Annotated in this window: 53 protein-coding genes and 1 pseudogene (1 of these 54 only partly in view); 18 read left to right on the top strand and 36 right to left on the bottom strand. The window is 70.5% G+C overall.

Going from position 1 to position 56,568, the window contains the following annotated elements; genetic code table 11:
* The 11 genes from AC5DRG_RS02375 to AC5DRG_RS02325 form a co-directional block, all read right to left on the bottom strand.
* On the bottom strand, nt 1-60 hold the start of the coding sequence (locus AC5DRG_RS02375; RefSeq protein ID WP_491807671.1) for an acyl-CoA dehydrogenase family protein. The gene continues 1,089 nt to the left of window position 1, outside the view; the window shows 60 of its 1,149 coding nt (coding positions 1-60); it begins with the start codon at nt 58-60; the stop codon falls past the left edge of the window.
* 11 nt (nt 61-71) lie between these two features.
* Nucleotides 72-1,217: a thiolase family protein gene (locus AC5DRG_RS02370; protein ID WP_491807670.1), complete on the bottom strand. Its 1,146-nt coding sequence runs from the start codon at nt 1,215-1,217 to the stop codon at nt 72-74.
* Nucleotides 1,218-1,280: 63 nt separating this feature from the next.
* A complete protein-coding gene (locus tag AC5DRG_RS02365) occupies nt 1,281-2,081 on the bottom strand; it encodes an enoyl-CoA hydratase/isomerase family protein (protein WP_491807669.1) in 801 nt (266 codons plus the stop codon).
* On the bottom strand, nt 2,078-3,268 hold the full coding sequence (locus AC5DRG_RS02360; RefSeq protein WP_491807668.1) for a CaiB/BaiF CoA transferase family protein: 1,191 nt from the start codon (nt 3,266-3,268) through the stop codon (nt 2,078-2,080). Before AC5DRG_RS02360 ends, AC5DRG_RS02365 begins: the two co-directional genes overlap by 4 nt.
* Nucleotide 3,269: 1 nt before the next feature.
* Entirely contained in the window at nt 3,270-4,850 is a 1,581-nt protein-coding gene (locus AC5DRG_RS02355) for a FadD3 family acyl-CoA ligase (protein WP_491807667.1), read from the bottom strand.
* Between the two features lie 15 nt (nt 4,851-4,865).
* Nucleotides 4,866-6,014 carry an acyl-CoA dehydrogenase family protein gene (locus AC5DRG_RS02350; RefSeq protein ID WP_491807666.1) on the bottom strand — a complete coding sequence of 383 codons (1,149 nt, stop codon included), beginning with the start codon at nt 6,012-6,014 and terminating at the stop codon, nt 4,866-4,868.
* A complete protein-coding gene (locus tag AC5DRG_RS02345; RefSeq protein ID WP_491807664.1) occupies nt 6,011-6,985 on the bottom strand; it encodes an acyl-CoA dehydrogenase family protein in 975 nt (324 codons plus the stop codon). Before AC5DRG_RS02345 ends, AC5DRG_RS02350 begins: the two co-directional genes overlap by 4 nt.
* Before the next feature lie 2 nt (nt 6,986-6,987).
* Nucleotides 6,988-7,788 carry an enoyl-CoA hydratase/isomerase family protein gene (locus AC5DRG_RS02340; protein WP_491807663.1) on the bottom strand — a complete coding sequence of 267 codons (801 nt, stop codon included), beginning with the start codon at nt 7,786-7,788 and terminating at the stop codon, nt 6,988-6,990.
* Between the two features lie 87 nt (nt 7,789-7,875).
* Nucleotides 7,876-8,643, bottom strand: coding sequence for a FadR/GntR family transcriptional regulator (locus tag AC5DRG_RS02335; protein WP_491807662.1), 768 nt, complete (start codon nt 8,641-8,643; stop codon nt 7,876-7,878).
* Nucleotides 8,644-8,707: 64 nt separating this feature from the next.
* Entirely contained in the window at nt 8,708-9,475 is a 768-nt protein-coding gene (locus AC5DRG_RS02330) for an SDR family NAD(P)-dependent oxidoreductase (RefSeq protein ID WP_491807660.1), read from the bottom strand.
* A complete protein-coding gene (locus tag AC5DRG_RS02325) occupies nt 9,475-10,641 on the bottom strand; it encodes an acyl-CoA dehydrogenase family protein (protein ID WP_491807659.1) in 1,167 nt (388 codons plus the stop codon). Before AC5DRG_RS02325 ends, AC5DRG_RS02330 begins: the two co-directional genes overlap by 1 nt.
* A gap of 212 nt (nt 10,642-10,853) precedes the next feature.
* Between AC5DRG_RS02325 and AC5DRG_RS02320 the strand changes: the two genes are divergently transcribed.
* From AC5DRG_RS02320 to AC5DRG_RS02310, 3 genes are all read left to right on the top strand, one after another.
* The gene (locus tag AC5DRG_RS02320) at nt 10,854-11,234 is read left to right on the top strand and encodes a DoxX family protein (protein WP_491807658.1); all 381 of its coding nucleotides are present in this window, start codon (nt 10,854-10,856) and stop codon (nt 11,232-11,234) included.
* On the top strand, nt 11,231-11,698 hold the full coding sequence (locus tag AC5DRG_RS02315; protein ID WP_491807657.1) for a peroxiredoxin: 468 nt from the start codon (nt 11,231-11,233) through the stop codon (nt 11,696-11,698). Before AC5DRG_RS02320 ends, AC5DRG_RS02315 begins: the two co-directional genes overlap by 4 nt.
* Nucleotides 11,699-11,822: 124 nt before the next feature.
* Nucleotides 11,823-14,162, top strand: coding sequence for a SpoIIE family protein phosphatase (locus AC5DRG_RS02310; protein WP_491807656.1), 2,340 nt, complete (start codon nt 11,823-11,825; stop codon nt 14,160-14,162).
* Between the two features lie 10 nt (nt 14,163-14,172).
* On the opposite strand, the gene AC5DRG_RS02305 is transcribed toward AC5DRG_RS02310, so the two are convergent.
* From AC5DRG_RS02305 to AC5DRG_RS02295, 3 genes are all read right to left on the bottom strand, one after another.
* Nucleotides 14,173-14,607, bottom strand: a complete 435-nt coding sequence (locus AC5DRG_RS02305) for a cupin domain-containing protein (RefSeq protein ID WP_491807655.1) — start codon at nt 14,605-14,607, stop codon at nt 14,173-14,175.
* An 88-nt stretch (nt 14,608-14,695) separates the two neighbouring features.
* The gene (locus tag AC5DRG_RS02300) at nt 14,696-15,526 is read right to left on the bottom strand and encodes an aldo/keto reductase (RefSeq protein WP_491807654.1); all 831 of its coding nucleotides are present in this window, start codon (nt 15,524-15,526) and stop codon (nt 14,696-14,698) included.
* A gap of 41 nt (nt 15,527-15,567) precedes the next feature.
* Entirely contained in the window at nt 15,568-16,407 is an 840-nt protein-coding gene (locus AC5DRG_RS02295) for a helix-turn-helix transcriptional regulator (protein WP_491807653.1), read from the bottom strand.
* Nucleotides 16,408-16,509: 102 nt separating this feature from the next.
* Here AC5DRG_RS02295 and AC5DRG_RS02290 point away from each other — a divergent pair, with 102 nt between their 5' ends.
* Nucleotides 16,510-17,217, top strand: coding sequence for an SDR family NAD(P)-dependent oxidoreductase (locus AC5DRG_RS02290; protein WP_491807652.1), 708 nt, complete (start codon nt 16,510-16,512; stop codon nt 17,215-17,217).
* 79 nt (nt 17,218-17,296) lie between these two features.
* On the opposite strand, the gene AC5DRG_RS02285 is transcribed toward AC5DRG_RS02290, so the two are convergent.
* Nucleotides 17,297-18,916 (bottom strand): carboxylesterase/lipase family protein, encoded by a 1,620-nt coding sequence (locus AC5DRG_RS02285; protein WP_491807651.1) that lies wholly within the window; start codon nt 18,914-18,916, stop codon nt 17,297-17,299.
* A 132-nt stretch (nt 18,917-19,048) separates the two neighbouring features.
* Between AC5DRG_RS02285 and AC5DRG_RS02280 the strand changes: the two genes are divergently transcribed.
* Nucleotides 19,049-19,618, top strand: coding sequence for a PadR family transcriptional regulator (locus AC5DRG_RS02280; RefSeq protein WP_491807650.1), 570 nt, complete (start codon nt 19,049-19,051; stop codon nt 19,616-19,618).
* A gap of 115 nt (nt 19,619-19,733) precedes the next feature.
* Nucleotides 19,734-20,708 carry a TauD/TfdA dioxygenase family protein gene (locus AC5DRG_RS02275; protein ID WP_491807649.1) on the top strand — a complete coding sequence of 325 codons (975 nt, stop codon included), beginning with the start codon at nt 19,734-19,736 and terminating at the stop codon, nt 20,706-20,708.
* 6 nt (nt 20,709-20,714) lie between these two features.
* Here AC5DRG_RS02275 and AC5DRG_RS02270 read toward each other — a convergent pair whose 3' ends face one another.
* The 3 genes from AC5DRG_RS02270 to AC5DRG_RS02260 all read right to left on the bottom strand — a co-directional run bounded on the left by AC5DRG_RS02270 (nt 20,715) and on the right by AC5DRG_RS02260 (nt 24,332).
* On the bottom strand, nt 20,715-21,743 hold the full coding sequence (locus tag AC5DRG_RS02270) for an LLM class flavin-dependent oxidoreductase (protein WP_491807647.1): 1,029 nt from the start codon (nt 21,741-21,743) through the stop codon (nt 20,715-20,717).
* A gap of 79 nt (nt 21,744-21,822) precedes the next feature.
* Complete coding sequence (locus tag AC5DRG_RS02265; protein WP_491807646.1) at nt 21,823-23,325, bottom strand: metallophosphoesterase family protein; 1,503 nt, start codon at nt 23,323-23,325, stop codon at nt 21,823-21,825.
* 110 nt (nt 23,326-23,435) lie between these two features.
* Nucleotides 23,436-24,332: an MHYT domain-containing protein gene (locus AC5DRG_RS02260; RefSeq protein WP_491807645.1), complete on the bottom strand. Its 897-nt coding sequence runs from the start codon at nt 24,330-24,332 to the stop codon at nt 23,436-23,438.
* A gap of 512 nt (nt 24,333-24,844) precedes the next feature.
* Here AC5DRG_RS02260 and AC5DRG_RS02255 point away from each other — a divergent pair.
* Complete coding sequence (locus tag AC5DRG_RS02255; protein WP_491807644.1) at nt 24,845-27,241, top strand: M4 family metallopeptidase; 2,397 nt, start codon at nt 24,845-24,847, stop codon at nt 27,239-27,241.
* A 79-nt stretch (nt 27,242-27,320) separates the two neighbouring features.
* Here AC5DRG_RS02255 and AC5DRG_RS02250 read toward each other — a convergent pair whose 3' ends face one another.
* From AC5DRG_RS02250 to AC5DRG_RS02205, 10 genes are all read right to left on the bottom strand, one after another.
* A complete protein-coding gene (locus tag AC5DRG_RS02250) occupies nt 27,321-28,520 on the bottom strand; it encodes a glycoside hydrolase family 64 protein (RefSeq protein WP_491807643.1) in 1,200 nt (399 codons plus the stop codon).
* A 136-nt stretch (nt 28,521-28,656) separates the two neighbouring features.
* Nucleotides 28,657-29,412 carry a dienelactone hydrolase family protein gene (locus AC5DRG_RS02245; protein WP_491807642.1) on the bottom strand — a complete coding sequence of 252 codons (756 nt, stop codon included), beginning with the start codon at nt 29,410-29,412 and terminating at the stop codon, nt 28,657-28,659.
* Between the two features lie 126 nt (nt 29,413-29,538).
* Nucleotides 29,539-30,159: an L-threonylcarbamoyladenylate synthase gene (locus AC5DRG_RS02240; RefSeq protein WP_491807640.1), complete on the bottom strand. Its 621-nt coding sequence runs from the start codon at nt 30,157-30,159 to the stop codon at nt 29,539-29,541.
* 84 nt (nt 30,160-30,243) lie between these two features.
* Nucleotides 30,244-31,485 (bottom strand): cytochrome P450 family protein, encoded by a 1,242-nt coding sequence (locus AC5DRG_RS02235; RefSeq protein ID WP_491807639.1) that lies wholly within the window; start codon nt 31,483-31,485, stop codon nt 30,244-30,246.
* Nucleotides 31,482-32,720, bottom strand: coding sequence for a cytochrome P450 family protein (locus tag AC5DRG_RS02230; RefSeq protein ID WP_491807638.1), 1,239 nt, complete (start codon nt 32,718-32,720; stop codon nt 31,482-31,484). Before AC5DRG_RS02230 ends, AC5DRG_RS02235 begins: the two co-directional genes overlap by 4 nt.
* A complete protein-coding gene (locus AC5DRG_RS02225; protein WP_491807637.1) occupies nt 32,717-33,325 on the bottom strand; it encodes a GTP-binding protein in 609 nt (202 codons plus the stop codon). Before AC5DRG_RS02225 ends, AC5DRG_RS02230 begins: the two co-directional genes overlap by 4 nt.
* Nucleotides 33,297-33,659, bottom strand: coding sequence for a DUF742 domain-containing protein (locus AC5DRG_RS02220; protein ID WP_491807635.1), 363 nt, complete (start codon nt 33,657-33,659; stop codon nt 33,297-33,299). Before AC5DRG_RS02220 ends, AC5DRG_RS02225 begins: the two co-directional genes overlap by 29 nt.
* Complete coding sequence (locus tag AC5DRG_RS02215) at nt 33,656-34,078, bottom strand: roadblock/LC7 domain-containing protein (protein WP_491807634.1); 423 nt, start codon at nt 34,076-34,078, stop codon at nt 33,656-33,658. Before AC5DRG_RS02215 ends, AC5DRG_RS02220 begins: the two co-directional genes overlap by 4 nt.
* Nucleotides 34,075-35,502, bottom strand: a complete 1,428-nt coding sequence (locus AC5DRG_RS02210) for an ATP-binding protein (RefSeq protein ID WP_491807633.1) — start codon at nt 35,500-35,502, stop codon at nt 34,075-34,077. The genes AC5DRG_RS02215 and AC5DRG_RS02210 overlap by 4 nt, the downstream gene beginning before the upstream one ends.
* 218 nt (nt 35,503-35,720) lie before the next feature.
* The gene (locus AC5DRG_RS02205) at nt 35,721-37,331 is read right to left on the bottom strand and encodes an MFS transporter (protein WP_491807632.1); all 1,611 of its coding nucleotides are present in this window, start codon (nt 37,329-37,331) and stop codon (nt 35,721-35,723) included.
* Nucleotides 37,332-37,534: 203 nt separating this feature from the next.
* Between AC5DRG_RS02205 and AC5DRG_RS02200 the strand changes: the two genes are divergently transcribed.
* The 3 genes and pseudogenes from AC5DRG_RS02200 (at nt 37,535) to AC5DRG_RS02190 (ending at nt 39,696) form a co-directional block, all read left to right on the top strand.
* Complete coding sequence (locus tag AC5DRG_RS02200) at nt 37,535-37,762, top strand: DUF8691 family protein (RefSeq protein WP_491812945.1); 228 nt, start codon at nt 37,535-37,537, stop codon at nt 37,760-37,762.
* Nucleotides 37,759-39,161, top strand: a pseudogene (locus AC5DRG_RS02195) (DUF2252 domain-containing protein). Before AC5DRG_RS02200 ends, AC5DRG_RS02195 begins: the two are co-directional and overlap by 4 nt.
* Nucleotides 39,162-39,282: 121 nt before the next feature.
* Nucleotides 39,283-39,696 carry a DUF7144 family membrane protein gene (locus AC5DRG_RS02190; RefSeq protein ID WP_491807631.1) on the top strand — a complete coding sequence of 138 codons (414 nt, stop codon included), beginning with the start codon at nt 39,283-39,285 and terminating at the stop codon, nt 39,694-39,696.
* Here the strand turns inward: AC5DRG_RS02190 and AC5DRG_RS02185 are convergent.
* Entirely contained in the window at nt 39,693-41,003 is a 1,311-nt protein-coding gene (locus AC5DRG_RS02185) for a DUF2254 family protein (protein ID WP_491807630.1), read from the bottom strand. The genes AC5DRG_RS02190 and AC5DRG_RS02185 overlap by 4 nt on opposite strands.
* Nucleotides 41,004-41,182: 179 nt before the next feature.
* On the opposite strand from AC5DRG_RS02185, the gene AC5DRG_RS02180 reads away from it, so the two are divergent.
* Nucleotides 41,183-41,587, top strand: coding sequence for an SHOCT domain-containing protein (locus AC5DRG_RS02180; RefSeq protein ID WP_491807629.1), 405 nt, complete (start codon nt 41,183-41,185; stop codon nt 41,585-41,587).
* 4 nt (nt 41,588-41,591) lie between these two features.
* Here the strand turns inward: AC5DRG_RS02180 and AC5DRG_RS02175 are convergent, their stop codons facing one another.
* Entirely contained in the window at nt 41,592-41,789 is a 198-nt protein-coding gene (locus tag AC5DRG_RS02175; RefSeq protein ID WP_491807628.1) for a DUF8691 family protein, read from the bottom strand.
* A 105-nt stretch (nt 41,790-41,894) separates the two neighbouring features.
* Nucleotides 41,895-44,585, bottom strand: a complete 2,691-nt coding sequence (locus AC5DRG_RS02170; protein WP_491807627.1) for a winged helix-turn-helix domain-containing protein — start codon at nt 44,583-44,585, stop codon at nt 41,895-41,897.
* Nucleotides 44,586-44,778: 193 nt separating this feature from the next.
* On the opposite strand from AC5DRG_RS02170, the gene AC5DRG_RS02165 reads away from it, so the two are divergent.
* The 4 genes from AC5DRG_RS02165 to AC5DRG_RS02150 are packed head-to-tail and all read left to right on the top strand — an operon-like array spanning nt 44,779 to nt 48,350.
* Entirely contained in the window at nt 44,779-47,136 is a 2,358-nt protein-coding gene (locus AC5DRG_RS02165; RefSeq protein WP_491807626.1) for an arylsulfatase, read from the top strand.
* Between the two features lie 15 nt (nt 47,137-47,151).
* Nucleotides 47,152-47,556, top strand: a complete 405-nt coding sequence (locus AC5DRG_RS02160; protein WP_491807625.1) for an SHOCT domain-containing protein — start codon at nt 47,152-47,154, stop codon at nt 47,554-47,556.
* Between the two features lie 25 nt (nt 47,557-47,581).
* Entirely contained in the window at nt 47,582-48,001 is a 420-nt protein-coding gene (locus AC5DRG_RS02155; protein ID WP_491807624.1) for a DUF6325 family protein, read from the top strand.
* 37 nt (nt 48,002-48,038) lie between these two features.
* Complete coding sequence (locus AC5DRG_RS02150) at nt 48,039-48,350, top strand: SHOCT domain-containing protein (RefSeq protein ID WP_491807623.1); 312 nt, start codon at nt 48,039-48,041, stop codon at nt 48,348-48,350.
* Nucleotides 48,351-48,355: 5 nt separating this feature from the next.
* Here AC5DRG_RS02150 and AC5DRG_RS02145 read toward each other — a convergent pair whose 3' ends face one another.
* Nucleotides 48,356-49,192 (bottom strand): YhjD/YihY/BrkB family envelope integrity protein, encoded by an 837-nt coding sequence (locus tag AC5DRG_RS02145; protein WP_491807622.1) that lies wholly within the window; start codon nt 49,190-49,192, stop codon nt 48,356-48,358.
* Nucleotides 49,193-49,482: 290 nt separating this feature from the next.
* On the opposite strand from AC5DRG_RS02145, the gene AC5DRG_RS02140 reads away from it, so the two are divergent.
* Entirely contained in the window at nt 49,483-49,707 is a 225-nt protein-coding gene (locus AC5DRG_RS02140) for a hypothetical protein (protein ID WP_491807621.1), read from the top strand.
* 97 nt (nt 49,708-49,804) lie between these two features.
* Here AC5DRG_RS02140 and AC5DRG_RS02135 read toward each other — a convergent pair whose 3' ends face one another.
* The 3 genes from AC5DRG_RS02135 to AC5DRG_RS02125 are packed head-to-tail and all read right to left on the bottom strand — an operon-like array spanning nt 49,805 to nt 53,401.
* Complete coding sequence (locus tag AC5DRG_RS02135; protein WP_491807620.1) at nt 49,805-51,124, bottom strand: diacylglycerol/lipid kinase family protein; 1,320 nt, start codon at nt 51,122-51,124, stop codon at nt 49,805-49,807.
* A 25-nt stretch (nt 51,125-51,149) separates the two neighbouring features.
* The gene (locus AC5DRG_RS02130) at nt 51,150-52,433 is read right to left on the bottom strand and encodes a cation:proton antiporter (protein WP_491807619.1); all 1,284 of its coding nucleotides are present in this window, start codon (nt 52,431-52,433) and stop codon (nt 51,150-51,152) included.
* Nucleotides 52,430-53,401 carry a formylglycine-generating enzyme family protein gene (locus tag AC5DRG_RS02125; RefSeq protein WP_491807618.1) on the bottom strand — a complete coding sequence of 324 codons (972 nt, stop codon included), beginning with the start codon at nt 53,399-53,401 and terminating at the stop codon, nt 52,430-52,432. The genes AC5DRG_RS02130 and AC5DRG_RS02125 overlap by 4 nt, the downstream gene beginning before the upstream one ends.
* 297 nt (nt 53,402-53,698) lie before the next feature.
* Here AC5DRG_RS02125 and AC5DRG_RS02120 point away from each other — a divergent pair, with 297 nt between their 5' ends.
* A complete protein-coding gene (locus AC5DRG_RS02120) occupies nt 53,699-54,925 on the top strand; it encodes a hypothetical protein (protein ID WP_491807617.1) in 1,227 nt (408 codons plus the stop codon).
* 133 nt (nt 54,926-55,058) lie between these two features.
* Nucleotides 55,059-55,844 carry a DUF899 domain-containing protein gene (locus AC5DRG_RS02115; protein WP_491807616.1) on the top strand — a complete coding sequence of 262 codons (786 nt, stop codon included), beginning with the start codon at nt 55,059-55,061 and terminating at the stop codon, nt 55,842-55,844.
* A 52-nt stretch (nt 55,845-55,896) separates the two neighbouring features.
* On the opposite strand, the gene AC5DRG_RS02110 is transcribed toward AC5DRG_RS02115, so the two are convergent.
* Complete coding sequence (locus AC5DRG_RS02110) at nt 55,897-56,481, bottom strand: TetR/AcrR family transcriptional regulator (protein ID WP_491807615.1); 585 nt, start codon at nt 56,479-56,481, stop codon at nt 55,897-55,899.
* Between the last annotated feature and the right edge of the window lie 87 nt (nt 56,482-56,568).

Below are 56,568 nucleotides of genomic sequence, written 5' to 3'. Positions count from 1 at the left end.
GAAGTCGCGGACGAGCCGGCGGAACGCCTCGTGGTCGTCGGTGAAGAGTTGTCGGCGCACAACAGCCCCTGTCAGGAAGCGAGTTCGACGAGTGTGGCGTTGGCGGTGCCGCCGCCCTCGCACATGGTCTGGAGGCCGTAGCGGATGCCGTGCTCCCGCATGTGGTGGATCATGCGGGTCATCAGCACGGCGCCCGACGCCCCCAGCGGATGGCCGAGCGCGATGGCACCGCCCAGCGGATTGAGCCGGGCCGGATCGGCGCCGGTCTCGGCGAGCCAGGCGAGCGGGATGGGTGCGAAGGCCTCGTTCACCTCGAAGACGCCGACCTCCGACAGCTGTACACCCGCCTTCCGCAGTACCTTCTCGGTCGCCGGGATCGGGCCGGTGAGCATCAGCACGGGGTCGGAGCCGACGACCGTGCCCGCCCGGTAGCGCACGATCGGCGTCAGCCCCAACTCCCTTGCCTTTTCGGGGGTTGTCACCAGCAGGGCAGCCGCCCCGTCGGAGATCTGGGAGGCGTTGCCCGCGTGGATCACCCCGTCGTCCTGGAAGGGTGTCTTGAGCGAGGCGAGCTTCTCGACCGTGGTGCCGCGCCGGATGCCCTCGTCGGCCGTCATCGTCGCCCCGCCGACGGGCACGGGCGCGATCTGCCCCACGAACGCGCCGGCGTCCTGCGCGGCCGCCGCCCGCTCATGCGAGAGCACGGAGAACTCGTCGAGCCGCGTCCGCGAGATACCCCACTTCTGCGCGATCCGCTCGGCGGACACGCCCTGGTTGAAGGAGAAGTCCTCGTAGCGGGCGAGGACTTGAGGGCCGTACGGCATTCCGCCCGCCTTCGCCGACCCGAGCGGCACCCGGCTCATCACCTCGACACCGCCCGCCACGACGACGTCCTGCTGGCCCGACATGACCGCCTGCACGGCGAAGTCCAGCGCCTGCTGGCTCGAACCGCAGGCCCGGTTCACCGTGGTCCCCGGGACGCTCTCCGGCCAGCCCGCGGCGAGCACGCTGTAGCGCCCGATGTTGCTCGACTGGTCACCCACCTGGGACACACAGCCCCACACCACGTCGTCGACGACCTCCGGGTCCACCCCTGCCCGCTCGACGAGCGCGGTGAGGACGACGGCGGACAGGTCGGCCGCGTGCATCCCGGCCAGCCCACCGTTCCGTTTCCCCACGGCGGTGCGGACCGCTTCCACGACCACTGCCTCGCGCACTTGGACCTCCTGTGTCGACCTGCTGGATCTGATCAGTGGTCAGAAACCCCTTGGGGAACCGCTTCACGAACCGTTTCGCGGTACCGCCCACCGACCGGTGAAATGCGGTGTCCGCTTCTCCGTGAACGCGGCATACGCCTCGGGGACGTCCGCCGTCGCGAAGTTCATCGCCTGCGCCCGTGCCTCGCTCGCGAGCGCGTCCCGCAGTGTGCGATCGGCGTTCTCGTTGAGGAGGGCCTTGTTCTGGGCGAGCGCGACCGGCGCGGCGGACACCAGCCGGTCGCCGAGGTCGTCGACGAACGCGTCGATCTTGTCGGCGTCCACCACCCAGGTGACGAGGTTCAGCGACCGGGCCTGCTCCGCGTCGATCGTCTCGGCCAGCAGCGCGAGCCGCTTGGCCTGTTGCAGCCCCACGAGCTTCGGCAACAGCCACGAGCCGCCGCAGTCCAGGGACAGCCCGCGCCGCGCGAAGATCTGCGAGAACCTGGCCTCGGGCGTGGCCACCACGAAATCGCAGCCGAGAGCGAGATTCCACCCGGCGCCCACGGCCACGCCGGTGACCTTGGCGATCGTCGGCACCGGCAACTCGTGCAGCAGCAAGGTCACTTCACTCAGCGTACGCATCCGGTACAGCGGATGCGCGCTGCTCAAGCCGCCCGAGATGTCGGCCCCGGAGCAGAACGAGCCCCCGGCACCTGCCAGCACCACCGCACGCACCGCGCGATCCCCACCCGCCTCCACCAGAGCCGCACGCAGCGCTGCCCACAACTCGGCGTCGATGGCGTTCTTGCGCCGCGGCCGGTTCAGCGTGAGCGTCCGCACGCCACCCGCGTCGCTCGTCAGCAGCACGGCCTTCTCGCTCATGCCACCGCTCCGCGCGAACGCAGCGAAGCGATCTCCTCCCGCGAGAAACCGAGTTCTCGCAGGACGGAGTCCGTGTGCTGGCCAAGGCCGGGAATCGCCCCCATCGGCGGATCGAAACCGGCGATGACCGGCGGCGGCAGCAGAGCCGGCACCGGGCCGTTCGGCGTGTCGATGGTCCGCCAGCGATCGCGCTCGACGAGATGCGGATGCGCGATGACATCGCTCGGCGTGTTGTACCGGGCGTTGCCGATGCCCGCGGCGTCCGCCCGCTTCTGCACGTACGCCAGATCGTGCCGCCCGCACCAGGCGCCGATCTCCCCGTCCAGCAGGGCGCGATGCCCGACCCGCCCGGAGTTGGACCGGAACCGCTCGTCGTCCGCCAGATCGGGCCGGCCGAGCAACTCCCGTGCCAGACGCTGCCATTCACCGTCGTTCGTCGTACCCAGGACGACGGTGTGCCCGTCGGCCGTGCCATAGCCCCCGTAGGGCGCCACGGCGGGCGAACTCAGACCCAGCGGCTGCTGGTCGACGCCCGAGTGCCGGGTGTAGGTGAGCGGATACCCCATCACCTCCGTCATGGTGTCGAAGAGACTGACGGCGACCGACGAGAGCTCGCGCCCGCGCTCCTGCCCGTAGAGCAACGCCATGACCGACAGTGCCGCGTACAGCCCGCTGCACACATCGGCCATCGGCGGCCCCGCCTTGGCCGGTGCCCCCGGGTGGCCCGTCACCGCACAGGCTCCCGACTCCGCCTGGGCGAGCAGGTCGTAGGCGCGCTTGTGGGAGAGCGGGCCGCCGGGACCGTACCCGTCGATCTCGACCGGGATGAGCCGCGGATGGCGGGTCCTGAGGTCGTCCGGGGCGATGCCCAGCTTGGCGGTCGCGCCGGGGGCGAGATTGGAGACGAGGGCGTCGGCCCGGTCGAGAAGCCGGTGCAGGACGTCCATGCCGGCCGCACTCTTCAGGTCCAGTGCCACGGACTCCTTCCCACGGTTGACCCAGACGAAGTGGGCCGCAAGGCCGCCCACGACGTCGTCGTAGTGGCGGGCGAAGTCGCCGCCGTTCGGGTTCTCCACCTTGATGACCCGGGCTCCGAAGTCCCCCAGGGTGCGGGTGCACATCGGAGCCGAGATCGCCTGCTCCAGCGCCACCACCGTGACGCCGGCCAGGGGCGCGGTCGTAGCCATGTCAGCCTGTCGTGAATCGGGCACGCAGCTCGTCCTTGAGTACTTTGTGACTCGCGTTGCGGGGCAGCTGCTCCGCGAATCGAACATGGCGGGGGACCTTGAAGTTGGCCATGCGGTCACGGGCCCAGGCGATGAGATCCGCCTCGCCGATCGCACGCTCCGGCCGGGGGACCACGAACGCACAGCCGACCTCGCCGAGCCGCTCGTCGGGCACGCCGATCACCGCGACCTGCTCGATGTCCGCGTGGGTGAGAAGCAGCTTCTCTATCTCGGCGGGATAGGCGTTGAAGCCGCCGACGATGTACATCTCCTTCTTCCGGTCGACGATGGACAGGTTCCCGGCGGCGTCGACCCGTCCGATGTCCCCGGTGCTCAGCCAGCCGTCGGGATCGACGGCAGCCGCGGTGGCTTCGGGGTCGTCCCAGTAGCCTCGGGTGACGTTGTAGCCGCGGACCAGGATCTCGCCGTCCTGCCCCGCGAGAACGTCCTTGCCGTGCTCGTCGACGATGCGGACCTCGACGTCGGGGATGGGACGGCCGGTGGTGCGGGCGACGGTCTCCTCCGAGTCGCCGATCCGCGTCGTGGTCACCAGCGCCGTGGACTCGGTGAGTCCGTACGCGCTCATGACGATGTCGAAGGACAACTCGGCCTTCATGGCGCGGATCAGCGATTCGGGGATGGTGGTGCCGCCCGTCATGGACACCCGCAGCGAGGTGAGGTCGTGGGCGGATCGGTCCGGATGCCCCAGCAGATCGAAGAAGATGGTCGGCGGCCCGAGAACGATGCTCACGCTTTCCCTGCTGATGACCTCCAGCGCCTGCCCGGCGTCGAAGACCGGCATGGGAATCACGGTCACCCCGTGCAGGAAGGAGGCGAGCCATCCGGCCTTGTAGCCGAAGCAGTGGAAGAACGGCGGAATCACCAGGAAGCAGTCGGAGGCGTCGAAGGTGTACTCCTCCGCCATCCAGCCGTAGGCGCGCAGGGTCTGACCATGTGTCAGGACGACACCCTTGGGGTGGCCCGTGGTGCCGGAGGTGAACATCACGTCGGACACGTCGTCCGGGGTGAGGCGTGCGATCGAGTCGTTCGCCGCCGATTCGGGGACCTTTCCGCTTCCCTCCAGGAACTCCGTCCAGGAGAGGCTGGCGGCCCCCTGCGGGCCGAGCACGGACACCGTCCTGTGCAGCGCGGGCAGTTCGGGATCCGCCGCGCGCAGCTCGCCGATGTAGTCGTTGCCGAGGAACGACGAGGCGAAGAGGGCAGCCGCCTGCGACTTGCGCAGGATGTACGACAACTCACCTGCCTTGAACCTTGTGTTGAGCGGTACGACCACACCACCCGCACCCTGGATGCCCAGAGCCGCGACGATCCACTGCGCCGAGTTGGGCGCGCACAGTCCGACCCGGTCGCCCGGCTCGACACCCAGCGCGATCGTGGCCCTGACCGCTTCGATCATCCGCTGTTCCAGCTCACGGAAACTCCACCGCAGGGGCCCGTCGATGAGGGCGGTCGCGTCGCCGAAGCGGTCCGCCGCCACCCGGATGGCGTGCGGAATGCTCCGATGGGTCTCGTCGTAGCGCATCACTGGCCTCCAGGGTCAGCCGGTCGAAGGCAGGTGCAGGATCCGTTTCGCGATGATGTTCCGCTGGATCTGCGAGGTCCCGCCGTACACGGAGGCGGCTCTGGAGTAGAGGTAGTCGCCGAAGAGGTCGCCGCCCGCCCCGGACAGCTCCTCGGGGAACACCTTCAACGCCGTCTCGTAGAGCCGCTGTTCGGTCCTCGTCATCAGAAGCTTGTCGACGGACGACTCCGGCCCGGCGACCTGCCCGCCCAGTCGCTCGGCGGTCCGCCGCCGGGCATGCGCCACGAGCACCTCGTAGTCGACGAAGCAGCGCCCGATCTCCGAGCGCAGCCCGTCCTCCAGCCCCTCGCCACGCTCCCGCACGACCCGCCTCAGTCGCTCGACGAGCAGCCCGTACTTCGAGATGTGGCCGGTGTCGAGGGCGTTGCGTTCGTACGACACCGTCGTCATCGCCAGCGACCAGCCGACACCCTCGGGGCCGATGCGTTCGCTCTCCTCGACGCGGACGTCGTCCAGGAACAGCTCGCAGAACTCGTCGTCGCCGTTGGCGGCCCGCAACGGCCGCACGGTCACGCCGGGGCGGTCGAGCGGCAGGGCGAACGCGGAGATCGACTTGTGCGGCGGCGCGGTCCGGTCGGTCCGGGCCAGCAGCAGGCACAGGCCGGAGTACTGCGCGTAACTGGTCCAGAGCTTCTGTCCACGGACTGTGTAGTAACCGGAGCGGCCGTCGTGGTGCTCGGCGAAGGTGGTCATGCCGGCCAGGTCCGAGCCGGCGCCCGGTTCGGAGAAGCCCTGGCACCACACGTCGTCGCCGGCGAGCATGCGCGGGAGGAACCTCAGTCGCTGCTCCTCGGAGCCGAACTCCAGGAGGGCGTGGGCGAGATAGCCGATCCTGGGGACGCCGGGGGCCTGGCAGGCGCCCAACTCGTCGCTGACCGTCACCTGGTGGAGCGAGGTCAGGCCCCGGCCGCCGTACTGCCGCGGAACGTCGAGACCGACCCAGCCGCCGGAGTGCAGCAGGCGGTGCCAACGGAGCAGGAACACCGGCACCGGCTCGTCCGAGTGCCGCTCGGGGAGCGGGTGTTCGGCCAGCCAGGCCCGGAACTCCCGGCGCAGGCCCTCCAGGTCGTCGGAGTCGCCGAAGTCCAGCGGCAGGTCGGTCATCGCGTCACCTCCGGCTCGGCCAGCGCCGTCAACAGGTCGCTCGTCGTCGCCAGCAGCAGGGCGCCCACGCGGACCTTGCGGAGGTACAGATGCGCGACGTGCTCCCAGGTCTGCGCGATCCCGCCGAACACCTGCATGCCGGTGTAAACGGCCTCCAGAGCAGACGAGTTGACCTCCGCCTTGGCGACCCGCGCGGCGGTCAGGGCCCTGCCCGGCGGCTCGTGGTCGAGGCACCAGGCGGCATAGCGCGTGGCGCTGGCGCAGGCCTCCACCACGACCGTCGCGTCGGCGAGGAGATGCTGTACGGCCTGGAAGGAGCCGATCTCACGCCCGTACTGTCTGCGTTCCCGGGCGTACGTGACGCTCAGCTCGACGAACGAGCGGGCCGCGCCGACGAGTTCGCTGGCCACGATGACAAGTGCGTAGGCCTGCCAGCGCTGTTGGCCGGGCTCGTCGAGACGGCCGAGGATCCTCACGGAGTCTGTGGTCGCCCTGACGTCGCGCAGCAGGTCCGTGGTCGGTGCGGCGGGGCCCAACGCGGCGTGGGCCACGGTTCCGTCCGATGTGACGCAGAGGGCGCCGTCGGCCCCCTCGCAGTCCCAGGCGACGAGGTCGGTCGGCAGGGGGCCGGGAAGCCTCAGGTCACGGGCGAGCGCGATCGTCGGCGTCGTACCGCTGCTCGACGCCCCTTCGTCGCCGAGCAGTCGGAGCAGCTCCGGGGCGAGCAGGACGGTTCCGATCAGGGACGTCGTCAGCGGGTGCCGGCCGTGCTCCTCGGCCAGCAGGGCGCACTCCTGGACGGTGGCCGCCGGTGGCGAGGAGCGGCGCAGCTCCGCCAGGCCCAGTTCGCCGAGGGCCTCTTGGGCGGCAGCCCGCGTCGACGGCTTCACGTCGTCTGCCGAGCCCATCCGGAAGCGGTTCGCGAAGGCCCGCAGCATGTCGCGGACCAGCAGGAACTCCTCGCGTTCCACGCTCAGTCCTCCCCGGCGGCGGTCGTCCGACGGCCCGCGCGGGCAGCGAGCTCGTTGATGATCCGGATGTGGTCCGGGCTGGTCATGGTGGCCCGCTCGGCCATGAGCGCCGCCTCCATGCCGCCCCGGGACACCTGCTCGACCACGGCGGCGAGGGCCAGCTTGGTGGCGCGCAGCGCCTCGGCCGGTTGCGCGGCGAGGCGGTGGGCCAGCGCCAGCGCCTCGCGCCGGAGGTCCGCGACGGGAACCGTGCGGTTGGCCAGGCCCAGTTCGACCGCGGTCGCGGCGGGGATCCGGTCGCCGGTGAACAGGTACTCCTTCACCCGCAACAGGCTGGTCAGCAGCGGCCACAGCGTGACTCCGCCGTCCCCCGCCACCAGGCCGACGGACACATGGGGGTCCGCGAAGTAGGCGTCCTCGGCCATCAGCACCAGGTCGCAGGCGAGGGCGAGGCTGCAACCAAGACCGACTGCAGGGCCGTTGACCGCGGCCACGACGGGCAGGGGGAAGCGGATCATCTCCGTCTGGATGGTCCGGTCGAGCCGGATGGACCGCTCCCGCAGCTCCGGATCGGTGTGATGCCGCAGCAGATGGTCGAAGTCGCCACCCGCGCTGAACGCCCGCCCCGCACCGGTCAGGACGACCGCCCGCGCCTTCGTGTCGTCCGCGAGCTCACACCACACTTCGGACAGCCGGCGGTGCAACTCCTCGCTCACGCCGTTCAACCGGTCGGGCCGGTTCAACGTGACGATGCGGACGTCGCCGTCGGCGGTCACGGTCAGGACGGGCTCAACCTCACTCATACCGCGATGGTATTAAAGGTCAGACCGAAACTGTCAATGGTGTTGCGCCAATTGGAGAATGAGATTCTCGCGTTTGTTGGAGCGGGATCAGCTCTCGGGGTCCGCCAGCTCCACCCGGTCCCGGCGGTCGACCTCTGCGGCGGCGCGCGCGAAGCCGCAGACGTGCCGGGTCATGCGTCGGGTCGCCGCCTCGGGGTCCCGGTCCCGGATCGCCTCGGTGATCCTCGCGTGCGCGCGGGCGGTGACCTCGCGGCTGTCCGCGTCCATGAAGTGTTCGAGGTTCGTGGCGGCGTGGATCGACTGCGAGAGCGCGCTCATGAACCCGATCAGCAGCTCGTTGTCGCCGGCCTTGGCCACGGCGTTGTGCCAACGCACGTTGGCGCGCAGGAAGCGCTGGAAGTCGTCCCCCGCGGCCACGAGATCCGCGTGCGCGGCCTCCAGTTCGTCGAGGTCCGCGTCCGTCCGGCGCCTCGCCGCCAGCGCGGCACACGCGGGCTCGATCGCCTCCCGCGTCTCGTGCAGCGCTTCGAGGCGGATCTGCTGTCCCCGGATGACCAGCCGTACGGTGTCGGCGACGGACTCGCGGCCCGGCCGCCGCACGAAGGCGCCGCCCCCTCGGCCCGGCCTGATGTCGAGAAGCCGCTCGACCTCAAGGACCCGCAGCGCCTCCCGCACCGTCGCGCGGCTCAGCCCCGTCTGCTCGACGAGCTGGCGCTCCGGCGGCAACGCCATGCCCTCGGTGAACTCCCCGGTGAGGATCCGCTCGCGCACCTCCGCCGCCAGCACGTCCGACGCCTTCGGGACGGTCAGCGTGTCGAAGCGGGGACCTCGGGCGGGACTCTCGGTGCCGTACACGGTTCAGGCCTCTCGTCGACGACCACTTTGGCTGAACCATTCAACACAGTGGTCGTGCGAACTGTCACATGACCATGCCGCCGTCCACCGGCAGCACCTGGCCGGTGACGAAGGACGCGGCGTCGGAGGCGAGGAAGACGAAGGGTCCCGCGACCTCCTCGGGCTCGGCCCACCGGCCGAGCGGAATGCGGGCGATCATCTGGGCCGCGAACTTCTCGTTCGTCCGGATGGTCTGCGTCATGGGCGTCGCGGCCAGCGGCGCCAGCGCGTTGACCAGCACCCGCCTGCGCGCCAGCTCGCGGGCGAGGGACTTCGTCAGGCCGATGATCCCCGCCTTGGCGGCGGAGTAGTTCACCTGGCCGAGCGTGCCGACGATGCCGGCGGACGAGGTGACGTTGATGATCCGCCCCGTGCCGTCGTCCGGCAGGAACGGGAGCGCGGCCTGGGCACAGTGGAAGGCCCCCATGAGATGGATGTCGACGACCCGGCGGAAAGCCTCCTCCTCCAGCTTGTCGAACATGGCCGGCGCGATGACCCCGGCGTTGTTCACGAGGATGTGCAGCGTGCCGTCGGCCAGCGTGGCCGCCCGTGCCGCCACGGTGTCCGCGGCCGCCCGGTCCCGTACGTCGAGTGCGGCGCTGTCCGCGGTCAGGCCGGCGGCGGAGATCTTCCCGGCGACGGCTGCCGCGGCCGACGCGTCGATGTCGGTGACGAGCACCGCCGCTCCCGCGCGCGCGAGCGCCTGGGCGACGGCTGCTCCGATACCGCCCGCGGCGCCGGTGACCAGCGCCGAGCGGCCCGTGAGGTCGAACAGGCCGGTGCTGTCGGTCATCAGTAGCTCCTCGGCAATCCCAGCGTGTGCGATCCCAGGTAGTTGAGGATCATTTCCTGGCTGATCGGTGCGATGCGCATGAGGCGGGCCTCGCGGAAGTAGCGGGCCACGCCGTACTCCTCGGAGTAGCCCATCCCGCCGTGGGTCTGCAGGGCGCGGTCGGCGGCCGTGAACCCGGCATCCGCGCACAGGTACTTGGCGGTGTTCGCCTCGCGTCCGCAGGGCCGGCCGCGGTCGTAGAGCCAGGTCGCCTTGCGCAGGACGAGCTCGGCGGCGTCGAGGTGGGCGAGTGAGTCCGCGAGCGGGAACTGGATGCCCTGGTTCATGCCGATGGGCCGTCCGAACACGACGCGTTCCTTGCCGTACCGCACGGCCTTGTCGAGGGCCGCCCTGCCGATGCCCAGCGCCTCGGCGGCGATCAGCATCCGCTCCGGGTTGAGCCCGTCGAGGAGGTAGCGGAACCCCTCGCCCTCCTCGCCGACCCGGTCCTCGGCCGGGATGCGCAGGTCGTCGATGAACAGTTCGTTCGAGGTGACGGCGTTGCGGCCCATCTTCGGGATCGGGCGGATGTCGACCCGGTCGCGGTCGAGGTCGGTGAGGAAGAGCGTCATCCCGTCGGTCCGCCGGGCCACTTCGTCGGGCTTCGACGTGCGGGTCAGGAGAAGGATCTTCTCTGACTCCATCGCCTTGGAGATCCACACCTTGCGTCCGCTGACGACGTAGTGGTCGCCCTCGCGGCGCGCGAACGTCGTGATGCTCGCCGTGTCCAGGCCGGCGCCCGGCTCGGTGACGCCGAAACAGACGTGGAGATCGCCGGTGGCGATGCGGGGGAGTGTCCGCCGCTTGAGCTCCTCGGAGCCGTGCACCACGACGGGATGCATACCGAAGATCGACAGGTGGATCGCGCTGGCCGCGTTCATGCCGCCGCCCGATCGCGCGACCTCCTCCAGGAGCAGCGTGGCCTCGGTGATGCCGAGGCCGTGTCCGCCGTACTCCTCCGGAATGGTGATGCCCAGCCAGCCGCCGCCCGCCACGGTGTCGTAGAACTCCGTGGGGAACTCGTGCGCCTGGTCCTTCTCCATCCAGTACTGGTCGTCGAAGTCGCGCAGGAGTCCGGCGACGGCCTTGCGGATCGTTTCCTGGTCCTCGGTCAGTTCGAAGTCCATACCAGGGCCCCCAACGGCATCGGCAGCGTGCGAAACATATCAAAGGTCAGACCGAAACTGTAGGGATGGGTGACGGTGCGATGGGCGGGCCAACTGCGCACGCCGCCCCCGGTGTTCACCCATGGGCGCCCCGTGTGAAGAAGGGGAGGGTGCCTCCCCGTGCCCGTTTACCGTCGAGTAATGTCGCGGGGCAGGCCATCGGAGGAGGAACCGTGCCACGGTCCGAACGCTCACCCCGGCTGCTCGCCGGTCTCCTGGCCGTGTCGGGTGTCGCCCACTTCGCCTCGCCACGCCAGTTCGACGCGATCGTGCCGCGCGTTCTTCCCGGTACGCCCAGGACGTGGACGTACGCGAGTGGCGCGGCCGAGCTGGTGCTGGCGGCGGGTGTGGCGCTGCCGCGGACCCGGCGGGTGGCCGCGCTGGCCACGGCGGCCTTCTTCGTCGGCGTCTTTCCGGCCAACGTGAAGATGGCCGTGGACTGGCGCAGCCGCCCCGCCCCTGTGAAGGCGGCGGCGTTCGCGCGGCTGCCCCTGCAACTGCCCCTTGTCATGTGGGCCCGTGGTGTCGCGAGGAATGTGGAGGGACGGCCGTGAGCGGACGTATCGAGGTCGGGGACAAGGTCGAGGACTTCTCGCTGCCCGACGAGACCGGGACCACCCGGAGCCTGACCGAACTGCTCGGTGAGGGGCCCGTGGTGCTGTTCTTCTACCCGGCCGCCCTGAGTGCGGGCTGCACCGCCGAGGCGTGCCACTTCCGGGACCTGGCCACCGAGTTCGCCGCCGTCGGCGCGCAGCCCGTGGGTATCAGCGGTGACTCCGTCGACCGCCAGCAGGAGTTCGCTGGACGCCACACGCTCGGCATCCCGCTGCTGTCGGACGAGGACGGAGCGATCCGGGAGCGGTTCGGTGTGAAGCGGGGGTTCTCGCTGGTGCCCACGAAGCGGGCCACCTTCGTCATAGCGCAGGACCGGACGGTCCTCGTCGTCGTCCGCAGCGAACTGCGGATGAACACCCACGCTGACCGGGCCCTCGACGCGCTCAAGGCCCACCGGGGCTGAGCGGCGGGGCACCCTTGTCCCGTCGAACCGGCGCTCCACCCCTTATTGATCCATCCCTCATTGATGCACTCCTGTTGATCCGCCACTGTTGATCCGGTGCGCCAAAGTGGTCATCCTTGACGATATGGACCATGTCGCCGCTGCGGCGATCATCGACGCCCAGGGCAGAGTGACGGGGTGGAGCGAGGGCGCCCGGCTGCTCACGGGCTACCCGGCCGAGGAGGCCGTGGGGCGGACGGCGGCGGAGCTGCTCGCCGAGGAGGCACCGCCGGACACGGTGACCGCGCTGAGCGGCGTCGTAGTGCTGCGCCACCGTGACGGACATCCGGTCGAGCTCGCCGTGACCGCCTGCCCCGTACTCGGCCCGGACGGCGCGCCGGGCGGATACGTGGTCACCGCCGAGCGGCCGCCCGGCCCGGAGCCCACTCTCGCGGGGCAGGCCTTCCAGCAGGCGTCCATGTCGATGTCGGTCTTCGACACCCGCCAGCGCTATCTGCGGATCAACGACGTGGCCTGCCAGGTGATGGGGGCGACGCAGGAGGACCTGTTCGGCCGGCACTTCCCGGACACCGTGGAGGACGCCGAGCAGCACCGCGGCTTCCACGAACATCTGCGGCAGGTCGCCGAAACCGGTGAGCCCCTGCGCTACGAGAGCCTCACCCCCGCACCGACCGGGCCCCGCAACCAGGCCTGGAGCATCGAGATGTGGCCGGTGCGCGACCCTTCCGACGCACTCGTCGGCGTCGCCCTGGCCGCCTTCGACAGCACCGAACAGCACGCGGCCCGGCGGCGGCTGGCCCTGCTGAACGAGGCCGCGACCACCATCGGCACCACCCTGGACGTCGTACGCACCGCCGAGGAACTGGTGGAACTCGTCGTCCCGAGGTTCGCCGACTTCGTCAGCGTGGACCTCCTCGACTGGGTCCTGGGCGCCGATGAGCCACCGGCGTCGCACACCGCCGAGATCGTGCTGCGCCGCGTCGCCCACGGCTCCGTCACCCCCGGCACCCCGGAAGCGGCCGTACGCCTGGGCGAGCGGGACGTCTACGCGGCCTCCTCCCCGCCCGCGCGCGCCATCCGGGAAGGACGAGCCCTCCTCAGCCGGGCGGGCGACCCGGCCTTCGACCGCTGGGTCGCCGAACGCAACGCCCGCGCCCCCGAGGGCAGCCCGCACCGCGCGGGCGTCCACTCGCTGCTCACGGTGCCGCTGCGGGCCCGCGGCATCACGCTGGGCGTCGCGGTCGCCGTCCGGATCGCACACCCCGACCCCTACGCCGCCGACGACGCCGTCCTGGCCGAGGAACTGGCCAGCCGGGCCGCCGTCTGCGTCGACAACGCCCGTCGCTTCGCCCGCGAACGCACCACCGCGCTGGCCCTGCAGCACAGCCTGCTGCCGCGCGGGCTGCCCGGACAGGCCGCGGTCGAGGTCGCCCACCGCTATCTGCCCTGCGGATCCGTCGCGGGCATCGGCGGCGACTGGTTCGACGTGATCCCGCTCTCCGGCAGCCGCGTCGCCCTCGTCGTCGGCGACGTGGTCGGCCACGGCATCCAGTCCTCCGCGACGATGGGACGCCTGCGCACAGCGGTGCGGACCCTCGCCGACGTGGACCTGCCGCCCGACGAACTCCTCACCCACCTCGACGACCTCGTCACCCACCTGGGGGCGGAGGGCAACGAGGACGACGTGGCGGAACTCGGTGCCACCTGTCTCTACGCCGTCTACGACCCCGTCTCGCGCCGCCTCACTCTGGCCGCCGCCGGCCATCCGCCACCGGCCGTGGTGCTGCCCGACGGCACCGTGCGGCTCGTCGACACGAGTGCCGGGCCCCCGCTCGGCGTCGGCGGCCTGCCCTTCGAGGCGACCGAACTGGAACTGCCCGAGGGCTCGGTCGTCGCCCTGTACACCGACGGTCTGATCGAGGACCGCGAGCGCGACATCGACCACGTCACCGAGGAACTGTGCCGCGCGCTGAGTGCGCCCGGCGAGACGCTGGACGCCCTCTGCGACGCCGTGCTGAAGGCGGTGCTGCCGGACCAACCCGGCGACGACGTAGCCCTGTTGCTGGCCCGCACCCGCGCGCTGGGCGCCGGCCAGATCGCCACCTGGGACGTCCCGCCGGACCCCGCCCATGTGGGCGTGGCCCGGCAGGCCGCCATGGCGCAACTGGCCGCGTGGGGACTGGAGGAGGCCGCGTTCGTCACCGAACTCGTCGTCAGCGAACTCGTCACCAACGCGATCCGGTACGGCGAACCGCCCATCCAGCTACGGCTGATCCGCGACCGCACCCTCATCTGCGAGGTCTCCGACGGCAGTTCCACCTCACCGCATCTGCGCCGGGCCCACGCCTACGACGAGGGCGGCCGCGGACTGCTCCTCGTCGCCCAGCTCACCCAGCGCTGGGGCAGCCGCCAGACGGGCAGGGGCAAGACGATCTGGGCCGAACAGCCCCTGCCGCCGATCTGATCACCTCAGATCACTCGAAGGGGCAGCCCGGGTTCGGCACGTCCTCGGAGAACGGTGATCCGTGCGGCAGGACGTACAGCACTTCCAGGACGAGCGTCGTGTCCCCCAGATTGCGACCGAGGTGCACATCGCTCGGCCCGCCCGGCTCCTGCAGAGTGGTGCCCTGCGGATAGACGCCGTCCTGCGCGCAGTCGGCGTGGTAGTGGCTGAGCGTGCCTTCCTTCACGTACCCGTACACGGGCCCGTCGTGGTAGTGCCAGCCGGTGGCCTGCCCGGGCGGGATGGTGACCTCCCGCAGGACGTAGTCGGTGCCGCCGACGGTGGTCTGGGCGATCACCCGGCCGGTCACCCCGGGCCCGGCCGGTGTCGCCTGAGCGGTGCCACAGGCCAGCATCGTGGTGGCCGCGACGGCCCCTGTGACGGCGGTGCGGAGGAACGTGCGCATACGAGAGCCCCCTGGCGCGAGAGAAAGTGTCCGCCGCGAACATAGAGGCGTACAAGGCCAGTTGGGGCCAACTTGATCAGATCAGGACTCAGAACTCCTCGTGAACCTCGGGATCCCCGCCCACGCGCCGGTGGACGCGGTCGGCGATGATCCTCAGCTGGGCGGGGCCCAGTTCGAAGCCGAAGATGTCGAGGTTCTCGCGCTGGCGCTCGGGGCTCGCCGACTTCGGGATGGGCAGGGCGCCCAGTTGGGTGTGCCAGCGCAGGACCACCTGACCGGGGGTCACCCCGTGGGCCTCGGCGACCGTGATGACCGCCGGATCGTCGAGGATGGGGGTGCCGCGGCCGAGGGGGCTCCAGCTCTCGGTGAGAATGCCCTTCCCGGAGTGGAAGGCCAGCAGTTCCTCCTGGGGGAAGTACGGGTGCAGTTCGATCTGGTTGACGGAGGGCAGGACGCCTGTCTCCTTCTCCAGCCGCTCGATGTGCTCGGGCGTGAAGTTGGAGACGCCGATCGAGCGGACGAGGCCGTCCTCGCGGAGCTTGATCATGGCCTTCCAGGAGTCGACGTACTTGCCGACCCGGGGGAGCGGCCAGTGGATCAGATAGAGGTCCACGTACTCCAGGCCGAGGCGCTCGCGGGACTCCTCGAAGGACGCGAGCGTCTCCTCGTAGCCGTGGTGCCGGCCCGGCAGCTTCGTCGTCACCACGATCTCCTCGCGGGGAACCTCGCTGCGGGCCACGCCCCGGCCCACGCCGGACTCGTTGCGGTAGTTCGTCGCCGTGTCGAGAAGGCGGTAGCCCATGTCGAGGGCTTCCCGCACCGCCTCTTCCGCCTGCGCGTCGTCCATCGGCCAGGTGCCGAGCCCGATCGCGGGGATCTTCGTACCGTCGTTGAGCGTGTGCGCCGGGATGCTGATCACGGTCGGACCTTCCCTTTGACTGTGCGGTACAGCCAGTATGGCTACCCGGTCAGTGCCTGCGTGCCCAGGACGGTGAGCAGGGCGAGCCGCTCGGCGTCCTCGGTGCCGGGCTCGGCCGTGTACACCAGGATGCGCAGATCGCTGCCCGCCACGGTCAGGACGTCGCACTCCAGGGTGACGGGGCCGACCCGCGGATGGTCGATGGTCTTGCGCGCCGTCTCGTGTTGGCCGGCCACGCCCGAGTCCCACAGTTCGGCGAACCGGGCACTGCGCGCCCGTAGTTCCGCGACCAGCTGCCGCAGCCGCTGGTCGGCCGGATAGCGGCCGGCGGCCGCGCGCAGGTCGGCGACGACCGTGGTCTCGAAGGCGAGCAGGGACTCCGTGGTGTGCAGGGTGCGGGAGCCGGGGCCGAGGAAGTGCCGCCATACACCGTTGCGCTGGTTGCCGTGCCAGCCGGACGGATCGCCCATCAGGGCCGCGTACGGAGGGTTGGCCAGGAGCAGTGTCCAGGACGCGTCGGACACCGCCACGGGCGTCCCGGTCAGCCGGTCCAGCATGCGGTGGACGCTCGGGGGAATGAACCCGGGGACCGTCTCCGGGCCGGGCGGCACCAGACCGGCCAGCCGGAACAGGTGCGCGCGCTCCGCTCCCGACAGCCGCAGGGCCCGGGCGAGGGCCTCGACCACCTGCGACGAGGGGTGGGAGGCACGGCCCTGTTCGAGGCGGGTGACGTAGTCGACGGAGATCCCGGCCAGCAGGGCCAGCTCCTCGCGGCGCAGTCCGGCCGCGCGCCGGTGCCCGCCCGCGGGGAGCCCGGCGGACTCCGGTGTCGCCCGGTCGCGCCAGCGGCGCACCGCCTTGCCGAAGTCCTCCGTCGCCATGCTCCCCAGTGTGCACTGACGACTGCCGACGTTCCTGGTACCCGCAGTCCCAGGAAGACGCGGACACTGGCTGTCCCCACCGCCCGGCCGGAGCCTGAAGGCATGACAACAACTCTCATCACCGGAGCGAACAAGGGTCTCGGCTTCGAGACCGCCGGCCGTCTCATCGCCGCTGGCCACACCGTCTACCTCGGCAGCCGGGACGCCGAACGCGGACGCCGCGCCGCCGAGCGGCTGGGCGCGCGGCTGCTCCTCATCGACGTCAGCGACGACGCGTCCGTCGAGGCGGCCGCGAAGACCGTCGAGGCCGAGGGCGGCCTGGACGTACTGGTCAACAACGCGGGCATCGAGGCGCGCGGCGAGGGGAACAGCGTGATCGGCGCCGCCGAGGTGACCGCCGACATGATGCGGAACGTGTTCGAGACGAACGTGTTCGGCGTCGTCCGCGTCACCCACGCCTTTCTGCCGCTGCTCCAGCGCTCCGCCGCGCCGGTCGTCGTCAACGTCAGCAGCGGCCTGGGCTCGATGACCCGGATCACCACCGAAGGCACACCGGCCTACGCATACCCCGGGATTGCCTACCCGGCGTCGAAGGTCACGGTCAACGCCCTCACCGTGCAGTACGCGAAGGCGTTCCCCGGCATCCGCATCAACGCGGTCGAGCCCGGCTACACCGCGACGGACCTCAACGGCCGCACGGGCACGCAAACCGTCGAGGAGGGCGCCGAGATCATCGTCCGCATGGCGCAGGTGGGCCCCGACGGCCCGACCGGCGGCTACTTCGACGCCGAGGGCACCCTGCCCTGGTAGTTGGCCGGTTCCCGCAGACGGATGAGGCTCGCCCTCGGCAAGAGGCCGAGGGCGAGCCGTCGTGGGGCAGGGGCGAGGGTCAGGATGTGGCCGCGGCGTCCCACAGGTCGCAGTGGTGTGCCTTCGCGGTTTGGGATGTGGCGGAGTTGCCGCCCTGTGAAGCGGTGCGCAGCTGAAGCACGGTGCCCGGGGTGGACTTCTGGTCCGGCATGACGGGTTGGCCGGGGGCGCTCGGGGCCGAGCCGTGGATGAAGGATGCCCAGTAGGCGGTCATCTGGTCGGCGAGTGCGCGCTGTTCGGTGTTGAAGCCGGCGCTGGTGCCGTACGGCTTGAACAGGTAGTTCAGTTCGGCGGCGTGCGTGGCGCCGAAGTCGAAGTCGGCGTTCTGGGGCAGGGACGCGAACAGGGGTGAGGTTCGGTCGGCGAACTCGTACGAGTAGACGCGGCCGCGCTGGGCCAGGCGGGTGTCCGTGCGCAGTGCGGGGCAGGCGAAGAGGTAGTCGCCATAGGCCGCGGCATAGGCATAGCCGGGTCGCTGGTAGTCGCCGAGCGGATAGCGGGCCAGGGCCTTGGCCCCTGTGGCGTCACCGAAGGCGGAGGCCAGGGCCTTGGGGTAGGCATCGGCGGTCAGCGGGTTGCCCCAGCGGTCGAAACTGTCGTACGCGAAGACCAGTCCCTCGTCGCTCGTGGCGCCGTTCATGACGGGGACGTGGGAGGCCCGGCCGGAGGTGAACGCCTCGGCGGGCTGCACGGGCAGTTCGCGGCCTCCGATGGTGGGGTTCCAGGTCTCGGGGCCGGTGCCGTTCTGGGCGTCGAGGATCGCCTTGGCGGGCTTGGCCCGCAGGCAGGCGGTGGCGGTGGCGGGGTCGGTGCAGCCGAGCTTCTTGGCGAAGGTGAGCCCAGTGGTCTCGGCCTGGGCGCGGGTGCTGCCCCCGCAGTCGAAGTAGGCGCCGCTTTCGATGATCGCCGCCCGGAACAGGCCCCGGCCGGCCGGGGAGGCGAGCTGGGCGCAGACCGCGCTGCCGCCGGCCGACTGACCGGCCAGCGTGACCTGGCCGGCGTCTCCGCCGAAGGCCCCGATGTTGGAGCGCACCCAGCGCAGCGCCTGCTGCTGGTCGAGGAGTGCGAAGTTGCCGGTCGTGCCGGGCAGGGTCAGGAAGCCGAGGGCGCCGATCCGGTAGTCGACCGTCACCACGATGGCGTTCGTGCGGCGGGCGAAGGTGTCGGGGACGATGTCGCGGGCGTCTCCGCCGATGTTGGCGCCCCCGTGGATCCAGACCAGTACGGGCAGCTTGGTCGCGCGGGAGGCGGCGGGCGGGGTGTAGACGTTGACGTCCAGGCAGTCCTCGGTGGTGTGCTGGGTGGCGTAGCCGGGGGCCCAGTAGGTGTTCTGCGCGCAGTAGTCGCCGTACTGGGTGGCGTCCCGGACCCCGCGCCAGTCGGCCGGGCGGCGGGGGGCCTGCCAGCGCAGGGCGCCGGTGGGCGACTGGGCGTAGGGGATGCCGAGGAACTGCCGTCCATCGCTCGTGGCGGCCCCGCGCACCAAGCCGTTGGTGGTGCGGACGAGGGGAGACGCAGCGGATTCGGCCCGGCCGGCGGTGCTCGCCTGTGCGGGGGCGAAGGCGACCGCCAGGGCGATGACGGTGACGGGGATCAGAGTCCAGCGCACTGCGCGCAGGAGTCTTCGGGCACGGGACATAGGGTCTCCCGGTGGAATGGGTGGCCCGAGGGGACGACTCGGGCACCATGAGAGTAGGTGCAAAGTGCCATAGGTGACTAGTGGCATATGTGCATCCACGCGCATTCACGGGAGAGGCGGCGGAACCGAGACATGAAGCTCGAGCACGTACTGCTCGGAATGGTGGCCATGCGCCCCTGCACGGGGTACGACCTGAAGCGGTGGCTGGACAGCGAAATGGGCCGCATGGTCCGCCTGCGTACCCAGCAGAGCCAGGTGTACCGGACGCTGAACCGCATGTGCGTCGACGGCTGGGTCAGCTTCACCGTGCAGCACAACGAGGGCCGCCCCGACGCCAAGGTGTACGTCGCCACCGACGCCGGCGAGCGCGAACTGCACGAGCGCCTGGCCGCGCCGTACACGCCGTCGCCCGACTTCAGCGACCCCGAGTTCCTGATCCGCTGCACCTTCGCGATCTTCCTGGACCCCCAGGAGCACATCCGGCTCGTGCGGACCGAACTCGACGCCCGCCGCGCCCAGTTGGACCGGTTCCGGGACCGGGAGATCCGCGAGGAGCCCTGGCTGCCCGGGATCGACCAGGCCCGGATGTCACAGATCCTGGACCACGTCCACGACTACAAGGACCGGGCCCTGGAAACGCACGTGCGCTGGCTGGAACAGGTACTTACCGAACTCACCGAGGCAGCACAACGGGCTCGGTGACCGCGGACCGTCGACCTCGGTACGGGGCCCTGTCGCCACGTGTGGGCATCGCTGTCACGATCTCCCAAGGAGCCGGTGAGGAACGCGACCGGCGCGGACGACCGACGGAGCGCGCATGACGACGGACAGCGGTACGACGGACGAAGCGGTGCGGGTCGCCGGAGTGGAGGTGCGACCCGCCGCCGGCCACATCGGAGCCGACATCACGGGAGTCGACCTCGCCGAGGACCTCGACGACGCCGTGGTCGCCCTGATCCGGGCGGCGGTGCTGCGCTGGAAGGTGGTGTTCTTCCGCGGCCAGCGACTGGACCACACCGGACACGTGGCCTTCGCCCGCCGGTTCGGGGAACCCGTCGTACTGCCCAAGCGCGGCAGCGCCTCCCCGGCCGACTTCCCCGAGATCGAGACCACCGCCGACCGGCTCGAACTCGGCGGCAGATTCGGCATGGAGCACGACGAGTGGCTGCAGCGCCGCCGCCACACCCTGCTGCGCGGCTGGCACTGCGACCACGGCGCCCGTATCGACCCGCCCGCCGCGACGATCCTGCGCGCCGAGACCGTCCCGCCCTACGGCGGCGACACGACCTGGTCCAACCTCGCGGCCGCGTACGCCGGACTGTCCGCGCCCGTGCGGGAGTTCGTGGACGGCCTGCGGGCCGAGCACCGCCTCGGCGTCGGCTACCAGCCGCGCCCCGGAGACGACGCCTACCTGCGCCACCTGCTGGACCGTCAGGTCGCCTCCGTGCACCCGCTGGTGCGCGTCCACCCGGAGACCGGCGAAAAGGTGCTGTACGTCAACGGCTACTACGTCGAGCAGATCGCCGACGTCTCGCGCCCGGAGAGCGCCGCGATCCTGGACATGCTGCTGGAACAGGCGACCCGGCCCGAGTACACGGTCCGCTTCCGCTGGGAGCCCGGCAGCGTGGCCTTCTGGGACAACCGGGCCACCATCCACCTCGCCCCCAGCGACAACGCCCACCTCGGCCACCCCCGGACCATGCACCGGGTGATGCTCGCCGGCGACGTCCCCGTAGGCGTCGACGGCAAGCCCTCGGAGCCGGTCGTGGGGACCGAACCGGGCCGCTGGTGACGCCGGTCAGCCGGCGGGCCGCCAGCCCAGCGCCGGGCCGAGCCTCGTCGCCATGTCGGTGAGGATCTGCACGTAGTCCTCGTGCTCGAAGGTGAACGGCAGCGCGAACGCCACCTCGTCCACCTCGCGGAACGCGGCGTGCGCGTGGAGGCGTTCGGCGATCTCCTCCGAGGTGCCGACGATGTCCGGCGCGAACATCAGCCGGCCCGGACCCTGCGGGGACGCCGTTCGAGGCAGCCGCTTGGCCGCGAACTCCTCGTACTTCGCGCGCTGCCCGGGCGTCGCCGAGTCGGTGGGGATCACGACGAGCCCCTGGGAGACACGGGCGGCCTCGCCGTCGGGGTGGGCGGCCCGAAAAGCGCGGATGTGGGACAGCTGGATCTCGGCGAAGTCCCAGGGGCCGTCCGGGTCTTCGGCCCTGACGACGCTGCTGACCAGGAAGTTCATCCCCTGCTCACCGGCCCACCGGGCCGAGCGCACACTGCCGCCGCCGTACCACATACGGCGTCCAAGACCCGGAGAATGGGGTTGGACCCGATCCGAGAACACCTCGAACCCCTCGACCCCGCTGAAGTCGGTGGCCGACTTGCCGCGCACGAAGTCCAGCAGCCGCCGCACCCGCTCGTAACTGAAGTCCTCGACATCGGCGGTGTCCGGATACAGCGCGTCCTTCACCTGGTCGAAGTGCATCGGCGGACCGACGCTGATGCCCGGATTGAGGCGGCCCCCGGACAGCAGATCGACCGTCGCCAGGTCCTCTGCCAGCCGCAGCGGGTTCTCCCAGCCCAGCGGGATGACCGCGGTGCCCAGGTCGATGCGGCTCGTGCGCTGCGAGGCCGCCGCCAGGACGGCGACGGGCGAGGAGATGCCGAACTGCAGATGACGGTGGCGCAGCCAGGCGCTGTCGAAGCCGAGCCGCTCGCCCAGCTCGATGATCTCCAGCGTGGACTCGTGGCCCCGGCGCGGATCGTCCTCGTCGAACAGGCCGATGGTCAGAAAGCCCAGCTTGCGCAGGGGGCGTGAGGTCGGCGGCACGGGCTCCTCCGTCGTTCTTCGATCAAGCGGTATGGCAGTGCCAACCCGATCGCGGGACGAGGTGTTCCCGTCTTTCCGCTCAGGTCAGCGGGATGGTGACCTCGTCCTCGACCGGCGGCTCTTCCTCCTGGGCGCGGTTGCCGGTGGCTGCGAAGCAGCGCAGCCGGACCGCTTCCGGGGTGACGTCCAGCCGTAGGAAGCACTTGAAGAACGGCGGGCTGTAGGTCGCCGAACCCGGCGAGAAGAGCTGCGTGTAGATCTTGCGCACCGGAAGGCGGAAGCGGGACCCGCGCCCGGGCCGGCGGCCGGCGCCCAGCAGGGTCGCGACCAGGCGGACGCGCCGGGTGAGGCGCACGGGCGGGCCCTCGGCGCGGGTGCGCGGGATGCCGAGGCGCTCGGCGACGACGGCCCTGGCCTCCGCCTCGGTGAGGGTGAAGAAGCGGCGCAGGCGCAGCCGTCGGCCGTAGAGCCTGCTGTAGAAGGCGAGGGAGTCGCCGCGCAGCGGGTAGCAGCGGAAGTCCTGCTCGGTGACGTCGGCGATGGCGACGGGCGGGATGGTGTGGGTGGCGTGCATGAAGGCACCGCCGCCGCCCGCGACCACGTACTGGATGGTGCGGCCGTCGACCGGCACCGGGTAGCGCTGGTAGTTGTGGATGTCGCCGCCTATCGCCGCGACGTAGTGGTGGTCCGGGTCGCGGACGATGTCGTCGACGGTGCCGCCGCCCTCGATGGCGCACGGGTCGTACTTGCCGTCCACGTACAGCGGCGATCCGGTGACGAGGATCTTCGGGCGCGGGCCCGCGGACATTTCGCGCAGCCATGCGCCCTGTTCGGCGTCGATCGTGCCGAGGAGCCCGGTGTCGATGCCGATGATCCGTACCGGTCCGGCGTCGATGGCCCAGTACGGGCCCGGCTGTACGGCCTGTTGGGCCGGCGCGGGCCGCAACTTCCTTGCCTCGCTGAGGCGTTGCTCGTCCGTGGGACGCGGCCGGTGCCACAGCAGCGACCGCAGCCAGGCTCCCGAGAGCGGGCGCGGCGCGGGTGTGGGGTCCAGGGGCGGGGCGTCGTCGCAGAACACGCGCATGAACCCGCCGAGGTCCTCGTACCAGTCGTGGTTGCCGGGTATCGCGTAGATGGGCGCCGGGTAGTCCCGGTAGGGACGGAAGAACTTCGTGCCGTAGTCGTCCGTCGCGCCGACCGGATAGATCACGTCACTCGTGAGCACGGCGAAGTCGGTGTCCTGACCGACCTTCAGAAAGCCCGGCACCACGGCGTATTGGGGACCATCGCCCTCGCCGGTGTCGCCGATGACCATGAAGGAGAACCGGTCCGGATCGTCGCGCCGGATCACCTTGTCGGCGGGCGCGCCGGCGGCTTCCCGCTGCGCCACCCAGCGGCTGCGGGTACGGCCCGTGGGGTCCCCGAACCAGGAGGCGAGCACACCGTTGCGCGCGGCCCACAGCATCCTCGGATCGAGCCACGAGATCTTCTCGACCTTGTGCGGCATGAGCTGCTTGTACGCGCCGCGTTCGGCTGCGCCCCAGCCGGCGCCTTCGGCGGTATCGCGTGATGATTCAGACACGGGTGCACCGTAACAACGAGCTGGCACAGGGCGAACGGCCGGGGCCGCGCTCGCACTTGACGGCCCCTCAGCGCCTCAGGGGTTCGGTGCCCTGGCCCCGGGCCGGCGCCTCACCACTCGCGGCCGTGCGTCGAAGCCCTGGACGGCGCCCGCGGGGGCGCTACGGGGGCGGGCGGAGCCGCCTCGAAGCGTGGGCCGGTGCGGGTGCGAGCGGGCGGCACCTCGGGACGGGTGGTGTCGGCCCGCCGGGGATGCGTCTTGTTCCAGTCTCCGTCGCCCAGGACCAGCAGCGGGTCGAACATCACGACCACTCCGGCCAGCAACAGGAAGATGATCGGCCCCAGCAGCATGGGCAGCAGCAGCGAGGTCGGCGAGTCGCCGGCCCATGACCCGCCGGACGTGCCGTGCACATGGACGCTCACGGCCTCCATCGCCGTGTAGTGCATTCCGGACACTGCCACACCCATGACCAGACTCGCCCCGAGACTCGTGACGAAGCTCCGGATCGAGACGGCCGCCCACAGCGCCGCCGTCGCCGCGACGATCGCGATCACCACCGAGAGCCCGACGGTGAACGGGTCGTACTGGATGCTGCCGTTGAGCCGCAGCGCCGCCATGCCCAGGTAGTGCATGGCGGCGACACCGAGGCCGGTGATGATGCCCGCGACGGACAGCGTGAAGGTGGTGGCGCCGCGATATCCCACCGCGAACACGCCGACGGCGACCACGAGGATCGCGACCGCGAGGCTCAGCACCGTGAGGCCCACGTCGTAGCGGACCCGGGTCTCCTCGACCTGGAAGCCGATCATCGCGATGAAGTGCATGGTCCAGATGCCGCACCCGATCGAGGCGGCGCCCAGCGCGAGCCAACCGGGCTTGAACGACTGGTCGTTGTACACGGACCGCACGACGCAGCGCAGTCCCAGAGCCCCGCCCAGACAGGCCATGATGTAGGCCGCCACCGGGGTCACCGCACCGTAGCGGAACCCGTCAACCGTGCCTTGCATAAGCCAACTCCCCCCAGAGTTATGGCTGGTTGTCGAGGAAGGTCTACGGGGCGCGATCCCCATTGAGCAAGGCGTTACCGCCGGTATTCGATGAACTCTGGAATACCACGTGTTCACATTGATCCCACGGGGAGTGAAATCCGGCCAGCTTCGGTCGGTGCGGGCGGCCTCACGCGTACCGCCCGATTTGGTGTTGTGTGTTTGCCCAGCCGCTCGACCAGGCTCTACGGCGTGGCCGGATTCCACCCTGTGGCGCGAACCGTGTGACGGCCGACGAAGGGGTGCCCCGCGGTAGAGGGATAACCCTTGAATGCCCTCGTTTTCGATGACATGGACTGGTCAAGCCTGTCATTCTCCCCGCACCTGTGACACGAACCCTCCACGGTCTGACCACACATCAGGTCACGGATCACAGGGGCACGGTCCCGCACAGCTCAGCTCGTCCGGACAGCACACCCGGCTGCCCGGTCTGTCACCGGTCGCCTCCCGCGACCGCCGCAGTAGGAGTACGAGTGAGACGCATCCCCCGTAAGCGGACCGCGGTAGGAGCCCTGATCTCCACCGCCGCGCTCCTCGCCGTCGGCGTCCAGACGGTCCCGGCGAGCGCCAAGCCCGCCGCCCCCCACCCCAGCCCCCTCCGCACCGGCGGCCTGGAGGCCGAACTCAGCCCGGCCCAGAACGCCGCACTCATCAAGAGCGCGGAGAAGAAGACCACGACGACCGCGCGCACCCTGGGCCTGGGCGCCCAGGAGAAGCTGGTCGTCAAGGATGTCGTCAAGGACAACGACGGCACCCTCCACACCCGCTACGAGCGCACCTACGCCGGCCTCCCCGTGCTCGGCGGCGACCTGGTCGTCCACACGCCGCCCGCCTCGCAGGCCAGCGGCACGGTCAGCACCACCTTCAACACCAAGCACACCATCAAGGTCGCCTCGACCACCGCGACCTTCGGCAAGGCCGCCGCCGAGACCAAGGCCCTCAAGGCCGCCCGGGCCGCCAAGGCCGAGAAGCCCACCACCGACAGCGCCCGCAAGGTGATCTGGGCGGGCACCGGTACGCCCAAGCTCGCCTGGGAGACCGTCATCGGCGGCTTCCAGGACGACGGCACCCCCAGCCAGCTGCACGTCATCACCGACGCCGTCACCGGGGCGAAGCTCTCCGAGTTCCAGGCCATCAAGACCGGCACCGGCAACAGCCAGTACAGCGGCACCGTCACCATCGGCACCACGCTGTCCGGCTCGACGTACCAGCTCAACGACACCACCCGGGGCACCCACAAGACGTACAGCCTCAACAACGGCACGTCCGGCACCGGCACCCTGATGACCGACGCGGACGACACCTGGGGGACCGGCTCCGGCTCCAACACCCAGACCGCCGGCGTCGACGCCCACTACGGCGCCCAGGTGACGTGGGACTTCTACAAGAACACGTTCGGCCGCAGCGGCATCAAGAACGACGGCGTGGCCGCCTACTCCCGCGTCCACTACAGCACCGCGTACGTCAACGCGTTCTGGGACGACGACTGCTTCTGCATGACGTACGGCGACGGAGACGGCGGCACCAAAGCCCTCACCTCGCTCGACATCGCCGGCCACGAGATGACCCACGGCGTCACCTCCAACACTGCCGGACTCAACTACACCGGTGAATCGGGCGGGTTGAACGAGGCGACCTCCGACATCTTCGGCACGGGCGTGGAGTTCTACGCCGCCAACTCCTCCGACGTCGGTGACTACCTCGTCGGCGAGGAAGTCGACATCAACGGCGACGGCACGCCGCTGCGTTACATGGACGAGCCCGACAAGGACGGCGGCTCGGCCGACAGTTGGTACTCCGGCGTCGGCAACCTGGACGTCCACTACTCCTCGGGCCCCGCGAACCACATGTTCTACCTGCTCTCCGAGGGCAGCGGCACCAAGACCATCAACGGTGTCACCTACAACAGCCCCACCTCCGACGGCGTCGCCGTCGCGGGCATCGGCCGGGCCGCCGCCCTGCAGATCTGGTACAAGGCGCTGACGACGTACATGACGTCCAGCACCACCTACGCCCAGGCCCGCACCGCCGCCCTGAACGCCGCCACCGCACTGTACGGCTCCAGCTCCACCCAGTACGCCGGAGTCGGCAACGCCTTCGCCGGCATCAACGTCGGCAGCCACATCACCGTGCCGTCCACCGGCGTCACGGTCACCAACCCGGGCAGCCAGTCCTCCACCGTCGGCACCGCGGTGAGCCTGCAGATCTCGGCGAGCAGCACCAACAGCGGCACCCTGACCTACGCCGCGAGCGGCCTGCCCACCGGCCTGTCGATCAGCAGCTCGACCGGCGCGATCACCGGCACCCCGACGACGGCCGGCACCTACAGCACCACCGTCACGGTGACCGACTCCACCGGCGCGAGCGGTACGGCGTCCTTCACCTGGACGGTGAGCGCCAGCGGCGGCGGCAGCTGCACCTCGACCCAACTCCTGGGCAACCAGGGCTTCGAGTCGGGCAACACCACCTGGACCGCCACCAGCGGCGTCATCACCAGCTCCAGCAGCCAGGCGGCCCGCACCGGTTCCTACAAGGCCTGGCTGGACGGCTACGGATCCACCCACACGGACACGCTGTCCCAGTCGGTGACCATCCCCAGCGGCTGCACCGGGACCACCTTCACCTTCTACATCCACATCGACACCGCGGAGACCACCACCAGCACCCAGTACGACAAGCTGACGGTCACCGCCGGGTCCACCACCCTGGCCACCTACTCCAACCTGAACGCGGCCTCCGGCTATGTCGCGAAGTCCTTCAGCCTGTCGGCCTTCGCGGGGACCACGGTCGCCCTGAAGTTCTCCGGCGTCGAGGACTCCTCGCTCCAGACCAGCTTCGTCATCGATGACACCGCGGTGACCACGAGCTGACCCGCAACACCGGGCCGGGCTTCCGCACGCGGATACCAACTCGCGTGCGGAAGCCCGGCGTTGCGCTGCGACGGGGGCCTCAGCTGAACGGGTCGAGCGTGAGATACGCCTGCTGCGGACCGCCGTCGTGGACGAGCGACTCCTGGTTGCCGACGTCGTCGAAGGCGAACGCGTAGGCCTTGCCGTCGGCCATCTGCGCGTGGATCTCGCGCGCGTAGTGGTTGGTCACCGTGTCCAGGTAGAAGTTCGCCGTCGTGGTGTCCGGCTGGTTCGGGTTGACCAGGAGCGTGGAGCGGTTGTAGCCCGCGCACAGCGTGCGGGAGATCGGGCCGCGCACCAGGTCGTTGGGTGCGTCGAGGTACTTGTAGCAGCCGAAGATGCTGGCCGCGTCCGGCTTCTGGAAGCTGGTGACGACCGCGCCCGAGCTGTTGGTGAAGTTCATGACGTCGCCCGACACCCGGCCGAAGTACTTCGTGTCCGGCTGGTCGGTGAACGGGGTGACCGTCAGCGTCGTCGTCGCGTACTTCTGCCATACGCGGTTGATGTAGTCGTCCATCACGGACGCCGGCAGGGCTCCCGTCTCCAGGCCGTACGTGGGCGACAGCGCCCGTAGCACGGTGCCGTCGGACCGGGTCTGGATCAGGTTCGCCCAGCCGCCCGGCTGACCGCGCAGCGCGTTGAAGACCCCGGTGTAGCCGCCCGACTTGAGGTGCCCGGTGTTGACCGTGCTCCCGTCGGCCCGCTTGACGCCCACCGCGTAGGGCGCGGAGAACATGTCGACCTGGGTGCTGTTGAGCCAGATCCCGGAGTCGTTGAGCGTGTACTCCGACCAGTTGAAGAGGATGTCGCGGTTGGGGTCGCTCGGGTTCTGGACGGCCGGCTGTACGAGGCCGCCGGTGGTCAGCCGGAAGTCCAGCTTCTGTCCGTAGGAGAAGTAGATCCGGCCGGAGAACTTGGGGATCTGGATCGTCGTCGACTGGCCGGGCGCGGGCCCGGCGATGGACGCGTCGGGAGCGGGCGTGGGCGGGTTGCCGCCGGCGGGCCACGCGTGGAAGGTGCCGTTCGCATCGGCCCAGCCCTGCTGTCCCGAAGCCAGGTCGGTGCCGAGGTCGTAGACGTAGACCGCCTCGCTGCGGCCGGAGTTGTTCGTGATCGTCAGGGGGATCGTGGCGGGCACCGCGGCGTCCGCGGACGACGGTGCCCCGAACGCGAGCAGCGAGCCGAGCAGGGCGGCGGCCGCGGCCGTGACCGAGAGCTGGTGTGGGGGACGTACGAGCACTCTCCACCTCCGTGGGTCTTCACTTGAGGGGATTGGTCCATACCTGCCGTGAGAGCGCTCTCAGAATCCCGCCACGACGCGGGCATGTCAATAACAACTGCGAATCGACGGGTGCGAGTCGACCGGCAGGCGCGCTTCAGAAGGTGCGCTTCAGCAGGTCGAGCAGCGCCGCCCAGTGCCGCTCGTCCGCCGCGCTGTCGTACGCGGAGGTGTCGGCCTGGGTGAAACCGTGGTGCGCGCCGGGATAGACCTCACAGGTGTGGCGGACGCCGGCCGTGGTCAGGGCCTCCTCGAAGCGCTCGATCTGCTCGACGGGCAGCGACGGGTCGTTGTCCGCGTGGCCGAAGTACAGCTCGGCGGTGATGTGTCCGGCTACCAGGTGGGGGCTGTCCGGGCCGTCGGTCGCCAGCCGGCCGCCGTGGAAGCCGGCCGCGGCCGCGACCCGGTCCGGGTAGGTGCCGGCGGTGAGCAGGGCGAGCCGGGCCCCCATGCAGTACCCGGTCAGTGCCACCGGACCGTCGGCCACCAGCGGGCTCTGCGCCAGCCAGTCCAGATAGGCGCCGGCGTCACGTGCCGCGAGCTCGGGGGTCAGCGACTGCATGACCGGACCGATCGCACCCCAAAGGTCCGGCCGGGCCTGGGTGTCGATGAACTCGGGCAGCTCGAACACCGGCGTGCGGCCGTGGCGGTAGAACACGTTGGGGACCAGGACCGTGTAGCCCGCCTCCGCGAGCCGGTCGGCCATCGACCTCAGATGGGGGCGCAGCCCGAAGGCGTCCTGGTAGAGCAGGACACCCGGGTGGGGGAGTCCGTCGCCGGGATGGGCCAGATAGGCGTCGGCGACGCCGTCCTCGGTGGCGACGTCCACGGCTGTTCCCTGTACGGAGGTCATGCGGGGTGCCTCTCTGAGCAGTTGGCGGCGAGCGGTTCGCGGCCCCGGCGGGACCGGGACCGTGGATATGGTTTCACGCACCATGTAAGTGGGGCGCGCGACCCCCACGGCCCCGGTGCCCGGAGCTCACTCGAACCGTGTCGTGTCGCCCGCTCCCCGTCGTACGATCTCGGCCTCGCCCTCCGAGAAGTCGATGACCGTCGTCGGCTCGGTGCCGCAGTCGCCGGAGTCCACCACCGCGTCCACCACATGGTCGAGGCGGTCCTTGATCTCCCAGCCCTGGGTCATCGGCTCGTCCTCGTCGGGCAGGAGCAGCGTGCTCGACAGGAGCGGCTCCCCGAGTTCCGCGAGCAGGGCCTGGGTGACGACGTGGTCGGGGATGCGTACGCCGACCGTCTTCTTCCTGGGATGCTGGAGCATGCGCGGCACCTCCTTCGTCGCGGGCAGGATGAAGGTGTAACTGCCGGGCGTGGACGCCTTGATCGCGCGGAACACGTCCTTGTCGACGCGCACGAACTGGCCGAGCTGGGCGAAGTCCTGGCACACGAGGGTGAAGTGGTGCCGGTCGTCCAGGTGACGGATGGTACGGATCCGCTCGATGCCGTCACGGCTGCCCAGCCGGCAGCCGAGCGCGTAACAGGAGTCCGTCGGATACGCGATGAGCGCATCCGCGCGGACGCTGTCGGCGATCTGGCCGATGGTGCGCGGCTGCGGGTTGTCGGGGTGAACGTCGAAGTACTTCGCCATCCGCCGAGCTTATGCCGCCGGGGAGCGGCGCCCGCGCAGGCACCCGCATCCGGCGGCGGACGCCGATCCCGGCGGCCGTCCCCCTCATCCGTGCAGCCGCACCGGAATCTCCTGCCAGCCGAAGGCGATGAAGGAGGGCACCTGCCGCAACTCGTCACCGTCGACGGCCAGTCGAAGGTCGGGGAAGCGGTCGAAGAGGGCGGGCAGCGCGGTGAGGGCCTCCATGCGGGCGAGCGGTGAGCCGATGCAGCGGTGGACGCCGATGCCGAACGCCAGGTGGTCGTCACCGCCGCGCGCGGCGTCGAAGGCGTCCGCGTCCGGCCCGTAGTGTGCGGGATCGAGCCCCGCGGCGGCGTACGTCGTGATGATGGCGTCGCCCGCCGGGATCGTCACGTCGCCGATCGTCAGGTCCGTGACGGCGAAGCGCAACGGCAGCGACGCGATGGACGGATGGACACGCAGGGTCTCGTCGACGACCGCGTCCCAGCCGATCTCCCCGGACCGTACGGCCGCCAGCTGCTTGGGATGCCGGAGCAGGGCGACGATCGCGTTGCCGATGAGGTTGACGGTCGTCTCGAAGCCGGCCCCGATGACCAACAGCAGCGTGTACAGCAGCTCTTCGTCACTGAGCCGGTCGCCGTCCTCGTCCCGGACCCGGATCAGTTCGGTCGTCAGATCGTCGCCGGGGTGCTCGCTGCGATGGGCGATGAGCGCGGGCAGCACCGTGCCGATCTGCTGCTGCACGAACGCCGCGTGCTCGGGAGAGGGGTCGGAGGTGTCCATGATGGCCGCGATGAGCCGGCCCGTGTCGTCGACCAACTCCTCCGGCACGCCGAACAGTTCGCAGATCATCCGCATCGGCAGGGGATGGGCGAACCCCTGCCGTACGTCGACCGTCCCGCCGTCGGCGCCGGCGGCCTCCACGGCGTCCAGCAGCTCGGCGGTGATCGCCTCCACCCGCGTCCGCATCGCCTCGGTACGGCGGTGCGTGAAGCTCGGCGCCACCAGCTTCCGCAGCCGCGTGTGGTCGGGCCCGTACGTGGAGAGCATGTTGACCACGCCCACCCAGCCCAGCACCCAGCCCCAGGAGGGATGTTCGCCGAGCTCCGGCCACAGCCGCCAGTGCAGCCGGGGGTCCTTGCTGACCCGCGGATCGAGGATGAGGTCCTTGAGCGTGTCGTAACCGGTCGGCGCCCAGGCGGGGATGCCGCCGGGCAGCTCCACGGGCACGATCGGGCCGAGCGCGCGCAGCCGGGCGCTCTCGGCGGGGATGTCGGCGCCGAACGGGTCGATGGCGAAGCGGTCGGTGCGATCGGTCACGGTCACGACGGATCTCCTGGCTGGTCGGGGGAGCGGGGGCTGAACCGGACGGGCAGGGACGTGAGCGAGCGGTGGAAGGGGCCGGGCCGCCAGCTGAGCCGCTCGCGGGGCAGGACGGGCTCCAGGTCGGGCAGCCACTGGGTGAGCCGCTCGATCGCCTCGGTCGCGATGAGCAGCGTGTGCTGCTTCACCGGACAGGCGTGCGGGCCCGCCGACCAGGACAGATGCGAGGCGTCCTTGGGATGGCGGCCGACGACGACCTCCTGTTCGGCGAAGTGCGCCAGCGCCCCGAAGGAGACGACCACCGGCACCGCCGCCCTGATCCACACACCGTGGAACGACACCGGGCGGCGGGCGTAGTGGATGCCGTAGTTCGCCAGCGGCGTCTCGTGGTGCAGCACCTCCACCACGGCGTCCATCACCGGACGGGCCCCGCTCGTCAGGGTGGAGTAGTAAGCGGAGTTGCCGAGGATCCGGGACAGGGAGTTGGACACCAGGTTCGCCGTCGGCTCGTGTCCCGCGCCGAGGGTCAGGAACACCTGCCAGGCGACCTCCTCCGGACTCAGCCCGGCGGGGTGCTCGAGCAGCCAGCTCGGCAGGTCGTCACCCGGCCGCTCGGCCTTGGCCGCCACCAGTCCCAGGACGTACCCACCGAACTCGGCCTCGCCCTCGGCGGCCTGGGCGCCACCCTCCATCATCTTGCCCAGCGCCCCGTTCAGCCGCTCGCTCTGGCTGTCGGGCAGCCCGAAGAGGCTGTTGAACACCAGCGCCATCAGCGGCCGCGCGAAGTCGCGCACCAGGTCGGCCTCCCCGCTCGGCCCGATCCAGCTCACCAGCACGTGCACCGCCCGGTGGACCCGGTCCCTGAGGTCGTGCGGCTCGACCCGGTCGAAGGTGTCGATGAGCGAGGTGCGGTAGCGGACATGGGCCCCGCCGTCCGCGAACAGGCTGTTGGGCCGCCAGCGCATCATGCCCAGCACGGGGGAGTCGTCGGCGACCGTGGACTCCCAGGGCCGCGGATCGTGCGAGAACGTGTCCGTGTCGTGCAGCAGCTCCAGCGCGGTCCGCCGGTCCGTGACGACGTACGCCGGTACGCCCGGCGCGAGTTCGCCCCAGCCGATCGGGCCCTGGGCGCGCAGGGCGGCGTAGTAGCGGTACGGGTCGAGGGCGAAGCCGTCCTCCCACAGCCGTACCGGCGCGGACAGGTCGAAGGCGTGCTGGGCGGGAGGATAGGTGGTCACCGGCGCTCCGAGGGGTGGCGGTCGATCAGATGCTGGACCAGGGCGAGCAGCGCGTCGACGGAGGAGTGGGCGTCCCGGGCGTCGCACGTCACCAGCGGTGTGCCCGCCTCCAGGTCCAGGGCGGCACGCAGCTGTTCGTCGGTGAAGTGCCGCGGCCCGTCGGGGAAGGTGTTGAAGGCGACCGCGTACGGCAACCCGCTCTCCTCCACCAGGCCGAGCACGTCGAACGACGCGTCGATCCGGCGGCTGTCGACCAGGACGAGCGCGCCGAGCGCCCCGTAGGCGATGTCATCCCACAGCGACCGGAACCGCTCCTGTCCGGGCGTGCCGAACAGGTAGAGCACGAGCCCGGCCGGCAGGCTGATCCGCCCGAAGTCGATGGCGACCGTGGTGGTCGTCTTGTCCCGCACCCCGTCGAGATCGTCGACCTGCGCGGACGCCTCGGTCAGCCGCTCCTCGGTGTGCAGGGGCCGGATCTCGGACACGGAGTCGATCAGGGTCGTCTTGCCCACCCCGAAGGGACCCGCGACCAGGATCTTCACCAACTCGCGGGTGGTCTCGGGCAGGTGGATGCCGCTAGTCGTGCTTGAGGGCGCGCAGGCCATCGGCCACTCTCTTCAGCAGGTCGGGGTCGTACCGTTCGGCGGGCGGGATCGGCGCGCGGGTCAGCACCAGGTGCCGGTCGACGAGGTCGGCGGCCAGCACCCGCACCGCGGAGACCGGCAGCCGCAGCAGGGCCGCCGCCTCCAGTACCGTCAGCGAGCCGCCGCCCAGGACGTCCAGCAGGGCCAGTTGGGCGGCCGGCAGATCCGGCGGTGTGTCCTCGTCGGTGCTGGTGAGCATCGACAACCGCTCCAACTGGGGCCGGCTGGGCCGGGCCACACCACCCGTCGACAGATACGCGGGAACCAGGGGACGGCCGCCACGGCGGCCGGTCATGCCGACGCGCCGCCGTCGACCCCTCTGGGTACGGCCGCCATCGCCTTCTCACCCAGCCGCGCCACCTGCGAGTGGACCCGGTGCGCGAGCAGGTCGAGCCGCACCTCGCCGTCCCCGTAGGCGGCCACACAGGTGCCGTGGTCCGTCGGCACGATCAGGACGTACCCGTGGTCCGACTCGATGACGACCTGCCGCACCTCGGCCCGCTCCTGGTCGGCGAACGCGGCCGCGGCGGTACGGCAGGCGCCCTGCACGGTGCTGGTGATCGCGGCCACCCGCTCGGCGGAGGCCTGCGACAGTGCGTCGGTGTACCCCGTCACCAGCCCGTCCCTGGTCAGCAGGACCGCGGCGACGACGTGCGGCACCTGCAGAATCGGTTCCAGCACCCACGCCGTCTCGCCTGCCTCACGGCTGGTCATCGGGCCGCTCCCCCTTCGTAGTCGGACTGAACGGACTGATCGGTGTTGTCGTCGCCGCCCGCCTCCACGGTGGCCCGGGCCGCCGCGGTACCGGACTGCAGTGCGCCGAGCGCGGCGGCCGCCTCCTCGGGACGGCGCGGTGCGGGCGGGGGCGCCGGCGTGTCCGCGGCGGCGGCCGGCGTGCGGCGACGGCGCTGCGGCAGAGCGCCCGCGTCGCGCGGACCGTGATGCCCTGATACGGCGGTGGAGGCGCTGTCGGCCGGTTCGGTCCCGTACCCGTGGGCGGGCGAAGAGGTGTCGGTGCGGTCCGCCGCGACTGTCTGGACCGTCTCGTCCACAGCCGGGGCGGGCCTGCGCGTCGAGCGCGGGGCGCTGGCCGCCGGCGGCTGCGCGGTGGGGTCGATACGGGTGAGGAGGTGGCTGTCGACCCGCAGGACCGCGCGCACACCGCCGTAGGGCGAGGGCGAGGACACGTCCACGCCCAGGTCGAACTGGCGGGTCAGCTGGCCGATCGCGGCGAGCCCCATGCGCGGCGGGTCGCCGAGTTCGGTGAGGAGGATCGGATCGTTGCCGGCCACCATCCGCTGGGCCTGGGCCCGTTCGTCCTGCGTCATGCCGAGGCCGGCGTCGTCCACGGTGACGCACACTCCGTGGGCGACATGCTCCAGGTTGACCAGGACGTCGGTGTCGGGCGCGGAGTGGCGCAGGGCGTTGTCGAGGAGCTCGGCGACGATGATCGCGACGGGCTCGACGGCGTGCGACACCAGCGCGGTGCCCGCCTCCAGATGGTTGTGGACCTGGACCCGGTGGTAGCCCGAGAGCCGGGCCTTGCCACCGGTCACCGCGTCGACCAGGTGGGACTCCTCCCGGGCCAGCCCCACCCAGGCCCCGCACACCACCGCGGCGACCTGCGCCCGACGCAGCGACTGCTCGTTCTCGTGGTCCAGCTGGAAGAGAGTCTGCGCCAACTCCGGGTCGTCGTACCGCTGTTGCAGCTCTCGCAGCGCGTCCTGCAACCGGTACAGGCCCGCCTGGATCTCCCGCGTGGCACCCCGCATCCCGGCCCGGGCGGCGGCGTCGATCCGCGTGCGCTGTGCCGCCAGCTCGGTGTGCAGCTCCGCCAGCACCTTCTCCAGCGCGATGCCCAGCGGGGACCCGGCGATCTGCGGCTGCGAGGGACCCGGCACCGCGATGTGCGGGTGGGCAAGTTGGCGGCCGGCGGCCGGTAACCGATGAGCCGCCAGATATTCGACCTCCGCCGTGAACACCCTTTGCGCGGCGTCCAGTTGGGTGCGCAACGCGGCGATCTGCGCCCGCTGCACGGACCGCCCGCGACGGGCGTGCAGCAGGCCGCCGCCGAGGGCGAGCGCGGACAGCGTTCCGACGGCCAGGCCACCGGCCAACAGGTCCGGTAATTCGATCATCGAATCGATTCCAAGGGAAGGCGGGCAGGGCGGGGTTCGAGGCCCGCGGGCGAGGGGCTCGCAGCACAGTACACACTGTCATCGACCGCTCTCGCACGGTGGAACGCGACTTCGCTCCGAAAGAGTCCGATCTCTGTTGGCTTCTGTTCCAACTGTCTGAATTGCCATAAGGGCCAGGTGAGTTGACCCGCCGGGGTCCGGGCCAAGTTGCTGCCCGGCTACGTCGAGCGGGGCTGGGTGGTGGGGATCCGGTGGGTGAAGAACATCGCGAGCAGCGAGGTGAAGGCGAGGATCGCGAGCGCGGCACGCAGGCCGTCGAGCCTCGCGTCGGCGTTCGCGTCGAGTGCGGCCTGAGTGACGCGCGTGCTGGTGCCCGCCTCGTCGAGGGCCGCCTCCAGCTGGGCATCCGACAGGAAGGGCACCCCACTCTGGAGTTCGACGCTCGCCGTGCTCTTGACCCGGTCCGGGATGTCCGGGTTCTGCTCGACGTTGGCGAGGAAGGAACTCGTCAGCGCGGCGATCAGGACCGACCCGGCAAGTGCCGTACCGATCGAGGAGCCGAGGTTGGCGACCGCGTTCTGCACGCCCCCGACCTCGGCGCTCCGCTCGTCCGGCACCGCGGACACGGTGACCGAGCCGAGCTGGGACGCCAGCGCGCCCATGCCGAGCCCGATCAACAGGAGGGGGACGGTGACGATCTCCGCCCCCGCGTCGGCGTCGAGCGCGGCCATCAGGACCACCGCTCCCGCGAACAACGCGAGGACCCCGAGCCGCACCACCCGCCGAGGCGAGACATCCGGAAGGAGACGCGGGATGAGGATCGCGGCGGCCAGCAGGGTCAGCGAGAGCGGCAGAATGCGCGCGCCGGTCTTGAGCGCGGACAGGCCGAGGGCCACCGACAGGTAGAGGGGCACGACGAAGAACACGCCCATCTGCACCAGGTACTGGAAGAAGAACATCGTGAGACCGCCGGTGAGCTGCCGGTTCCGCAGGAGTGCCGGGTCCACGAGCGGTTCCCTGTTCCGCTCCACGAGGGCCGCCTCCCAGCGGAGGAACAGCCACACCAGCAGCAGCCCGGCCAGCATCAGCCAGATGACCGCCGAGATCCCGAGCCAGGAAGGCGCGTCGGGTTTGGGTCGGAACCAGCCCCATTCGTCCGAGCGGAGCACGCCGTAGACGAAGATCCCGAGTCCGAGGGCGGACAGGGTCGCGCCGACGAGATCGATACGGGAGCGGGCGATGTGCGGCGCGTCGGCGATACGGCGAGCGACGGCCAGGATGGCGAACACGATCACGACTTCACCGGCGAAGACCCATCGCCAGGAGAAGTACGTCGTCGCGACACCCCCGATGATCGGCCCGAGGGCCACCGCCACGGCACTCGCGGCCGCGACCAGGCCGTAGGCGGCGGGTCGGCGTTCGACGCCGAAGTTGCCGGCGACGAGTGCCACGATCGCGGGCAGGATGAGCGCCGCCCCGAGCCCCTCCAGGAGCGACCAGCCGAACAGGAGCACCGGCAGGTTCGGGGCCAGCGCCGTGGTCAGGGATCCGCACCCGTAGACGGCACAGCCGATCATGAACGCGCGCTTGTGGCCGATCAGGGTGCCGACCTTGCCGCCGGGGATCATGAACATCGCCATCACGAGGGTGTAGGCGGTGATCGCGCCCTGGACTCCCGTCACCGTCGTGCCCACGTCGTCGGCGACCGTCGCGATCGAGACGTTCATGACAGAGCTGTCCAGCGCCATCAGGAACTGCCCGGACGCGAGTGTCGGCAGAACGATGCGTGTGGTGGCCGAAGTCTCAGGGCCGCGTTCCCGGGGTGCCATGGACGCATCGTCCCAGCGGCCGAGGCGGTGGATCCTCGACCCGCCGCGCAGGTCAACCGCTTGGGGGAGGGCCGGCCGAGCCGAAGGTCCGTGCCCGCCGAGAGGTCGTCCAGTCACCTCAAGAGGGTGATCCGGCGTGGCCGTTCGGCGGGCAGCATGCGAGGAGGAAGAGGGCCCGGCGCGTGAGAGAGGGCGGTGTCGGCATGCGCTACGAGTTCCGTGTCCATGGTCTTGTCTCCATGGCACTGGCCGAGTCGTTCCCGGAGCTGACACGGAGAGTCAGATCTCAGGAGACGGTTTTCTTCGGCTCGGTGACGGACGAGGCACATCTGTACGGGCTGCTCCTGCGTTTCCAGAAGCTGGGACTGCGCGTCGACGAGATGCGCCGCCTGCCCGATGCGCAGGCGCACGCGACGGGAAGGCCGCGATGACCGCGACACACCAGGTCGGCAGCCACCTCACCGTGGCCGAGCGAGCCGCGCAGGGCAGAGCGGCCCGTTCGGCCACGCCCCGGTCGAGCCACGCACGGTTCGTCCCGGCCGAGCAGCGGCCGGATCCCGTCGGCGTCCTCGAACGGCAAGCCGTCACGCGCGTGCCCGAGCTGGTGCCCATCCGGTACGGCCGGATGCTGGAGTCGCCCTTCCGGTTCTACCGAGGTGCCGCCGCGATCATGGCCGCCGACCTCGGCCAGGCACCTCACACGGGCCTCACGACCCAGCTGTGCGGCGACGCCCCCATCTGCTGAACTACGGTCTGTTCGCCTCTCCCGAACGTCACCTGGTCTTCGACATCAACGACTTCGACGAGACTCTGCCGGGCCCTTTCGAGTGGGACATCAAGCGGCTGGCCGCCAGCCTCGCCGTCGCGGGCCGCGCGAACGGGTTCGACGAGGGACAGCGCGCCGCCGCCGTCAAGGAGGCGGTGAAGGCGTACCGGGAGCGGATGCGGCTCTTCTCCGGGATGCGCACGCTGGACATCTGGTACGCCCAGGACGACGCCGACCAGCTCCACGCACTGCTGCCGGACAAGGACGTCCGCCGACGGACATCCCGAGCCATGGCCAAGGCCCGTACCCGTGACAGCCTCTAGGCGTTCGACCGGCTCACCCACGTGGTCGACGGGGAGCGGCGGATCGCCCCTGACCCGCCCCTGATCACCCCCATCGCCGACCTGGCCCCGGGCACCGAGCACGAGGAGCTCGAAGGGACCCTGCGCACCCTGATCAACGGCTACGGGCGCAGCCTCTCCTCCGAGCGCCGGGACCTGCTGGAACGCTTCCGACTCGTCGACATGGCACGCAAGGTGGTGGGCGTCGGCAGGGTGGGGACCCGCTGCTGGATCGCCCTCATGGTGGGCAGGGACGACGGTGATCCACTGCTGCTGCAGGCCAAGGAGGCCGGAGAATCGGTCCTCGCCCCGTACTGCGGACCCGGCAGGTACGACAACCAGGGGAAGCGGGTCGTCGTCGGGCAGCGGCTGATGCAGGCCAACAGCGACATCTTCCTCGGTTGGGAACGCGTCACGGGCATGGACGGCCGGCTGCGCGACTTCTACGTCAGGCAACTGCGCGACTGGAAAGGCACGGCCCGGCCCGAGACCATGCCGCCCGACATGCTGTGTCTCTACGCCGGCCTGTGCGGTGCCTCGCTGGCCCGTGCCCACGCCCGCTCCGGCGATCCGATCGGTATCGCCGCCTACCTCGGTGCCGGGGACTCCTTCGACCGGGCCCTGGCGGAGTTCGCCGAGGCGTACGCCGACCAGAACGAACGCGACTACGAGACCTTCGCCGAGGCCGTACGGGCCGACCGGATCACCGCCAGGGCTGCCTGAGCCATCGTTGCTCAGCACCCTCGATCACCCTTCTGGGGTGACGACGGACCGGTCGGCCGGGTGGAGGCTCGGTCACGAGTGGCTGCCGGCCGCAGCCGCACGAGGAACGGGAGGTCCTGCAATGGCCACCACCCACTACCGCTCGCCGGGTGTCCAAGCCGCCGCCACCGGCCTGACGCTGTTCGGCGCGGTGATGCTGTTCATCGCCGGTATCCTCGACCTCTTCCGGGGCATCATGGCGATCGCCGACGACGAGGTCTTCGTCTCCACCCCCAACTACGTCTTCAAGTTCGACTTGACCAGCTGGGGCTGGATCCAGCTGTCGCTCGGCGTGATCGCCGTGGTCGTGAGCTTCGGCCTGTTCGCCACGGCCACCTGGGCGAGGATCGCCGGAGTGGCCATCGCGGCGCTGCTGATCATCGCCAACTTCCTCTCCATCCCGTACTACCCCGTCTGGTCCCTCACGCTGATCGCCCTGTACGGGTTCGTCATCTGGGCCCTGTGCGTGGTGCAGCGGCAGGAACAGAACGACTAGCGGGGATTCGACGGGGCCCTGACCCCGCCGAGTCCCTGCCGGTCCGCTCCTTCCGCCACCGCGGAGAGCAGTGGATCCCGGAAGGTGTGGGCGACGCGGTCCACCAGGGCGAGTCGCTCGACCAGCGGGGCTCGCCGGTGGTCCGGAGCCACTGTGGCCACGGTGTCGAGCAGCACTCGTACGCGCCGCAGGACCTGCAAGGACGTCGCCCCGTAGTGAAGGATCTCGTCCAGCGCCAGGCTCACCAGCTCCGGCCATCCGGGGGCCGGCCGACGCAGCCGAGGTGTTCCGCGGCCGTCGGCCACCAAGGCCCCGCCCAGCGGACGCGTGACGCTGCGCATCAGGGCCTCTTCGATCTGGTCCAGTGCCTGTACGGCGGTCGTGGGGTCGTTGACGGCCGGTGAGAGCGCGCGGATCGCGATGTCCACCAGGAGCCTGAGACCGTACGCCGATTCGTGGTCGAGGGAGCGGGCACGATCCACGCGTACGCAGGCAGCCAGGTGGCGCAGCCCGCTGGGACGTGGTTCAGATGACCCCGCCGGCCCGTGCACATGCCCCAGGACCGAGCCGGCACCGACGTAGTCTCCGGTGGCGACATCGAGCGAGACACGCGCGTCCCAGCCTGTCGCGATCCGCAGCAGTCGGCGCTCGTCGACGCTCTGGACGACACCCGGCCGCCCGGTGTGAACCAACGGAACCCCCGTACCGGACGGCCAGGCGTCTGCCGCACCGGAGGCCGCCGCTGTCGCGCCCGGCGGGAGCGCGGCGTCGAACGACCGGGCCATGAGATCGCCCACCGCCCGAGCGAGCCCACCTCCGGTCACGAGGTGCCGGAGCCCGGTGAGACTCCGCAGCAGCACAGCCGTGTCGACGACCACGAGGACGACTGCCAGCGTCACGGACAGCCGCGGTGTCTCGTCGGGCCGGATCTGGGCCAGAACGACCAGTGCGTACACCGCGGTACCGGTCACGAGCCCCACGACTGTCAGCGACCGGCGGAAGTGGCCGATGACCCCGATCAGCCGGGGAGACATGTTCTGCACGGTCTGGATGACCAGGGTGACCGCGGTGATGACGAACCCGGACAGGGTGATCATTCCGCCCGCGATGGCCGCGAGGGTCGTCGAGGCGGTCGCCGGGTCGTAGGTCAGGCCGACCTGGGGGAGGGAGTCCTCCCAGTGCGGCAGTCCCACGCCGAGTACGACCGCCGTGGCCATCGTCGCCACCGCCACGGCCGGGCTCAGGAACACGAGCAGGCGCCTGAAGCGGGGGCGTGGTGACGGGACCTCGCGTGTGCCACGGCTCACCCTCCACGCGATCACCGTAAGAGCCCGGCGGCATTCACGCGCGTCATGGGAGACCAAAGGCCGTGGGTGCGGCCACCCGTACCGGGTGATCCGCAGCGCCCCGTGCCGATGGACGGTAGTGCCGTCAGGACCATCCCGCCGCAGCCATCGAACGACGGGACCGGCAACCGGAGGGCAACATGTCCGACTACCCCCTGCTCAACGCGTTCCTCACCATGATGTGGTTCTTCCTGTGGGTCCTGTGGTTCATGCTCCTGTTCAAGGTCATCGGCGACATCTTCCGCGACGACAAACTCAGTGGCTGGGGCAAGGCGGGCTGGACGCTCTTCGTCTGTGTGCTGCCCTATCTGGGTGTCCTCGTCTACCTGATCGCCAGGGGCAAGGGCATGGGCAAGCGCGATGTGCAGCAGGCACAGGCCCGGGAGCAGGAATTCCGCTCCTACGTGCAGCAAGCGGCCGCCGAAGCCCCGGCGCCCCAGGCGAACAGGGCGGACGAACTGGCCAAGCTCGCCGGCCTGCACGACCACGGCGACATCACGGACGCCGAATACGAGCGGGCCAAGGCCAGGGTCCTCACCGGTTGAGCGATCACTCGGGAAGACGGCGCATCTCCACCACGTGCAACCCCAGTGACTGGAAGCGTGTCAGCAGGCCGTACAGCTGTGCCTCGTCGGTGACCTGGCCGAACAGTACGGTCTGCCCGCTCATGACGAGGCTCTCCAACTCCGGGAACGCCCCTGTCATCGTCTGGGACATCTCCCCGTCGACGCGGATCTCGTATCGCATGAGCGCGCTTCTTTCGCAGTCGTACTGCGGCTGTGCCCCCCCACGTTCCATGCTGGGACCGCCGGACGGCGCGCGGCATCACCCGCCTCAGGTGACCGGATCTCCTCACAGGAGGTGCAGCTCCCGAGCATGACGTACGGCTTCGCTTCGTCGGGTCGCGGCAAGCTTGCGATAGAGGCTCTTCAAGTGGGTCTTGACGGTGTTGACCGACAGATGGAGATCCGCGGCGATCTCTTCCGTCGACATCGTCTGTGCCAGCCGTTCCAGCACCTCGTGCTCACGCCCGCTGAGCGGCTCGGTCACGAGACCGGGGCCCGGCTCGTCGATGTGATGCACCCGAGCGTGTTCCACCAGGGCAGGCGGCAGCCAGTCGTGCCCCCGAGCCAGCGCGGGCCGACGGCGCACCAGGCGCTGCAACCACGGTCCGGCCTCCAGGAACGGCCGCCTCAGCTGCCCGGGCCGGGCCATGGCCAAGGCTCTCGCGGTCAGCCGCTGTGCCGCGGCGCCGTCGCCCAGCGTGTCGGCGGCCTGCGCCCGAACGAGCAGCACCCTGGTCATGATGGCCGGGCCCTGGCTCCGTCCGTCCGGGAGCGAGTCGAGCAGACCGAGCGCCTCTTCCCCACTGCCGACGGCAAGCCGGGCACGTGCCGCGGTCACCACGCTCTCCGGCCCAGGCGTACCGCTGTCCTCAAGGACCTCCAAGGCGGCTCCCGGACGGCCCGCCGCCAGGTGTGCGCCGGCCCTGGCCAGGGCGGTCCGGTCGCGCACCCACGGTGAGGGCTCGACGACGGCCTGCTGGTTCTCCAGCTCGTCGAGGATGTGGAGCGCTGCTTGGGGATGGCCCCTGGCGAGCAGGAGGCGGGACCGCAGGAGGGCCAGCCCGAAGGACACGATGGGGTCGTGCGGGGCCGCGGACGAGGCGAAAGCCGCTTCGAGGTGGGCGTGTGCGGCGGCCAGCTCGTCGCGGTCGAGGGCGACGGCGGCCAGGACGAGCTCGGCCACCCCGGTGCGGGTGTTGGGGGGCAGGCCGCCGTGCTCGGCCTCGGCGACCGCCTCCCGACCGCGTCGCTCGGCGCGCTCGGGCCAGCCGCCCAGGAAGTCGATCAGGGCCAGTCGGCTCAGACACTCGTGCCGGGAGAACGCGGTGTCCGGACCGTCACTCAGTCGCACGGCGCCGGACAGCGTCGACCGGGCGGCGTCGAAGCGTCCTGCCCACAGTTGGGCCGATCCCAGATCGGTGAGCATGAGCGCGCGGAGCTCGGGGTGCGGCTCCAGGCGTTCGGCGGGGATGGCTCGCTCCGCTTCCGCCACGTCCTTCGCGGCGGCCTCGGCGAGATCGGCCGAGCCGATCATTCGCGCGGCGAGCACGCGCAGCAGAGCGCAGCTGAGCCGCAGGGCCGCGGAGGGGTTTCCGCCGTTGTGAAGGTTCTCCTGTGCTCGGCGCAGGTGGCCGAGCCCGCGGTCGACGTCGTGGCGGGTCAGCTCGCGAGCGGTGCGCACCAGATCCGCCGCGGGGCCCGCTGCGTCCGGGGGCATCGGGAAGAAGAGCCGGTCGAGGCGTTCGGCGTCCAGGCCTGTGAGGAGCTGTCCGATCGCCAGCTCCTCGACGAACTGGTTCGCCGTGTGCTCCCAGTCCCCTCCGTCCGCGGCATGCGGCAGGGCCTCGGCGAACAGACCCGCCTCGGTGAGCCAGCGCGCCGCCCGGCGGTGCAGCTCGGGTTCGAGCCCCGGGTAGCGGACCCGCAGATGCACCCGGAGGATCTCGGCGAACAGAGGGTGGATCCGATACCACGAGTGGCCGATGGACTCGACGAACGCGTTCGCGCGCTGCAGCCCGGCGAGGATCGGCTCCGCGTCGTCGCGGCCCGTGAGCGCGTTGGCCAGGTCGGGGTGGATCTGTTCGAGAACGCTGCCGCGCAGCATCAGGTCCTGGGTCTCGGCCTGTTGCGCGTCGAGCACCTCGGCGAGCAGGAAATCGGCGAGCGTGCTGCGGCCCGCTTCGAAGTCCTTCAGGAAGATGTCCGGGTCCTCGGCCTGCTGCGCCGCCAGGATGCAGAGCCGGAGCCCGGCGGCCCAGCCCCCGGTCCGCTCGGTCAACGCCCGCGCGCCGTGCTCCGAGAGGCGCATGCCGTGCCGGCTCAGCAATTCGGCCGTCTCCTCGGGCCCGAACGCCAGGTCGGCGCCGCGGATGTCGGTGACCTGACCGGCGGCGCGGTAGCGGTGCAGGGGCAGCAGCGGCTCCGTCCGGCTGATGACGATCAGGCGCAGTCCGCCGCCCACGTGGCGGAGCACGAACTCGAGTTCGTCGGCGACCTCCGTCGAACCTGCCACGCGGTCGAATTCGTCGAGCACCAGGACGACCGGCTCCGTCCGGTCACTGAGATGGGCTGCGAGCCTGGCGAGCAGGGAGTGGTCCACCTCGCCGGGGCGGGCCGGGCTGCCGACGGTGTCCGGCGGACCGAAGCCGTGGCGCCGCATGGCCTCCAGTACGTAGGCCCAGAAGACACCCGGGCCGTTGTCCTCGGGCTCCACCGTCAGCCATGCCACCTGGCTCGGCGCACCCTCCCCGGCGATCCAGTCGGCCACCAGCAGCGTCTTGCCGGCTCCCGCGGGCCCGTTGACGAGCGTCACGGGCACCGTACTGCCCAGAGTCAGCCGCTCGACGAGCCGCGGTCTGCGCACGAACGTGGTCGGCGGAACCGGGACACTGAACCGCGCCGCCAGCAGGGGGTCACCGCTCGGGGTCAGGCGTTCGGCAGGGGTGCTCCCGGGGCCGCCCGAGGTCGGATGGGGCATGGCACTCACCGCAACACCGCAGTTCGTGGTCCGGAAAACCGCCTACCTTTTGATCATCGCCCGTCTCCCGGGGAGCCGCAACGGATGCCGTCGCTCACCCGGGGCGGGTGAGGCGCCGGGGCGCACCGCCGCGCACTGTGGGGGCAGCGGAAGCGTGGCCCTACCGGGGCGACCTGGAAGGAAGGCACGGCACATGTCCGAGATCCACCGCCAGATCCTGCCGATCCCCGATGTGACGCGCATCGGGCCGATCACCTACGACGCCAAGGATCCGGACACCTCCTACCCGCCCATCCAGCCGCTGATGCCTCCCGAGCAGGCACCGAACGTGATGCTGATCATGCTCGACGACGTCGGTTTCGGCGCCCCCAGCACCTTCGGCGGCCCCTGCGAGACCCCGGTCTTCGACCGCCTGGCGGGAAACGGCCTGCGCTACACCCGCTTCCACACCACCGCCCTGTGCTCGCCGAGCCGTGCGGCGCTGCTGTCCGGCCGTAACCACCACTCCGTGGGCATGGGCGGCGTCACCGAGATCGCCACCTCGGCCCCCGGCTACAACTCGATGCGCCCCAACACCAAGGCCCCGCTCGCCGAGATCCTCAAGCTCAACGGCTACTCGACGGCCCAGTTCGGCAAGTGCCACGAGGTCCCGGTCTGGCAGACGAGCCCGGCCGGCCCCTTCGACGCCTGGCCCACGGGCGGGGGTGGCTTCGAGTACTTCTACGGCTTCATCGGCGGCGAGACCAACCAGTACGAGCCCGCCCTGTACGAGGGCACCTCGCCCATCGCCCCGCCGAAGACCCCCGCCGAGGGCTACCACCTCACGGAGGACCTGACCGACCGGGCCATCGCCTGGGTGCGCCAGCAGAAGACGCTGATGCCGGACCGGCCGTTCTTCTGCTACTTCTCACCGGGCGCCACGCACGCCCCGCACCACGTGCCCGCCGAGTGGTCCGACCGTTACCGCGGCCGCTTCGACATGGGCTGGGACGCGATCCGCGAGCAGATCCTCGCCCGGCAGAAGGAACTCGGAGTCGTACCGCACAACGCCGAACTGACCAAGCGCCACGCGGAGATCCCCGCCTGGGAGGAGATCCCGGCGGAGTTGCGACCCGTGCTGGCACGGCAGATGGAGGTCTACGCCGGCTTCCTCACCCACACCGACCACCACATCGGCCGGCTCGTCGCGGCCCTGGAGGAGCTGGGGATCCTCGACGACACGCTGATGTACGTGATCACCGGCGACAACGGCGCCTCCGCCGAAGGCGGACTACGGGGCAGCTTCAACGAATTGCTCGCCTTCAACGGCATGGCCCAGATCGAGACCCCGGAGTTCATGGCCTCCCGCATCGACAAGTTCGGCACCCCGGAGGCGTACAACCACTACGCGGTCGGCTGGGCGCACGCCATGGACACCCCGTACCAGTGGACCAAGCAGGTCGCCTCGCACTGGGGCGGCACTCGCAACGGCACCATCGTCCACTGGCCCGCCGAGCTCCGGGTCGGCGGCCAGGTGCGCAGCCAGTTCAGCCACCTCATCGACGTCGCGCCGACCGTCCTGGAGGCGGCCGGGATCCCCGAGCCGACCACCGTCAACGGCGTGCTGCAGTCGCCGATGGAGGGCGTCTCGATGCTCTACAGCTTCGACGACGCCGACGCGCCCGAGCGCCACGACCAGCAGTACTTCGAGATGTTCGGCAACCGCGGCATCTACCACAAGGGCTGGTCCGCGGTCACCAAGCACCGCACGCCATGGGTCGTCGGAGGAGAACAGGTGGCGTTCGACGACGACGTCTGGGAGCTCTACGACGGCTCCACCGACCCCACCCAGGCCCATGACCTGGCCGCCGAACTGCCGGACAAGCTGCACGAGTTGCAGCGGCTCTGGCTGATCGAGGCCACCCGCCACAACGTCCTGCCCATGGACGACCGGACCGCCGAGCGGTTCAACGCCGAGATCGCGGGACGGCCCGAACTCATCGCGTCCGACCACCAGTTGCTGTACGCCGGCATGGGCAGGCTGACCGAGAGCAGTCTGGTGAACGTCAAGAACAAGTCGTTCGCCGTCACCGCCGAGGTCGCCTCCACCGACGGCCCCGTCGAGGGCGTCATCCTCGCCCAGGGCGGCAGCTTCGGCGGCTGGAGCCTGTACACCAGGCACGGCCGGGCGAAGTTCGCGTACAACCTCTGCGCCCTGGAGATCGCCCAGGTCGAGGCGGACCGACCGCTGCCCACCGGAGAACACCAGGTCCGCATGGAGTTCGCCTACGACGGCGGCGGCCTCGGCAAGGGCGGCACCGTGTCGTTGTACTACGACGGCGACAACGTGGGTGAGGGACGTGTCGAGCACACGCTGCCGTTCCTCTTCTCGGCCGACGAGACGGCCGACGTGGGCGTGGACACGGGAACTCCGGTCGCCCCCGACTACGTGAGCCCCGACGGCGCGTTCACCGGCGACATCCACTGGGTGCAGGTCGACACCGGGCCCAACGACGCGGACCACTTCATCAGGCCCGAGGACCGGATCCGGGTCGCCATGGGACGTCAGTGACGAAGGAGAGGGATCATGGACTACCCGCTGCTGAACGCGTTCTGGACCGTCATGTGGGTCTTCCTGTGGGTGATGTGGTTCATCCTGCTGTTCCGCATCATCGGCGACATCTTCCGGGACGACTCGATGAGCGGCTGGGGCAAGGCCGGATGGACGGTGTTCTGTCTCGTCCTGCCCTTCCTCGGCTGCTTCGTGTACCTCATCGCCCGGGGCAAGGGCATGGGCGAACGCGAGCTCCGCGCGGCGCGCGAGAAGGACCGGGAAGTCCGCGAGTACCTGCGGGCCGCCGCCGTCACCACCGAGGCCCCGGCCACCAGTCCGGTCGATGAGCTCTCGAAGCTCGCCGACCTCAAGAACCACGGTGACATCACCACTCAGGAGTACGAGCGCGCCAAGGAGAAGGTGCTCACCAGCCATTGACCCTGGCCGGAGAAAGGACATGGACATGGACGTGGGACCTGTCGAGTACGTCGTCGTCGCCTTCCCCGGCAACCGTTTCCGGGGCGAGATCGCACCGGAGCTGAGAGCCCTCGTGGCGAGCGGCACGGTACGGATCCTCGACCTGACCTTCGTCAAGAAAGACGCGGACGGTGGCGTCTCCTACGTCGAGCTCGATGCCCTCGACCCCACCGAGGCATCGGTGTTCGACGACATCGACGGAGAGGTCGGCGGACTGTTCAGCCAGGAGGACCTCGAACTGATCGCCGAGGAACTCGTGCCGGACTCGTCGGCGGCCATCCTCCTGTGGGAGGACACCTGGGCGGCCGGGATGGCCGGCGCCGTGCGTCGCGCGGGCGGTCGACTCGTCGCCCATGAACGCATCCCCGCCGAGGTGGTGGAGCGGGCCTACCAGGACGCCGTCTGAGGCGGCGTACGCGAATCGGAAAGGGCAGGTGAGTGCCATGCTGGGTCGCCGTTTGGCGCGTCGCGAACGTCCCGGTCTCGTCGGCGTGGCCGCCCGCACCGCGGTGGCCGCCGGCACCGCCAGCGCGGTCTCCGGCCGTGTCGCCCGGCACCGGGCCGAGCGTGAGGCCGCACAGCAGACCGTGCCCGACGCGGGTGCCCCCGCGCAGGCGCCGCCGGGTCAACCGGCCTCTTCGGGACTGACGGACGAAGAGATCACCAACCTGGAACGCCTCGGCAAACTCCACGAGCAGGGCGTGCTCTCGGACGAGGAGTTCGCCGTCCAGAAGGACCGCATCCTGAGGGGATGACGGGCCTACCGCTTGGCCTCAGGAGCGCCCAGCCAGCGCGGGAACGGCCCTGAAGAGGCCGTGACCTGGCCGAGGGCGATGCCGGTGACGATCACGCAGCAGCCGGCGATCAGCCACGAGAGCAGGGTGAAGACGTAGCCGAGGGAACCGAACTGGGAGAGGCTTCGCTCCATGGCCGCGGGCATGAACAGCCCCGACACATAGACGAACGACGCCATACCGACGCCCGCCAGAACGGCTCCGGGCAGCAGTGGCAGCCACCCGATGCGCGCACCGAGCAGCAGATGCTGCGTCCACCACCACAGCAGTACGGCGGTCACCAGAGAGAGCGGCACACCGAGCCACGTGCCGCCTCCGAAGCCGTGGCGCAACGGAGCCTGCAACAGCAGCGCGGCAATCCATCCCAACAGCCATACCAGCCACCGCCAGGCGGTCAGCCGCGCACCGCCCTTGGGCAGATCCCAGCAGCGTTCGCAGACCTGCTGCAGGGCCCGGCTCAGCGCGGTCGCCGACATGAGCGTGACGACGATTCCGAGACCTCCGTACGTGTCCTTCGTGACGCCCTGCGCGGCGAACGTGTCCTCGATGTCCTCGACCGGCGCGTCCTCACCGAGCATGGCCTGAACGGAGTCGACCAGCACGTCCTTGATGCCCTTCGGCGCGAACGCGGCCAGGACGATGAGCAGCGGCAGCGCGGCCAGGAAGGCCTGGGCCGCGAGTCGCGCACTGGCCTCCATCCAGTTCACGCTGATCAGCCGGCCGAACATCCGCCGGACCACCGGCATCTGCCGGGGGATCCCCTGGGCTGTTCTGGCCCACTGCCCGAGCTGCTTACGATTCACAGTCCATTCCTCGCACAGAGAGCCCGTCAGCGCCCTCAGGGGCTCGCGTCATGTGCGCTTCATCCGGGTGAATCAGCTAGTCAGCGGGGCGACATACTCCCGGCGCGGCCAGGAGGCTGCTGCGTACGGTCCGGGCCGGAACCCGAAGCGGACACCGGTGAACTGGGAAACCAGGTGGTGCGCCGGGGAGTTCGCTCCTCCGTCGCGGAAGGTTCCTTCCTGGGTGGCCCGTTCATGGCGCTGCTGCCGATCGCGACCCCGAGGACGAGGCGGTCGCGGCCGATCTGCTCGTGATCCAGGGCGTTCATCCGACCGTCGCCCAAGCGCGGGAGGCGCGGCCCGGCGCCGTGCATGGCGGGCCTACGGCCAGTTGGTGGAGCACCGTCAGGAGACAGGCGTACCTCCTCGGTCTGGTCACGCCCCAGGACCGGCCGCGCGGAAAGATGCGCAGGGCCGCGGTGTGGACGGGCACGGTCGCACTGGTCCTCATCGGCTTCGTGGTGCCGTTCGTCTGAGTCCCGGTGTGCGCGCAGATGTACCGGCGCGCGACCAACCAGCTCGCCGGAGTCGCCGTGATCGCCGCGCTGGTGTGGTAAGGGCGTCGCCGCTGACTCAGCCGCGTGACAGCGCCAGCTCGCACAGTCGCCGCCAGTCCAGGCGTGCCCGCGTCCGGGGTACGCCCGGACGGTTGCGGGGCACACGTACTCGCAGAGCCTGGGGATCGATCACGCACCGAACAGGGGTGGGGAAGGAGAGGGCCTCGCCGTCGACGCCGACCTCCACCTCGGGCGTTTCGGCGTCGATGACGATTTCCCGCGCCGTCGCCACGGTGAGCCCGGACGAGTGTGTGCCGCCGAGCAGTTCGGCCGCCTGGGCCGCGTTGTCGACCTTGATGCCCAGCACTCCCAGGACCCCCATGTCCAGCCGCTCCCGGTGTCCGAGGCCCGCCGGGTCGTCCGTGCCGTACGGGTTGTTGCTCACGAGCACGGCTTGGGGGGAGTCGATGCTCACTCCGGCGCCCTGAACCGTGAGGCGGGAGCCGATGTGATGGGTCAGGACGTCCGGCAGCATCCGCAGGATGGTGCCGATCTTGTCGTCGCGGTAGGCAGGATTCTGCACCACCTCCGCGTAGGCGCCGAACGACACGTTGTTGACGAAGGTGCGCTCCGCGATGCGCCCGAGGTCGACGCGGAGTTCCACACCGTCGGTGAGTGCGTCCAGGCATGCGGACGGGTCCTCGCGGTCCAGCCCGAGATCGAGGGCGAAGTGATTCCGTGTTCCGGCCGAGATCACCATGAAGGGGACTCCGCGCTCCGCCGCCACGCTCGCGACGAGGGCCTGCGTGCCGTCACCGCCCGCGACGCCCAGGAGATCGGCGCCGTTCGCCACCGCGTCCCGTGCGAGCGTGGCAACGTCCTGAGGGTGCGCGGGGTCGAGCAGTACGACCTGGGCTCCGAGTGCTTCAGCCTTCTCTTTGAGCCCGAACCTTCTGACCTTCCCGCCACCCGAGCGCGGATTCATGATGAGGAACGGACGCTCGGGCGCAGGGGTGCGGTATTCGGCCGGAACGGTTTTTCCGCCGTCCTCGGCGAGCGCGGCCCAGCTTTCGAAACAGGCCACGGCCCACGACGCGAGAACGACGATCACGAGCCAGAACAGGCCGACGGCGACGAAGAACGCGATCACCACGGCCTGTGCGGCCACCGCCAGGGCCACAGCGAGCCCCCTGATGAGCCCCCTGCGGCTGAGGGCCCACCACAGCCCGGCCGTGCTGACGGCAAGCCCGGCCAGGGCGATGGCGGCCAGCCCCAGGCTCTTGAAACCTGCGACCAGCAGCGGCAGAACCACCGCGGCGACCACCGCGGTGATCGCCAGTCGGGCGGCCCACCGTTGCGTCGTACTACTGTGATGCCTGGCGACGTCGCCACCCATCATTCCTCCGTAGCTCGTCCGTGCCCTACCGCACGGTGGAGTTCCCTTCGGGCATCCCCTCACGCAGATCCGGCCGCCGGGCGGCGGCCTTCTGGTGCCAGGCGCCGTACCGGTTGACGAGAACGGCCGCGGACACGCCGTGCAGCAGAATGCTCAGCGCCACGGTGGCCGCGATCACCCGCGCGAGGAGCTGGACCCCGGGGACGTGTTCCTCCACCACGAGCAGCCCGAAGACGACGGAGGCGAGTCCGCGCGGCCCGAACCACCCGACATAGGCAACCGTGGGAAGGGCCAGGCCGCTCCCGACCAGACAGAGGGCGACGGGCAGCATCCGCACCACGGTGAGGCTCAGCACGGCGTAGGTGACGATCCGCCAGTCGAGGTGCTCCAGCGCCGGACCCAGCAGGACGGCGCCGAAGACCAGGAAGCTCAAGGACGCGAGAAACTCGGCGAGTTGCTCGGCGAGCTCCGCGGTGTCCTCGCCGTCGCCCGGCGGCTCCGCCGCCGTGCTCCGCCGCTGGGAGACGCCGAAGGCGAAGCCGGCCACCCACGCCGCGATGAACCCGCTCCCGTCGACGGCGACCGCCAGTGCGTACGAGCCCGCGGCCACGGCCAGAACGTACACCTGCCGCCAATCACGACCGATCCACCCCCTCTCACGCGACCGGGACAACAGCCATCCGCCGATCACTCCGACGGCCAGACCCAGTGCCGTACTGACCACGAGCGCGCGCCAGAAGACCCCGGCGACTCCCTCCTGCGAGGCATGAGTTCCGGACAAGGCGGCCAGGAACAGCACGAAGAAGGGCAGCGCCATCCCGTCGTTGAGACCGCTCTCGACGTTCAGACCGCTGCGGACGAGCGGAGGGACACGCGGGCTGGAGACCGCGATCTTGCCCAGAGCCGCGTCCGTCGGCGCCAGGATCGTCCCGACCAGCGCCAGCTCCCACGCGGTCAGCCCCGGCAGCAGGGGCCAGGCCAGCAGCCAGCCGGCCCCGATGGTCAACGGCAGCCCGATCCCCAGCAGGCGGCCGGGGAGGAAGCCACCGATGCGCAGATCCTGTCGGCGTACGGCCATCGCATCGGTCAGCAGGACCAGCGTCAGGGCCGCCTCGACCAGGGTGAGCACGGGTCCCGCGTCGTGCCCCAGGCTGAGCAGGTCGAGCCCGATCGGGCCGATGGCCACCCCGAAGCCGGTGAGCACCATCGGCCCGGACACGGCGGTCGTGGAAAGCCGCCGGGAGACGAGTGCGTACCCCGCCGTGACGGCGGCCACGGCAGCGCCGGTCCATGCGCTGCCGCCACTCACTGTGACCTCATCCGAGTGTCGTCGCGGGCGCAGCGGAAGCCCTGGTTGCCGGTGCTGCTGTCGGGGGTGCTGGAGCTGCGGGCGGCGACGCGGTAGCGGCGGCAGTACGAGGCGTGGCACAGGTAGGACCCGCCACGGATCACCCGCTGCACACCGATCGACGGTCCGCGCGGCTGGTCCTGCGGGCTGCGCGCGTAGTAGGCGGGCGAGTACCAGTCCGCGCACCACTCCCAGACGTTGCCGCACATGTTGTGCAGCCCGTAGCCGTTCGGCGGATACGTGGTGACGGGTGCCGTTCCGTACCATCCGTCGGCGCGGGTGTTGTGGTCCGGGAAGCTGCCCTGCCACACGTTCATCCCGTGGCCGCCACCGGGCTCCAGCTCGTCGCCCCAGGGGAACACCGCCTGTTCGAGGCCGCCGCGGGCGGCGTACTCCCACTCCGCTTCGGTCGGCAGCCGCTTCCCGGCCCAGGAGGCGTAGGCCATGGCGTCGTTCCACGAGACGTGGACGACCGGGTGCTCGAAACGGTCGCGTACATCCGACTCGGGACCCTCGGGGTTGCGCCAGCACGCCCCGTACACCTGCCGCCACCAGGGGGCCTCGGCGACGGCCCGGGTGTCGGGAAAGCCGTCCGGCAGAAGCCCGGCGAAAACGAACGACCAGCCGTAGCGTTCGGCATCCGTGATGTGCCCGGTCGCGTCGATGAAGTCCTGGAACTCGGCATTGGACACGGCGCATCGGTCGATCCAGAAGGGCGCGAGCCGGACCGGATGGACAGGCCCCTCTCCGTCCTCGGGTACCACCCAGTCGTCCTCCGCGCCCATCAGGAACAGGCCGCCGGTCATGTGCACCATGCCGACAGCCCACGCGTCGGCCGGGGGCGCGGACGGCGCGGTCGCGGTCGAGTGCCGCGGTGGCTCGCCCCGGGACGGAGTGCAGCATCGCCTGCCTGATCCATTTTCCGACATTGGGCACCAATCGGGATCGAACCTGTCGACCTGCACATGATCGGACCCCGATACGTCCGCACGGGACATCGACACGGCGTACGGGGCCTGCGCCGTGCACTCCGGATGGCGCATCCCGGGATGCCCCATCCGCGGCGATCGGAAGGAATGGATACCAACGGCAGCCACGACAGGCCACGCCTGAGTCCTGGAGGACGGATGACCAGCCCGAGGGAACCATCACGTGACCCTGCCCACGAGGGATCAGCGTCGGGCGGCAGGTCGCACATGGCCGGCCCGGGCAGGATCGGGCGGAAGGTGGCCTCGGCGGTTCTCATCGTCCTCGCCTGCGTCCTGGTCCCCGTATCGGTACTGACCGTGTGGGTGCACGACATCGCCCTCGACACGGACCGTTACGTCGCCACGGTCAAACCGCTCGCCTCCGACCCCGCGATCGAGGACGCCGCGCGCAACCGCATCGTCCAGGCCGTCGACGTACGGGTCGACGGCAAGCGAGCCACCAGCGAACTCGCGGCCTGGCTGCAGTCCCAGGGCCTGCCGCCGACGGCTGCGCAGGCTGTGCGGGGACTGGCCCCCCAGCTGAACGCGGCCGTGACCGGCGCCGCGGACAAGGTGGCGACGCGGTTCGTCCAGAGCGACAGGTTCGAGAAGGTGTGGACCTCGGCCAACCGGGCCGCGCACGCTGCTGTCGTGCACGCCCTGACCGGAAAGGGGCGTGGGGCGGTCGGCGTCGAGGACGGCACCGTGACCCTCGACGTCGGCACCGCCGTCGACAAGGTCAGACAAGAGCTCGTCGATGCCGGTGTGACACCGGCGTCTCACATCCCGGACGTCGACAAGCAGATGGTGCTCTTCAAGTCCGACCAGCTCAAGCGCATGCAGAACGGCGCGCACGCCCTCGACGTCATCGGCACCTGGATGCCGATTCTGACGGTGATCCTCGGGGCGGCAGGCGTACTTCTCGCCTACCGGCGCAGACGAGCGCTGGTGAAGACCGCACTGGGTGCCGCGTTGGCCGCTCTGATCGTCGCTATCGGCCTGGTCGTCGCCCGCCGCTACTACCTGGACCATCTGCCCCCACAGGTGCAGTCGGAAGCGGCAGCGGCAGCCGTCTTCGACCATCTCCTGCATTTCCTGCGGGTCTCGCTGCGCACCGTGATCGTGCTCGGTGTGGTCGTCGCCCTCGGCGCCTACTTCGTCGGACCCGGCCGAGGGGCACGCGCCACACGGGCCACCTCCGAGCGCACCGCCGACTCCGTGGCCCGATGGGCGGACACCCACGACATCCGCATCGGCCGCGTGGGTACATGGACGGCGGACCACCGGCGGTGGCTCACGATCGGCGTCCTGCTGCTACTGGCCCTGTTGTTCGCACTGTGGAACCACCCCACGGTCCTGACGGTCCTGCTGCTGGTGCTCATCCTCCTGGCGGTGCTGGCACTGATCGCCCTGGTGGCGGCGATCGGCCGCACCGCGCGGAGCGCGGAGTCCTCTGCTTCCGCCGACCCGGGATCCGGCGGGTGAACAGGATGCACGCCAGACCGGCGCGGAGGCACCTCCTGTCGCGATGAGTTTGGGTCGGGTCGCGAGTCTGTTGTGGTGACCGTCATAGGACGCCGTGCGACGCTGCCCGGCACAAGACACCTCGGAGGACACCATGACGACCGCACCGGACGAGTCGACCACCGCACTGCCCGGCCGCCCGCCCGTCGTCGACCTGGCCACCTGGCAGGCCGCCCGTGACGAGCTGCTGGTCCGCGAGAAGGCCCACACCCACGAGGGCGACGCGATCGCCGCGGCCCGCCGCCGGCTGCCGATGGTGGAGTTCGACGGGAGTGTCGAGGTCGTCGGAGCCGACGGCCCGGTCCCCTTCCTGGACCTGTTCCAGGGCCGCGACGAACTCGTGGTCTACAAGCACATGTGGTACGACGGCGCGCCGCACCAGGGGCAGTGCGAGGGCTGCACCACCACCGCCTGGCACCTGCAGGACGTGGCCGTCTACCTCAACGCCCGCGGCGTCTCCTACGCCGTCCTGACCACCGGCCCCTGGTCCGAGGTGGCCTCCTACGTCGCGTTCATGGGCTACACCCAGCCCTGGTACTCGGTGCGCGACGTGGACGGCCCGGCCGGCGGCAGCATGGGCTACCTCACCTGCTTCCTGCGCGACGGCGACCGCGCATTCCTCACCTACTCCACGACCGGCCGCGGCAACGAGCGGGTCAACGGCTCCCTCGGCCTGCTCGACATGACCCCCTACGGCCGCGGCGAAACGTGGGAGGACAACCCCGAAGCCTGGCCCAAGGGGCTCAGCGCATGCTGGACCTGGCGCCTGGACGCGGACGGCAACCCCACCTGGGGCCCGACCAGCCGCCCCACGCCCCAGTGGACCCGCCCCGGCGCGACCCCCGTGGAAACCCTCGGCCGACACGGCCACCACCACTGACCCGCCTTCGTCGACCACGCGGCAGCGCGCGGCCGGTGATCCCGGGCGGGTCTCAGACCGCGGTGTAGGCGCCGTCCACCAAGTGGTAGCTGCCGTGAACGAACGACGCGCGCTCGGACAGCAGGAAGACGATCAGTTCGGCGACCTCCTCGGAGCGACCGAGCCGGTCGGCGAGGATGCGGATCGACTCCTCCTGGGCGTCGACCCGGATGCGTTCGTAGGCGGCGAACAGGGCGGGCTCGCTGTCCACCAGGGCCAGCAGGGACCGCATCCGCGGGCGCGGGTGCCAGGCCGGGTTGCGCCGGTCGGCCAGCCACTCGCGCACCGCCCTGCGATAGGCGAGCAGCGGCGCCTCGGCGGCGGGGCGGGCCCGCAGCAGCGCGTTGATGCGGTCGCCGTCGCCGCGCACGAAGTCGAGGGCGGCGTCCTCCTTGCCGGTGAAGTACCGGCTGAAGGTGCGGCGCGTGACGTCCGCGCGGTCCGCGATCGCCTCCACCGTGGTCGCCGCCAGACCGCGCTCCAGGATCAGCTCCAGCGCGGCACCGGCCAGCGCGTCGCGGGTCTGCCGCGCCTTGCGCTGCCGCCGGTCCTCCGTGGCACCACCGGGTGGGGCGGTGGTGGGCTCCGTTGCCTTCATGCCTTCGACGCCACCCCGGTGATGTCCCAATGGGACATCACCAGCGGCGGAGGGCTGCGGGCGCCGGAATGCTCGTCGGATCAGCCG

This window comes from Streptomyces sp. JLBG701, assembly GCF_058544905.1.
The sequence above is the reverse complement of the archived record's forward strand: the minus strand, read 5'-3'. Positions and strand labels throughout refer to the sequence as shown.

Bases quoted from the DNA above. Each gene is read 5' to 3' on its own strand.
- AC5DRG_RS02310 (WP_491807656.1), top strand. From the start codon at position 11,823: ATGGACCATGTCGCCGCTGCGGCGATCATCGACGCCCAGGGCAGAGTG.
- AC5DRG_RS02325 (WP_491807659.1), bottom strand. From the start codon at position 10,641: ATGGACTTCGAACTGACCGAGGACCAGGAAACGATCCGCAAGGCCGTC.
- AC5DRG_RS02135 (WP_491807620.1), bottom strand. From the start codon at position 51,124: ATGGGTGGCGACGTCGCCAGGCATCACAGTAGTACGACGCAACGGTGG.
- AC5DRG_RS02150 (WP_491807623.1), top strand. From the start codon at position 48,039: ATGCTGGGTCGCCGTTTGGCGCGTCGCGAACGTCCCGGTCTCGTCGGC.
- AC5DRG_RS02290 (WP_491807652.1), top strand. From the start codon at position 16,510: ATGACAACAACTCTCATCACCGGAGCGAACAAGGGTCTCGGCTTCGAG.
- AC5DRG_RS02190 (WP_491807631.1), top strand. From the start codon at position 39,283: ATGGCCACCACCCACTACCGCTCGCCGGGTGTCCAAGCCGCCGCCACC.
- AC5DRG_RS02280 (WP_491807650.1), top strand. From the start codon at position 19,049: ATGAAGCTCGAGCACGTACTGCTCGGAATGGTGGCCATGCGCCCCTGC.
- AC5DRG_RS02225 (WP_491807637.1), bottom strand. From the start codon at position 33,325: ATGGCCTGCGCGCCCTCAAGCACGACTAGCGGCATCCACCTGCCCGAG.
- AC5DRG_RS02285 (WP_491807651.1), bottom strand. From the start codon at position 18,916: ATGTCCCGTGCCCGAAGACTCCTGCGCGCAGTGCGCTGGACTCTGATC.
- AC5DRG_RS02360 (WP_491807668.1), bottom strand. From the start codon at position 3,268: ATGGCTACGACCGCGCCCCTGGCCGGCGTCACGGTGGTGGCGCTGGAG.
- AC5DRG_RS02165 (WP_491807626.1), top strand. From the start codon at position 44,779: ATGTCCGAGATCCACCGCCAGATCCTGCCGATCCCCGATGTGACGCGC.
- AC5DRG_RS02210 (WP_491807633.1), bottom strand. From the start codon at position 35,502: ATGATCGAATTACCGGACCTGTTGGCCGGTGGCCTGGCCGTCGGAACG.
- AC5DRG_RS02160 (WP_491807625.1), top strand. From the start codon at position 47,152: ATGGACTACCCGCTGCTGAACGCGTTCTGGACCGTCATGTGGGTCTTC.
- AC5DRG_RS02260 (WP_491807645.1), bottom strand. From the start codon at position 24,332: ATGCAAGGCACGGTTGACGGGTTCCGCTACGGTGCGGTGACCCCGGTG.
- AC5DRG_RS02175 (WP_491807628.1), bottom strand. From the start codon at position 41,789: ATGCGATACGAGATCCGCGTCGACGGGGAGATGTCCCAGACGATGACA.
- AC5DRG_RS02245 (WP_491807642.1), bottom strand. From the start codon at position 29,412: ATGACCTCCGTACAGGGAACAGCCGTGGACGTCGCCACCGAGGACGGC.
- AC5DRG_RS02200 (WP_491812945.1), top strand. From the start codon at position 37,535: ATGCGCTACGAGTTCCGTGTCCATGGTCTTGTCTCCATGGCACTGGCC.
- AC5DRG_RS02240 (WP_491807640.1), bottom strand. From the start codon at position 30,159: ATGGCGAAGTACTTCGACGTTCACCCCGACAACCCGCAGCCGCGCACC.
- AC5DRG_RS02170 (WP_491807627.1), bottom strand. From the start codon at position 44,585: ATGCCCCATCCGACCTCGGGCGGCCCCGGGAGCACCCCTGCCGAACGC.
- AC5DRG_RS02355 (WP_491807667.1), bottom strand. From the start codon at position 4,850: ATGCGCTACGACGAGACCCATCGGAGCATTCCGCACGCCATCCGGGTG.
- AC5DRG_RS02155 (WP_491807624.1), top strand. From the start codon at position 47,582: ATGGACGTGGGACCTGTCGAGTACGTCGTCGTCGCCTTCCCCGGCAAC.
- AC5DRG_RS02180 (WP_491807629.1), top strand. From the start codon at position 41,183: ATGTCCGACTACCCCCTGCTCAACGCGTTCCTCACCATGATGTGGTTC.
- AC5DRG_RS02275 (WP_491807649.1), top strand. From the start codon at position 19,734: ATGACGACGGACAGCGGTACGACGGACGAAGCGGTGCGGGTCGCCGGA.
- AC5DRG_RS02220 (WP_491807635.1), bottom strand. From the start codon at position 33,659: ATGACCGGCCGCCGTGGCGGCCGTCCCCTGGTTCCCGCGTATCTGTCG.
- AC5DRG_RS02115 (WP_491807616.1), top strand. From the start codon at position 55,059: ATGACGACCGCACCGGACGAGTCGACCACCGCACTGCCCGGCCGCCCG.
- AC5DRG_RS02215 (WP_491807634.1), bottom strand. From the start codon at position 34,078: ATGACCAGCCGTGAGGCAGGCGAGACGGCGTGGGTGCTGGAACCGATT.
- AC5DRG_RS02295 (WP_491807653.1), bottom strand. From the start codon at position 16,407: ATGGCGACGGAGGACTTCGGCAAGGCGGTGCGCCGCTGGCGCGACCGG.
- AC5DRG_RS02340 (WP_491807663.1), bottom strand. From the start codon at position 7,788: ATGAGTGAGGTTGAGCCCGTCCTGACCGTGACCGCCGACGGCGACGTC.
- AC5DRG_RS02205 (WP_491807632.1), bottom strand. From the start codon at position 37,331: ATGGCACCCCGGGAACGCGGCCCTGAGACTTCGGCCACCACACGCATC.
- AC5DRG_RS02350 (WP_491807666.1), bottom strand. From the start codon at position 6,014: ATGACCGACCTGCCGCTGGACTTCGGCGACTCCGACGACCTGGAGGGC.
- AC5DRG_RS02125 (WP_491807618.1), bottom strand. From the start codon at position 53,401: ATGTCGGAAAATGGATCAGGCAGGCGATGCTGCACTCCGTCCCGGGGC.
- AC5DRG_RS02330 (WP_491807660.1), bottom strand. From the start codon at position 9,475: ATGACCGACAGCACCGGCCTGTTCGACCTCACGGGCCGCTCGGCGCTG.
- AC5DRG_RS02110 (WP_491807615.1), bottom strand. From the start codon at position 56,481: ATGAAGGCAACGGAGCCCACCACCGCCCCACCCGGTGGTGCCACGGAG.
- AC5DRG_RS02365 (WP_491807669.1), bottom strand. From the start codon at position 2,081: ATGAGCGAGAAGGCCGTGCTGCTGACGAGCGACGCGGGTGGCGTGCGG.
- AC5DRG_RS02305 (WP_491807655.1), bottom strand. From the start codon at position 14,607: ATGCGCACGTTCCTCCGCACCGCCGTCACAGGGGCCGTCGCGGCCACC.